This is a genomic window from Abyssisolibacter fermentans, assembly GCF_001559865.1.
Classification (GTDB): Bacteria; Bacillota; Clostridia; order Tissierellales; family MCWD3; genus Abyssisolibacter; species Abyssisolibacter fermentans.
On record NZ_LOHE01000039.1, the window covers coordinates 1 to 57,671 of the forward strand.

Annotated in this window: 62 protein-coding genes and 1 riboswitch (1 of these 63 running past the window's edge); of the genes, 2 read left to right on the forward strand and 60 right to left on the reverse strand. The window is 28.6% G+C overall.

The window, feature by feature from the left end; all coding sequences use genetic code 11:
• Nucleotides 1-152: 152 nt before the first annotated feature.
• Entirely contained in the window at nucleotides 153-1,250 is a 1,098-nt protein-coding gene (locus tag AYC61_RS05750; RefSeq protein WP_066498087.1) for an ABC transporter ATP-binding protein, read from the reverse strand.
• Between the two features lie 362 nt (nucleotides 1,251-1,612).
• A complete protein-coding gene (locus AYC61_RS05755) occupies nucleotides 1,613-2,257 on the reverse strand; it encodes an FMN-dependent NADH-azoreductase (protein WP_066498092.1) in 645 nt (214 codons plus the stop codon).
• A gap of 278 nt (nucleotides 2,258-2,535) precedes the next feature.
• On the opposite strand from AYC61_RS05755, the gene AYC61_RS05760 reads away from it, so the two are divergent.
• On the forward strand, nucleotides 2,536-5,016 hold the full coding sequence (locus AYC61_RS05760) for an endonuclease/exonuclease/phosphatase family protein (protein WP_066498093.1): 2,481 nt from the start codon (nucleotides 2,536-2,538) through the stop codon (nucleotides 5,014-5,016).
• A gap of 48 nt (nucleotides 5,017-5,064) precedes the next feature.
• Here AYC61_RS05760 and AYC61_RS05765 read toward each other — a convergent pair whose 3' ends face one another.
• The 35 genes from AYC61_RS05765 to AYC61_RS05925 all read right to left on the reverse strand — a co-directional run bounded on the left by AYC61_RS05765 (nucleotide 5,065) and on the right by AYC61_RS05925 (nucleotide 37,721).
• Nucleotides 5,065-5,820, reverse strand: a complete 756-nt coding sequence (locus tag AYC61_RS05765) for a CPBP family intramembrane glutamic endopeptidase (RefSeq protein ID WP_066498095.1) — start codon at nucleotides 5,818-5,820, stop codon at nucleotides 5,065-5,067.
• Between the two features lie 12 nt (nucleotides 5,821-5,832).
• Complete coding sequence (locus tag AYC61_RS05770) at nucleotides 5,833-6,471, reverse strand: TetR/AcrR family transcriptional regulator (protein ID WP_066498097.1); 639 nt, start codon at nucleotides 6,469-6,471, stop codon at nucleotides 5,833-5,835.
• A 127-nt stretch (nucleotides 6,472-6,598) separates the two neighbouring features.
• Complete coding sequence (locus AYC61_RS05775) at nucleotides 6,599-7,102, reverse strand: GNAT family N-acetyltransferase (RefSeq protein ID WP_066498099.1); 504 nt, start codon at nucleotides 7,100-7,102, stop codon at nucleotides 6,599-6,601.
• 222 nt (nucleotides 7,103-7,324) lie between these two features.
• A complete protein-coding gene (locus AYC61_RS05780; RefSeq protein ID WP_066498293.1) occupies nucleotides 7,325-8,809 on the reverse strand; it encodes a 4Fe-4S dicluster domain-containing protein in 1,485 nt (494 codons plus the stop codon).
• 377 nt (nucleotides 8,810-9,186) lie between these two features.
• Nucleotides 9,187-9,990 carry a bifunctional hydroxymethylpyrimidine kinase/phosphomethylpyrimidine kinase gene (gene thiD / locus AYC61_RS05785; protein ID WP_066498101.1) on the reverse strand — a complete coding sequence of 268 codons (804 nt, stop codon included), beginning with the start codon at nucleotides 9,988-9,990 and terminating at the stop codon, nucleotides 9,187-9,189.
• A gap of 51 nt (nucleotides 9,991-10,041) precedes the next feature.
• Nucleotides 10,042-10,542, reverse strand: coding sequence for an energy coupling factor transporter S component ThiW (thiW, locus tag AYC61_RS05790; RefSeq protein ID WP_066498107.1), 501 nt, complete (start codon nucleotides 10,540-10,542; stop codon nucleotides 10,042-10,044).
• Between the two features lie 57 nt (nucleotides 10,543-10,599).
• Nucleotides 10,600-10,709, reverse strand: a riboswitch (TPP riboswitch).
• 229 nt (nucleotides 10,710-10,938) lie between these two features.
• Entirely contained in the window at nucleotides 10,939-11,994 is a 1,056-nt protein-coding gene (locus tag AYC61_RS05795; protein ID WP_066498109.1) for an alpha/beta fold hydrolase, read from the reverse strand.
• Between the two features lie 65 nt (nucleotides 11,995-12,059).
• Complete coding sequence (locus tag AYC61_RS05800) at nucleotides 12,060-13,109, reverse strand: hypothetical protein (protein WP_066498110.1); 1,050 nt, start codon at nucleotides 13,107-13,109, stop codon at nucleotides 12,060-12,062.
• Nucleotides 13,110-13,138: 29 nt separating this feature from the next.
• Entirely contained in the window at nucleotides 13,139-13,705 is a 567-nt protein-coding gene (locus AYC61_RS05805; RefSeq protein ID WP_066498112.1) for a GNAT family N-acetyltransferase, read from the reverse strand.
• A 59-nt stretch (nucleotides 13,706-13,764) separates the two neighbouring features.
• Nucleotides 13,765-14,664 (reverse strand): class I SAM-dependent methyltransferase, encoded by a 900-nt coding sequence (locus AYC61_RS05810; RefSeq protein ID WP_066498114.1) that lies wholly within the window; start codon nucleotides 14,662-14,664, stop codon nucleotides 13,765-13,767.
• Between the two features lie 79 nt (nucleotides 14,665-14,743).
• The gene (locus AYC61_RS05815) at nucleotides 14,744-15,538 is read right to left on the reverse strand and encodes a sugar phosphate isomerase/epimerase family protein (protein WP_066498116.1); all 795 of its coding nucleotides are present in this window, start codon (nucleotides 15,536-15,538) and stop codon (nucleotides 14,744-14,746) included.
• Nucleotides 15,539-15,814: 276 nt separating this feature from the next.
• Complete coding sequence (locus AYC61_RS05820; protein ID WP_066498118.1) at nucleotides 15,815-16,675, reverse strand: aminoglycoside phosphotransferase family protein; 861 nt, start codon at nucleotides 16,673-16,675, stop codon at nucleotides 15,815-15,817.
• 111 nt (nucleotides 16,676-16,786) lie between these two features.
• Nucleotides 16,787-17,833, reverse strand: a complete 1,047-nt coding sequence (locus AYC61_RS05825) for a S66 family peptidase (RefSeq protein ID WP_066498120.1) — start codon at nucleotides 17,831-17,833, stop codon at nucleotides 16,787-16,789.
• 280 nt (nucleotides 17,834-18,113) lie between these two features.
• A complete protein-coding gene (locus AYC61_RS05830) occupies nucleotides 18,114-19,076 on the reverse strand; it encodes a phosphotransferase family protein (RefSeq protein WP_066498123.1) in 963 nt (320 codons plus the stop codon).
• A gap of 344 nt (nucleotides 19,077-19,420) precedes the next feature.
• A complete protein-coding gene (locus tag AYC61_RS05835) occupies nucleotides 19,421-20,032 on the reverse strand; it encodes a CPBP family intramembrane glutamic endopeptidase (RefSeq protein ID WP_066498124.1) in 612 nt (203 codons plus the stop codon).
• 232 nt (nucleotides 20,033-20,264) lie between these two features.
• A complete protein-coding gene (locus AYC61_RS05840; RefSeq protein ID WP_066498125.1) occupies nucleotides 20,265-20,711 on the reverse strand; it encodes a GNAT family N-acetyltransferase in 447 nt (148 codons plus the stop codon).
• Nucleotides 20,712-20,822: 111 nt separating this feature from the next.
• Nucleotides 20,823-21,335: an AAA family ATPase gene (locus AYC61_RS05845; protein WP_066498126.1), complete on the reverse strand. Its 513-nt coding sequence runs from the start codon at nucleotides 21,333-21,335 to the stop codon at nucleotides 20,823-20,825.
• Nucleotides 21,336-21,497: 162 nt separating this feature from the next.
• Nucleotides 21,498-22,289 carry a class I SAM-dependent methyltransferase gene (locus AYC61_RS05850; protein ID WP_066498130.1) on the reverse strand — a complete coding sequence of 264 codons (792 nt, stop codon included), beginning with the start codon at nucleotides 22,287-22,289 and terminating at the stop codon, nucleotides 21,498-21,500.
• Between the two features lie 132 nt (nucleotides 22,290-22,421).
• Entirely contained in the window at nucleotides 22,422-23,138 is a 717-nt protein-coding gene (locus AYC61_RS05855) for an ABC transporter permease (RefSeq protein WP_066498131.1), read from the reverse strand.
• A complete protein-coding gene (locus AYC61_RS05860; protein ID WP_066498132.1) occupies nucleotides 23,138-24,004 on the reverse strand; it encodes an ABC transporter ATP-binding protein in 867 nt (288 codons plus the stop codon). Before AYC61_RS05860 ends, AYC61_RS05855 begins: the two co-directional genes overlap by 1 nt.
• A 309-nt stretch (nucleotides 24,005-24,313) precedes the next feature.
• Nucleotides 24,314-25,255 carry an alpha/beta fold hydrolase gene (locus AYC61_RS05865; protein WP_066498134.1) on the reverse strand — a complete coding sequence of 314 codons (942 nt, stop codon included), beginning with the start codon at nucleotides 25,253-25,255 and terminating at the stop codon, nucleotides 24,314-24,316.
• A 256-nt stretch (nucleotides 25,256-25,511) separates the two neighbouring features.
• On the reverse strand, nucleotides 25,512-26,666 hold the full coding sequence (locus tag AYC61_RS05870) for an aldo/keto reductase (protein WP_066498136.1): 1,155 nt from the start codon (nucleotides 26,664-26,666) through the stop codon (nucleotides 25,512-25,514).
• A gap of 419 nt (nucleotides 26,667-27,085) precedes the next feature.
• Nucleotides 27,086-27,712, reverse strand: a complete 627-nt coding sequence (locus tag AYC61_RS05875) for an alpha/beta hydrolase (protein WP_066498138.1) — start codon at nucleotides 27,710-27,712, stop codon at nucleotides 27,086-27,088.
• Between the two features lie 121 nt (nucleotides 27,713-27,833).
• On the reverse strand, nucleotides 27,834-28,304 hold the full coding sequence (locus tag AYC61_RS05880) for a YdeI/OmpD-associated family protein (RefSeq protein ID WP_066498143.1): 471 nt from the start codon (nucleotides 28,302-28,304) through the stop codon (nucleotides 27,834-27,836).
• Nucleotides 28,305-28,612: 308 nt separating this feature from the next.
• The gene (locus tag AYC61_RS05885) at nucleotides 28,613-30,415 is read right to left on the reverse strand and encodes a GNAT family N-acetyltransferase (RefSeq protein WP_066498145.1); all 1,803 of its coding nucleotides are present in this window, start codon (nucleotides 30,413-30,415) and stop codon (nucleotides 28,613-28,615) included.
• Nucleotides 30,416-30,610: 195 nt separating this feature from the next.
• Nucleotides 30,611-31,210, reverse strand: a complete 600-nt coding sequence (locus AYC61_RS05890) for a site-2 protease family protein (protein ID WP_066498148.1) — start codon at nucleotides 31,208-31,210, stop codon at nucleotides 30,611-30,613.
• A 398-nt stretch (nucleotides 31,211-31,608) separates the two neighbouring features.
• On the reverse strand, nucleotides 31,609-32,022 hold the full coding sequence (locus AYC61_RS05895; protein WP_066498150.1) for a VOC family protein: 414 nt from the start codon (nucleotides 32,020-32,022) through the stop codon (nucleotides 31,609-31,611).
• A gap of 200 nt (nucleotides 32,023-32,222) precedes the next feature.
• Nucleotides 32,223-32,840 (reverse strand): NUDIX hydrolase N-terminal domain-containing protein, encoded by a 618-nt coding sequence (locus AYC61_RS05900; RefSeq protein ID WP_066498151.1) that lies wholly within the window; start codon nucleotides 32,838-32,840, stop codon nucleotides 32,223-32,225.
• Between the two features lie 77 nt (nucleotides 32,841-32,917).
• Nucleotides 32,918-34,066 (reverse strand): acyltransferase family protein, encoded by a 1,149-nt coding sequence (locus AYC61_RS05905; RefSeq protein WP_066498153.1) that lies wholly within the window; start codon nucleotides 34,064-34,066, stop codon nucleotides 32,918-32,920.
• A 171-nt stretch (nucleotides 34,067-34,237) separates the two neighbouring features.
• Entirely contained in the window at nucleotides 34,238-34,621 is a 384-nt protein-coding gene (locus AYC61_RS05910; RefSeq protein WP_066498157.1) for a cytidine deaminase family protein, read from the reverse strand.
• Between the two features lie 129 nt (nucleotides 34,622-34,750).
• Complete coding sequence (locus AYC61_RS21095; protein ID WP_156456367.1) at nucleotides 34,751-34,912, reverse strand: hypothetical protein; 162 nt, start codon at nucleotides 34,910-34,912, stop codon at nucleotides 34,751-34,753.
• 82 nt (nucleotides 34,913-34,994) lie between these two features.
• Nucleotides 34,995-35,171: a 5'-methylthioadenosine/S-adenosylhomocysteine nucleosidase family protein gene (locus tag AYC61_RS22185; protein ID WP_338026022.1), complete on the reverse strand. Its 177-nt coding sequence runs from the start codon at nucleotides 35,169-35,171 to the stop codon at nucleotides 34,995-34,997.
• A 53-nt stretch (nucleotides 35,172-35,224) separates the two neighbouring features.
• Nucleotides 35,225-35,680 carry a 5'-methylthioadenosine/S-adenosylhomocysteine nucleosidase gene (mtnN, locus tag AYC61_RS05915; RefSeq protein ID WP_338026023.1) on the reverse strand — a complete coding sequence of 152 codons (456 nt, stop codon included), beginning with the start codon at nucleotides 35,678-35,680 and terminating at the stop codon, nucleotides 35,225-35,227.
• Nucleotides 35,681-35,754: 74 nt separating this feature from the next.
• Complete coding sequence (locus tag AYC61_RS05920; protein ID WP_066498159.1) at nucleotides 35,755-36,918, reverse strand: DUF6557 family protein; 1,164 nt, start codon at nucleotides 36,916-36,918, stop codon at nucleotides 35,755-35,757.
• A gap of 164 nt (nucleotides 36,919-37,082) precedes the next feature.
• Nucleotides 37,083-37,721, reverse strand: a complete 639-nt coding sequence (locus tag AYC61_RS05925; protein ID WP_066498161.1) for a CPBP family intramembrane glutamic endopeptidase — start codon at nucleotides 37,719-37,721, stop codon at nucleotides 37,083-37,085.
• Between the two features lie 441 nt (nucleotides 37,722-38,162).
• Between AYC61_RS05925 and AYC61_RS05930 the strand changes: the two genes are divergently transcribed.
• Complete coding sequence (locus AYC61_RS05930; protein WP_066498163.1) at nucleotides 38,163-40,850, forward strand: IPT/TIG domain-containing protein; 2,688 nt, start codon at nucleotides 38,163-38,165, stop codon at nucleotides 40,848-40,850.
• 224 nt (nucleotides 40,851-41,074) lie between these two features.
• Here AYC61_RS05930 and AYC61_RS05935 read toward each other — a convergent pair whose 3' ends face one another.
• The 23 genes from AYC61_RS05935 to AYC61_RS06045 form a co-directional block, all read right to left on the reverse strand.
• Complete coding sequence (locus tag AYC61_RS05935) at nucleotides 41,075-41,689, reverse strand: class I SAM-dependent methyltransferase (RefSeq protein ID WP_066498164.1); 615 nt, start codon at nucleotides 41,687-41,689, stop codon at nucleotides 41,075-41,077.
• A gap of 110 nt (nucleotides 41,690-41,799) precedes the next feature.
• Entirely contained in the window at nucleotides 41,800-42,576 is a 777-nt protein-coding gene (blaOXA, locus tag AYC61_RS05940; protein ID WP_066498166.1) for a class D beta-lactamase, read from the reverse strand.
• A gap of 60 nt (nucleotides 42,577-42,636) precedes the next feature.
• Nucleotides 42,637-43,185: a GNAT family N-acetyltransferase gene (locus AYC61_RS05945; RefSeq protein WP_066498168.1), complete on the reverse strand. Its 549-nt coding sequence runs from the start codon at nucleotides 43,183-43,185 to the stop codon at nucleotides 42,637-42,639.
• A 98-nt stretch (nucleotides 43,186-43,283) separates the two neighbouring features.
• Nucleotides 43,284-44,123: a methyltransferase family protein gene (locus AYC61_RS05950; protein ID WP_066498170.1), complete on the reverse strand. Its 840-nt coding sequence runs from the start codon at nucleotides 44,121-44,123 to the stop codon at nucleotides 43,284-43,286.
• A 21-nt stretch (nucleotides 44,124-44,144) separates the two neighbouring features.
• A complete protein-coding gene (locus AYC61_RS05955; RefSeq protein ID WP_066498171.1) occupies nucleotides 44,145-44,501 on the reverse strand; it encodes a hypothetical protein in 357 nt (118 codons plus the stop codon).
• 154 nt (nucleotides 44,502-44,655) lie between these two features.
• A complete protein-coding gene (locus AYC61_RS05960; protein ID WP_066498173.1) occupies nucleotides 44,656-45,138 on the reverse strand; it encodes an NUDIX hydrolase in 483 nt (160 codons plus the stop codon).
• Between the two features lie 170 nt (nucleotides 45,139-45,308).
• Nucleotides 45,309-45,695 (reverse strand): PH domain-containing protein, encoded by a 387-nt coding sequence (locus tag AYC61_RS05965; protein ID WP_066498175.1) that lies wholly within the window; start codon nucleotides 45,693-45,695, stop codon nucleotides 45,309-45,311.
• Between the two features lie 310 nt (nucleotides 45,696-46,005).
• Nucleotides 46,006-46,491, reverse strand: coding sequence for a hypothetical protein (locus AYC61_RS05970; protein ID WP_066498176.1), 486 nt, complete (start codon nucleotides 46,489-46,491; stop codon nucleotides 46,006-46,008).
• Nucleotides 46,492-46,587: 96 nt separating this feature from the next.
• Complete coding sequence (locus tag AYC61_RS05975; RefSeq protein ID WP_066498177.1) at nucleotides 46,588-47,085, reverse strand: NUDIX domain-containing protein; 498 nt, start codon at nucleotides 47,083-47,085, stop codon at nucleotides 46,588-46,590.
• A gap of 166 nt (nucleotides 47,086-47,251) precedes the next feature.
• Nucleotides 47,252-48,199 (reverse strand): phosphotransferase, encoded by a 948-nt coding sequence (locus AYC61_RS05980; RefSeq protein WP_162265442.1) that lies wholly within the window; start codon nucleotides 48,197-48,199, stop codon nucleotides 47,252-47,254.
• 74 nt (nucleotides 48,200-48,273) lie between these two features.
• The gene (locus AYC61_RS05985; RefSeq protein WP_066498181.1) at nucleotides 48,274-48,750 is read right to left on the reverse strand and encodes a pyridoxamine 5'-phosphate oxidase family protein; all 477 of its coding nucleotides are present in this window, start codon (nucleotides 48,748-48,750) and stop codon (nucleotides 48,274-48,276) included.
• Nucleotides 48,751-48,825: 75 nt separating this feature from the next.
• Nucleotides 48,826-49,269, reverse strand: coding sequence for a hypothetical protein (locus tag AYC61_RS05990; protein WP_066498182.1), 444 nt, complete (start codon nucleotides 49,267-49,269; stop codon nucleotides 48,826-48,828).
• Between the two features lie 165 nt (nucleotides 49,270-49,434).
• Complete coding sequence (locus tag AYC61_RS05995; protein ID WP_066498183.1) at nucleotides 49,435-49,866, reverse strand: DUF3788 domain-containing protein; 432 nt, start codon at nucleotides 49,864-49,866, stop codon at nucleotides 49,435-49,437.
• A 322-nt stretch (nucleotides 49,867-50,188) separates the two neighbouring features.
• Nucleotides 50,189-50,377, reverse strand: coding sequence for a DUF6199 family natural product biosynthesis protein (locus tag AYC61_RS06000; RefSeq protein ID WP_066498186.1), 189 nt, complete (start codon nucleotides 50,375-50,377; stop codon nucleotides 50,189-50,191).
• Between the two features lie 163 nt (nucleotides 50,378-50,540).
• Nucleotides 50,541-51,134 (reverse strand): DJ-1/PfpI family protein, encoded by a 594-nt coding sequence (locus AYC61_RS06005; protein WP_066498188.1) that lies wholly within the window; start codon nucleotides 51,132-51,134, stop codon nucleotides 50,541-50,543.
• A 252-nt stretch (nucleotides 51,135-51,386) separates the two neighbouring features.
• Entirely contained in the window at nucleotides 51,387-52,436 is a 1,050-nt protein-coding gene (locus AYC61_RS06010) for a nucleoside triphosphate pyrophosphohydrolase family protein (RefSeq protein ID WP_066498191.1), read from the reverse strand.
• 515 nt (nucleotides 52,437-52,951) lie between these two features.
• On the reverse strand, nucleotides 52,952-53,482 hold the full coding sequence (locus tag AYC61_RS06015) for a ribonuclease FAU-1 family protein (RefSeq protein ID WP_066498193.1): 531 nt from the start codon (nucleotides 53,480-53,482) through the stop codon (nucleotides 52,952-52,954).
• 191 nt (nucleotides 53,483-53,673) lie between these two features.
• Nucleotides 53,674-54,105: a GNAT family N-acetyltransferase gene (locus tag AYC61_RS06020; protein ID WP_066498195.1), complete on the reverse strand. Its 432-nt coding sequence runs from the start codon at nucleotides 54,103-54,105 to the stop codon at nucleotides 53,674-53,676.
• Between the two features lie 94 nt (nucleotides 54,106-54,199).
• Nucleotides 54,200-54,613, reverse strand: a complete 414-nt coding sequence (locus AYC61_RS06025; protein WP_156456368.1) for a GNAT family N-acetyltransferase — start codon at nucleotides 54,611-54,613, stop codon at nucleotides 54,200-54,202.
• A 299-nt stretch (nucleotides 54,614-54,912) separates the two neighbouring features.
• Nucleotides 54,913-55,635: a DUF5131 family protein gene (locus tag AYC61_RS06030; protein ID WP_066498199.1), complete on the reverse strand. Its 723-nt coding sequence runs from the start codon at nucleotides 55,633-55,635 to the stop codon at nucleotides 54,913-54,915.
• A gap of 32 nt (nucleotides 55,636-55,667) precedes the next feature.
• Nucleotides 55,668-56,240, reverse strand: coding sequence for a hypothetical protein (locus AYC61_RS06035; protein ID WP_066498201.1), 573 nt, complete (start codon nucleotides 56,238-56,240; stop codon nucleotides 55,668-55,670).
• Between the two features lie 118 nt (nucleotides 56,241-56,358).
• Entirely contained in the window at nucleotides 56,359-56,970 is a 612-nt protein-coding gene (locus AYC61_RS06040) for a class I SAM-dependent methyltransferase (protein WP_162265443.1), read from the reverse strand.
• A gap of 418 nt (nucleotides 56,971-57,388) precedes the next feature.
• Nucleotides 57,389-57,671, reverse strand: the 3' portion of a protein-coding gene (locus AYC61_RS06045) for a polysaccharide biosynthesis/export family protein (RefSeq protein WP_066498205.1). It continues 704 nt past the right edge of the window; only the last 283 of its 987 coding nucleotides appear in the window; the start codon falls outside the window, past its right edge; it ends in the stop codon at nucleotides 57,389-57,391.

The window sequence follows — 57,671 nt, forward strand, 5'->3', positions numbered from 1 at the left end:
ATTCAGAAACTTACAGCATATTATTCAGCATTATATGAATAATCAGGGTATACAATAATTATAAATGAAAAACCAAAAAGAGTAAATTACAAATCCTACATTGTAATTTACTCAATATTCATTTTAACTCAAAATTATATAAATAACCTCAATTAAAAAATAGCTTCTTCTGTTTCTACATCAAACATATGCATTTTATCGTTATCAAAACTAAAATTTATTTTCTTTCCAATTTCAACTTTAACACTTGGATCTACTCTTGCTATAAAATCACTACCATCGAATTCTAAATATAGGTATATTTCAGAACCTAGCATTTCAGTAACTGTAACTACTGCTTCTAATGTATTGCTATCTTTCTTCTCATTTACAAATATTGCTTCAGGTCTTACACCAAGAATTACTTTTTTATTAACATAATTTTTCTCTCTAAGAACCTTAGCCTTTTCATTAGAAATTTCTATTTTACCGTCTTGGAATTCAGAGAACAATTTGTCACTATATTCTTTTATTTCACAATCTACAAAATTCATTTGTGGAGAACCTATAAATGATGCAACGAACTTATTAGCTGGATGATTATATATAGTTTGCGGGTTATCTATCTGTTGAATAAATCCATCCTTCATAACAACAATTCTTGTTCCCATAGTCATAGCTTCAATTTGGTCATGTGTTACATATATAAAAGTAGTTTGTAGTTTTTGATGAAGTTTACTTATTTCCGTTCTCATTTGAACTCTAAGTTTAGCATCCAAATTAGAAAGCGGCTCATCCATCAAGAAAACTTTTGGCTCTCTTACAATAGCACGTCCTAAAGCAACCCTTTGTTTTTGACCCCCTGAAAGTTGCTTCGGTTTTCTATCTAATAAATCCTCTATACCTAATATATTAGCAGCATTATATACTTTGTCTTTAATCTCAACTTTTGTTTTTTTCCTCAATTTTAAACCAAAAGCCATATTTTCGTAAACCGTCATATGAGGATACAAAGCATAGTTTTGAAATACCATAGCAATATCTCTGTTTTTTGGAGATACATCATTTACAAGGTCTTCTCCAATGTATAACTCACCTGCTGAAATCTCTTCAAGTCCTGCAATCATTCTAAGAGTTGTTGATTTTCCGCATCCTGATGGACCAACCAATACAATAAACTCCTTATCAGCTATATCCATGGAAAAATTCTTAACTGCATGAAATCCATTAGGATAAATCTTCTCAATATTCATTAGTTTTAAGCCTGACACTATTCTTCACCCCTTAATTATCAATCTTAACTTAATTATATCTATTAGAAGTGAGAATGTATATTGACATATTTCACAAAATCAGATACTCTTTTTTATACAATATTATAAATATAATACTAACTATCTTGTAATTGTTAATAGGATTTATTTCAAAATATAGATTTTTACATCATAAGATTTTGTTTTCGCAATCATGTTAATAATTATTTCTTTTACATTATATTCTTCATACATTTTTTCTATTTTCTAAATTATGACTGTAACAGTTCGAAACTTCTGAAAATGCATCTTTTATTTTTCGACAAAAAAAGCTAGTTATAAAACTAGCTTTTTTCTGTACAAATACTTCCTTTACTATGTTACTTTAACTTGGCTATTATATCATCCATTTCATTGAATGCTTTTTCTATAGCTTCATTTCTACCAACATCCTGCATATCTACACCTTCTACTAAAATCTTTTCGAATTTATTAATTCCTAAGAATTTAAATATATCGTGCAAATAATTTAAACCATGATTAATTTTACCACCAAATAACTTAGGGTATACTCCTCCTGAAGATCGTATATATACCATATTTCTTTCTTTATCATTTAATAATCCTGTTACTTCTTCATCAGATATTTTTATAACTTTATTATTTAAAACTATACAATCTATGTACCTTTTAAGTCTTGCAGGAAACATAACACTCCACATTGGAGCAGCAATAACGTAAGTATCTGCACTTAAAAATTGATTACACAATTCACTTATTCTCTTAACATCCTTTTTCTCTTCTTCCGTCAATGATTCATAGTCTGGACCTGTAACGAGCTCTGCTCTACTTTTGTAATATTTGTAATTTCCCTCTGGTATGTCTTCATTATAAATATCAAGTTCTATTAATTCATAGTCATTATTTTCTTTTAAAAAACGATTAACAAATTCTCTAGCAACTGTTCTACTTGTAGATAGTTCTTCCGGTTTAGAGTTTGCAGGTATGTATAAAAGTTTTTTCAATATAAAACACCTCCACTTTTATTTATAATGTGAAGAAATGTTGTGTTTTATTCATTTGAAATTTGATACTTTTTAGTTAGTTATAACAAATATTATTGATTACACTCTACCATTTTTTATTGTTACAGATCTAATAATTATATGTAATAACATATTTAATAGTTGTGATAAAACAAACCTTTATTATGACTATTGCATAAATCTCAAGTTAAACTCATAAAATCTAATATCATAAGTATCTTTAAATTTACTAATATAATATAGAAAGGAGAAATACAATGAAATTCTTTAAAAGTATTAAAAAAACTTGTTTTATTCTTAGTTTAATGTTAATATTAAGTTCTTTTACCGGTTGTTTTGGTAATCTTGTTAATTCTGAGGAAGACGATAAGACTTTATTTGTTTCTGAATACCTTGAAGGTACTTATTATAATAAAGCTATCGAGCTTTACAATCCTACAAATCAAACTATAGATTTATCTGAATATGAAATAATCAAATATATTAATACAAATGAAAACAACTCTGTGACTTTAGAGTTAAGGGGACAATTAGATGCTAATGAAACTTTTGTTATTACTAATTATAATGCTGATAACGCTTTAAAGGAAAAAGGAGATATTAATAACAACAACACTGTTACTACTTTTAATGGTGATGATATGCTTGAACTTACTAAAAATGGAGTTGCTATAGATAGAGTCTGGTTTACAAGTAAAATCGATGGAGCTAATATAAAAGCTATTAGGAAATCAACTGTTACTAAAGGTAATACTTCTAAATCAACACCTTCTGATGATGAATGGGTATTTTCTAATGATATCTCTGATTTTTCAACTATTGGTGTATTCTCTGCTAATGAAAATCCACCTATAACAGATGTTCGAATTCATGATATTCAGGGTGCAAGTCATTTTTCTCCTATGAAAAATCAAATGGTAACTGATATTGAGGGTATTGTTACTGCTACTTTGTACAAATATAAAAAGAATTCAAGCGGTGAATATTATAGAGTATTTGATGGTTTTGTTATTCAGGAAAAAGATGAATTTGTTGATGATGACTATAAGACTTCCGAAGCTTTATTGATTTTACCTTTAAAAACTCCAAGTTCAAAATATGAATATGCTAAACCTAGCTTTTTAGACGTTGGTGATCTAGTAAAAGTTTCAGGTGAAGTTATTGAATCCGGCTATCCAGGCGAATTAAAACAAACAGCTATTAAAGTGCAGTACCCTGACAATGATATAACTGAAATTTCATCTAATAACCCTCTTCCTTCACCTGTAATTATAGGAACAGATCAAGGTGAAAGGATGCCTTCTACTTCTGTTGTTTATGACGAAGATGAATCAGTTGCTTTTAATGATGATGCTTTTGACCCTGAAAATGACGCTATGGATTTTTATGAATCACTTGAAAATATGATTATTCAAATCAACAATCCCCATATAGTTGGTGTTAAAGAAAAATATGGTGAGATATATGTTTTAGCTGATAATGGTGAAGTTTCAAGCAATAAGCTTAATTCTTATGGCGGTATTAAAATAACTGAAAATAATAAAAATCCTGAATTATTGATTATAGGTGAAAATGCTTATAATATAACTGAACCTAAAGGTGATAATACAAGTACGGGTTTTATTGATAAAACCTTTATACCTAAGACAGGCGACAAATTTGATGCTCCTATAAAGGCAATTGTAAATTATTCTTTTGGAAATTATAAAATGTACAATATTCACAAGCTTCCGAATTTAATTGACGGTGGTTTGACAAAGCCTGTTACAAGTATAATACCTGATTCTAATAAGTTAACTATAGCTACTTTTAATATAGAAAACTTCCACAAAGGTGTTGGAGTAGAAAAGATAGAAAGAATTGCTAGTGCCATATTATATAATTTAAAGTCACCTGATATTATTGCATTAGTTGAAGTACAAGACAATAATGGTGCTGTTAATGATGGTACTACTGATGCAAGCGAGTCTTATAATGTATTAATTAATAAAATCAAAGAAATATCAGCCAGTGATGGTATACAGATAACTTACGAGTATACTGACATTGCACCTGAAAATAGTAAAGATGGCGGACAGCCAGGAGGCAACATACGTGTGGGTTATCTTTATAAGAATAATAGAGTTACCTTAGTTGGTAATGGTGCAAATAAAGGCTTGTTTAATGATAAGGGTATATATCAAAACGGACATTTAAATAAAAATCCTGTTAGAATAGATCCTCAAAATCCATCATTTGAAAACACCAGAAAATCTCTTGCTGCTGAATTTTATTTTAACGGACATCAAGTAATAGTTATTAACAACCATTTCTCATCCAAAGGCGGAAGCGTTGGTTTATTTACTGTTTACAGTGATGAGGAAAGAAAAATAAAAGACAATACTCCTAAACGTGTTAATCAGGCACAAGTCATTCATGATTTTGCTGAGTCGATTATTTCTTCAAATAGTGAGGCTACCGTAGTAGTTATAGGAGATATGAATGACTATGAATACAGTGATCCTATAAATACTCTTAAAGGAAATAATCTACTATATAACCTATATGATAAACTCCCTGAAAATGAGAGATTTTCATATATTTACACAGGTAATTCACAAGTTCTAGATAACGTACTTATTAACAGCTCTATGGAGAATAATACAGTTATTGATCCTGTTAATATAAACTCTATGCTTGTTGATGAAGCAGGTAGATGCTCAGATCATGATCCTGTTTTGATACAAATTAGTTACTAATATTAAAAAATGGGTTGTCTTTAAGAATAGAGACAACCCTATTTTTTATCATCCAACTTTAACATTTTCCCTATATTTACTTTTAATATATTGATATGTAATAAATATAATTACATTAATAAGCAATACGACTAGATTATTAATCACTTTACCACTCATAGCAAAAACTTCTAGGCATGAGTTAATAAATGAATGGCAGAATATACACATAAATATGCTTTTTGTTCCTGAATAAACCACCGATAATAAAAATGAAAGTCCTAGAGCATTAATAAAGAAACATAATAAATTCATATCACTTGATTGATTAGTTCCTACAATATAAAACAACGGGATATGCCATAATGCCCAAATAATTCCTACATATAGAGTGCTTATAAATGGTGAATACCTTTTTTCCAAACACGGCTGAAGAAAACCTCTCCATCCAATCTCTTCTAATCCTCCACCTATAATCATAATAGGTAAAGTAACAATAGCTACATAAAAAGGTTGTTTTGGTACAATTGTTTGTATTACGCTGTTGATTAATACAACCACAATAATAAACACATACCAGAATATATGATGTTTAGGATTAATTATGTTTTTTAGGAATGCCTTATATCCTTCTTTACTACTACTTCGTTTTTTTAGCCATATTTCACAAATGGCAGGAGCATTACCCCCTAAAACAAAAATTGTCATTAATAATGGTGTTTCAAATTTCATTATCTTAAGTTGAGTCAAGATAACTACTAAACCCCATAATGTCCAAGAAGTCAAAAATGTTAATCCAATAAATTTTCTTATTTCATTTCTCATATTTACCTCCAATTACCATTTATCTTTGCTTATATAATCACTAATAAAGTTAAAAGCACCTGTCTCAACACCAAGCATTGCTTCAATAATTATTTGGAATGCCTTAATCATTTTTTCATACTCTTCATAAGACATATGTATCAATGTATCGGTAAATAATAGAGTACTCAATATTACAGATATTTTAGAGAACTGCTCTGGATACTTACAAATAAATAATCCTTCATTAATTCCCTGCTCTATAATATCTACAAAAAGTGGAGTTATAATCTCTAGCTTTTTTTTCAATAAATGCGTGATTAATGTTGGATTTTCTTTTTCCTCTACAAGTGTTTTTATATCACCCACCATAGGTTGTGACGATGAATCAAACCCTATTATAATTTTTAATTTATCTACTGCTGATAATTTCTCATCATCTATAATCGATTTTACTCTGCTTTTTTCAGATATGAGAAGACTAGTAATAGCACTGTCCAATATTTCTTCTTTTGAAGCAAAATGATGATATAAACCTCCTCTTGAAATATTTATAGCTTTCATGATGTCATTAGTTGTAGTCTTCTCATAGCCTTTAGTTATAAATAGTTTTAGTGCTGTTTCTAAAATCTCTTGTTTTCGAATAGCTACATCTTTTTTATTTCTATTCATAATTTATCATCCTTTCAATAAACAGACCGACTATCTGTTTGTATTGTATTCTATAATTTCTTTTATGTCAAGAATAAAAGTTTATAAAAAAACGACCAATATATTTGATCGTTTTCACTATTATTTATTATAAAACTATTTCAAAATAAGGCTCATTTTGTTTTGTTAACTCGCACCATTGAGTATGTGTATATTTAAATCCTACTTTTTCTAGTACTTTCTTTGAAACTATATGCCTTGGATCAATTGAAGCTGTGATTCTTTTTATTCCTAGTTTAGGTGCATACTCAATACATGCTCTTGCTGCTTCCGTTGCATACCCTTTGCCCCAATACTTCTTAGTATAATGATAAATCAGCTCTCCTTCGGACTCCTGTTTAGTAGGGTTAAAACCACAAGCTCCTATAACCTTACTAGTGTCTTCTTTCAAAACAACTGCATACACCGAAAAACCTTTTTCTTCTTGTATCCTTTGATAAGTTTGTATATACTTTGCTTCATTTTCTCTAGTACCAGCCCCCATACAGTATTTCATTACTTCTTCATTACCCCAAAATTCCATAACATCATCTAAATCATTTGCTTCTAAAAGTCTAAAATATAACCTCTCGCTTTCAAATTTCACTGACATTAATTTACCCCCTAAGATTATTTCTTTGGTATGAATATTATATAAATATTACAAATAATTGTAAACAAAGTTTGTGTTTTATTCCTATGAAATGTTTTCCACAACACTTATATAGGTAAATACAAAATATATTAAGGAAACTTAATCTTTTAAAAGCTGTTATAAACAACAAAGGGACAAAATCAAAATAAATTCTGAATTTGTCCCTTTAAATGGCTGTTTTTACTTTTCTAATTCAATATCTTCAAACACTTTTAACTTCTCATTTAACATTATACTCTGTTTATTTGACGCTTTACTAAACTTAGTTAAACAAGGTTTTGTCTTCTTTGCATCTCTCATAGAAGCCATACCTCCGATACAACCACCTTCACACATCATACCTTCTATAAAATTACCTGGTAGCTTTCCTATCTTAGCTAATGTCATACATTTTCTAATGTTTTGTGCTCCACTAATCTTAATTGGTTTAAATTCGATATTTACTCCTTTTTCGTTTATAACGTTTTGTATAGCTTCTGTTAAACCACCACTTTGTGCAAAATTTCTCCCTAATGATGAAGCATCATCAACTTCTGTTTCTTCACATTTTTCTACATCTATATCATAAGCAGCCATCAAAGCTGTTAACTCTTCAAAGGTTAGTACATAATCTATATCTCTTTGTTTTTGCTCCTTCATTTCATCTTTCTTAGCTGTACATGGTCCAATGAATACTACTACAGCATCTTCATGTTCTTTTTTAATAAGCCTTCCTGCTGCAATCATAGGAGATACTGTACTTGAGATTTTATCGACTTCTGTTGGAAATTTATCTTTTATATATGCTACAAATGCAGGACAACAAGAACTAGTCATATATAAATCTCCCTTTTCCATTCTCTCTATAAGCTCCATTGTTTCATGTATGGTTACTGCATCTGCTCCTAGTGCTGCTTCTATTACATCTTCGAATCCAACTTTTTTTAGTGCTGTTTTAACTTGTCCAATAGTTACATCATTACCATATTGTCCAATAATAGCAGGAGCAATTACTGCATAAACTTTTTTCTTTGCTTTTAATTTATTTACAACTGACACTATATAACTTTTATCTGATATAGCTCCAAATGGACATCCATCCATACAAGCACCGCAGCTAATACATTTATCATTGTTAATTGCTGCTCTTCTATCTTGAGCATCTACCTCTATAGCATCTACAGGACATACTTTTTTACAAGGTCTCATTACTTCTGAAATTGCATTAAATGGGCATACTTCTTTACATCTTCCACATTCTATACATAAATCTTGATTTATATATGCTCGTCCATTTAATCTAGTTATTGCATTTACCGGACATACTTCCATACATTTGTGCTGAATACAACCTCTACATGCTTCTGTTATTGTAAATTTGTTAATAGGACATCTATCACAAGCTGCCTCAATGATATACATGATTTCGCCATCGCAGTCCGGTTTAACAAGACCTTCGGCACTGTCACCATTTGGTATGAATCCTGAAGCTAATTTTGCTCTTTCTTTTAATATAGCTCTTTCATGATAAACACAACATCTGTATAATGGCTTTCTTCCTGGGACTATTTCGTGAGCTAATCTAATAAATTCATCAGTACTTAGTCTATCATCCTTAGCTAAAATAGCAACTTTTTTTAATACTTGAAATTTCAATTTCTCTATCTCTGATTCAAAATTATACATCATACATTACCTCCAATCTTATGCAAAATATTATAACCATGATTATTCCTATAGCTTTTAGGATTATACCACAGAATAACTAAATATTTTAGTTCACTATTATAGCATTAATTTTATTATAAATAGTTTAGTTTTTAACAATTATATTCTATTTAGCTTTTTATTTATAGTAATTAGTTTTGTATACTTTGCAATTTATTTATGCTCTATTATAACAGAAAAACAGAATAAAATCTTCATTTTTATATATTTTATCGTTGATTTTGTTAAAATTATATCATTAATTTTATGCATTAATACCATATATAAGCAATTATGGTATTTTGAATCAGCGAGAAGGAATAATATGTATAATTTAATAAAACACAAGCTAGTATTTACATTTTTGAATTTTTATACAACTCATAAAAATGATGTGTCGGTCCTACTCCTTTGCCTATTGTAAATGAATGTTTTATAGCCATAGTTACATACTCTTTTGATGCCTTAACTGCTTCATATAGCGATTTACCCTTTGCTAAGTTTGCTGCAATTGCTGATGATAATGTACAGCCTGTACCATGTGTATTCGGTGTATTAATAATTTCTTGTTTAAATATATGAAATTCACTTCCATCATAAAGTACATCCCAAGCTTTATCTTCTAAGTGACCTCCCTTTACTAAAACAGCTGATACGCCCATTTTGTTTAAATCTTCACATGCTTTTTTCATTTTATCAATTGTTTTAATGTCATATCCTAATATTTCTTCTACTTCAGGTAAGTTTGGTGTTATCAATGTGGCTAATGGAAAAAGATTGTTAACTAATGTATCTTTTGCATCTTTTGATAATAGATTGTAACCACTTTTTGAAACCATAACAGGATCTAATACTATATGAGGCAATTTATCTTTATATTTGTTAAGTGACTTTGCTATTGTTAATATTGATTCAATTTGAGATACCATGCCTATTTTTACTGCATCTACTTTTATATCATCAAATATTGCTTCTATTTGCCTTGCTATTGTTTCAGGCTCTAAATCCTGAACATAAAGTACTCCTTGAGTATTTTGAGCTGTAACTGCTGTTATTACACTCATTGCGTAAACGCCATTAGCACTAAATGCTTTTATATCCGCTTGAATTCCAGCTCCACCACAGCTATCAGAACCAGCTATTGTTAATGCTTTCTTCATTTTGAGTCCTCCTTTAATCTAGATTATTCTCATAACTTTGATTTTCTATGATTAATCTGGTTTTATAATATTATTATAAACTACTGCTTTTATCATTGGAATACTTAATAATCCTACTGCAATTATTGTACCCGCTAATGAACTTGATAAAAATGGAACTACAAAATAGAATAACGAAAGCTTCTTACCTAAAAATAACATTGCTACTGGATAAGCAATTATACCTCCTAATATTCCTGTACCAAATAATTCGCCGATACCACCTAATAAAATATTTTTCGTTTTTTTGTACAATATTCCTGCTAATAAAGCTCCTATCATGCTTCCTGGAAAAGCTAAAATTGTACCTATGCCCAGCATATTCCTAAGTAATGATATTACAAAAGCTACTAACACTGCATAAAAAGGTCCTAATGTTACTGCTGAGACAATATTAATGAAGTGCTGCATAGGATAAAGTTTTGATACTCCTAAAGGTATGTAGATAATTGTTCCTAAAATAGTACCAATTGCTATAAGTAATGCTCCAAATGTTAATTTTTTTGTATTCATTTTTCTCCTCCTTTATTTTAACAACAAAAAAACAGTCCGTAAGGACTGCTATATACAAAATAAAGCTTATATATTCCCTACGCTGGCATTATCCAGATCAGGTTAATGGGTCAAAGAATATAGTTCTTCCTCTCAGCCAGCACATACCAGCTCCCCTATACTTATTAAATTCTATATCAAGATTAACATACTTTTATATCTTTTTCAACCACATATTTATATTAGGTATACTAAATCACATAAACAAAACCAAAAGTATCACACTCTGTGGTTAATAATCCATTTAGCTATATCTTTGTAAATTACTTTGGCTTTTGCTATATATAACCCTAAACTAATTAATTCCTTTTGTGATAAAAACACAACGAAATCTATCACTTCTTTTTGGCTAATACTCTATTTTGTTTCTTCATATATCTTCATCATAATTCCAGCAAATTTTTCTTCTTCAGCTAAATGTGGTTCATGTGCTGAATTTTCAAACCAGTAAAAATTCTTTTTTGGTGCTTTTATAATATTATAGTATTCTTCAACTAATGCAGATGGCGTGTTATAATCATATCTTCCTGCACAAAAATAAACAGGTACATCAAATTCTTTATACTTTTCTCTGAAATCAGCTTTTTCACGATTAACAAATAATGTTTCTATTGAAAATAGATTTCCTCTAATAAATCTAACGCCATCAAACCATGAATATTCAGGTGAAAGTAATACTCCTTTTATTATTTCATGAACAGTTTTTACTTCTAATTCATATCCACCATATTTTTTTAACCACTCTCGCTGAACAAATGTATCCTTTTTACTATTTTTATATGGCGGTTTACCTATCTCTTTTAATTCTTTTAGAGCTTTTTGATTATTTTCTTTAGTAGCTTTTTCTAATACATAATCATATGATAATTTTTCTCCTTCAATATCATCTACAACTTGCCCTATACCTATATATGCAATAATTTTTTCAGGTGCATTTTGGATTGTTTCTATTCCTAATACTGTACCCCAAGAATGTCCAACTATATAAATTTTCTCTTTGTTAAATCTGTCACATAAATAATCTATTAATTCTATTGTATCTTGTTCTAGTTGTTCTTGATTCATAGAATTCTCATCTATATTTGCCCTATATGATTTTCCCGAACCCCTTTGATCCCAATTAACTACTACAAAATTCTGTTCCAGCTGACTTTGAAATCTTCTGGCATAGCTTATAAATGGGTATCCGGGTCCTCCATGAAGAAATAGAATTATTGGATTATCTTCATTTACTCCCCTCATCATTATACATTGGTCAACACCACCAATTTTGACTTTAGTTAACTCTGCAATACTGTTATTTACTACTTTAAAATTATCATCTCTTATCTTAAATGTAAAAGTAGGAAAAAAAACTAAAATTAAAAATAGTATAACAAAAATTATAATTTTCTTCTTGTGTTTTAATATCATAACATAATTACCTTTCTATTTTCTAACCATAAAAAATAACTTTTAGCTGTACGTGCCTATATTAGTCAATCATCATAAGTATATTTTATTATACCTAAACTTCTAAATGTTAAATCGCATACTCTATTTTTCTTAGTCCACTTTTCTTCTAGCATCAATCCACTATAACTACCCCAAACTGTAAAACGTTTATGTTTTAACTGAGTAATAAATAATCCATCTGTTTTATTAATATAATCAACTAATTCATCAACATAGTCTTTTAAGATATTATTTATACTCAAAACACCTAGCTTCCCAAAGAGTTCAAAGGTTGTAAAAAATTCATACCATTCATTATCAGTAAAATTTTTAAATTTCTTTTTAAAATCAAATTTTAAGATTTTTGCTGGAGCTATTCTCTGACCTTTGTAGTTAATATATATATCTGGAATGGGACTAAAAGCAATTAACTTTTGAATAGCCTTATTAATAATTGCAATATTATTATCTGTCCTCCATGAATAAGTATAAGCTAGTAATCTCAATTGGTATATATCTGGTAATGCTTTGTTTTTGACATAATAATTTATGTTAGATTTAATGTAAAATATATCGTTAATGTCATCTAGGTCTGCAAGTTTTTTCATATTAAAAATTGCTCTATTAATTTCTCTAGTTATAAATTCTTTATTTTCAATACCAAAATATGCAAATAGTAAAGCTCTTTCATAGTCATCACCATATAATCCATACTCTGGAGCATATATATCCCATGATGTCCATGATCTATTAAAGTTATCCCTTAATAATGACTTCAAGCCCTTATTAATGAAATTATCACTAGCATCAAATCCCATTTCTGCTAGCATTCTTAATGCTGTTTCCATAGCTTTAGAACTTGCAATACGCTTATTTTCTGGTAACCATCCGCCATGGAAACTTGTTCCAAAATATCCATCACTATTTTGCCAACTTAATGCGGTTTTAACTTTCTTATCCTTTATAATTTCCTCTTTATACTTTCTTACATTTACTGGTCTATATAGTATATCTCTATTTAATCTTAATAATATTGCACTACACGCATTGTCATTAAGATATTTAATTGAGTTACTATAATTCTTATATAACATAAAACCCCCAATATCCCAGACTTAATAATTTACAATTCGTTCTTTTTATCTATCATATTTAATTCTTTTTTTGTCAAACCAAAATAAATGTTATCGTAGTATTCTCCGTTTGTATATATCATATTTCTAATTCTACCTTCTTCTTTAAAACCAAATTTCTTGTGGAATCTAATAGAATTATTATTAAATGAATATACAAATATCGTAACTTTTTGATATCGTAGCTCTCTAAAATAAAATCTTAACACTATTTTTATTGCATCTAAAGCATAACCTTTTCCCCAGTATTCCTTTTTTAAAGCAATTCCATATGAAAATGTTCCGTTCCGACTATTACATAAGTAAGTATTTATATCTCCAACAGCATTTCCTTTGCTATCTTCAATAATCCATTGATATTCATCATTTTCAGGTGTTCTATTCGCCATTTTTTCAATTCTTTCTTTCATTTTATCTTTAGACATTGGAAAACGAATAATATCACCCATGCGTTGAAGATCTGTATCCAGTTCTTCTTCAACATTAAAATAACCCTCTATGTCGTTAATCTCTATAGGTCTTAGCTTGACTTTTTCTCCTTTCCATATACTTCGCAAACTTATTCCCCCTTTGAAATTTAGCATTACTACTTTTTAATTTCACTTGTTAAATGGTTTTATTTATGTGCAGGTTTGCGTCCCGTTATTATTATCATTGGTGATATTTTGAAATCCCATTTGTATTTACCATTGTCTACCATGCATAATCGATTTTCAAACCTACTATTAACTAAATCTAACAATTCTACCTTTTCATCGTATGCTAACACGTCAGGCTTTATATTGAAACATCTATTTATATATTCTATAATAGAGTATCTTTCTGACTCAATTATCTGCTTCTTTAATTTATTTGAATTACGATAATCATCAACACATGTTACGTATGAAATTACATCTATTTGGATTTCTCTAAACCCGATTTCTTCAAATGTTCTCATAATGTTCTGAGGATTATCAAAATAAAATCCTACATTCATTTCTTCATTGTATTTTTCTGTAATATTATTAATCTTTGTAAGTAAATCAATTTCTCTATGAGACTGGTCATTACTCTTATTTTCCAGCGATAACTCAGGTCTAACATTCATAATTGATACATAGCCGTTAGGTTTACATACTCTAAATTGTTCTTGTAAAAATTCTCGGTTATTTACATGTTCAATTACCGTATGTGAAGTACAAATATCAAAGCTATTATCTGCATATGGTAATGATAAAGCATCACAAATATCATATTTAACATTACTTAAGTTCGTTAATTTAGCTTGCTCTATGCAATAGTTAACAAAGTTCCTATCCATATCTAATCCAGTAATAATTGCATTCTTAAATTTCTTTGAAAGTTTTCTGGTCAATGTACCCGCACCACAGCCAACTTCCAATACATTCATGCCATCATTTAAATGAATACACTCTACAATTTCATTTATGTTTTTACCTGTAAAGCGCAATTCTCTGCTAGAATCTAAGGTTTTAATACTTTGTACTCTTTCAGACCAATTTGTAATTTTCATTATTTTCTCCTTTCATAACAAGCATTATTTAACAACATATAGAAAAACTTTTTCATATAGTTACTCCTCTAAGAATAGCTTAATATTTAAGATATCCTTTCAACTCACTTGCTTTATTATAAGCTGATTGCAAAAAAATTTGTGGTGAATAAATTACTCCTTTTTCAGGAAAAACCTCAAAAGACAAATTTCCTTTGTAATTTATTTCTTTTAATTTCATCATCATATTATTCCAATCTATTTCCCCTTTTTGAGGCAGCCAATGCCTGTCCTCTTGACCATCATTGTCCGATAAATGTATTGCCATTATTCTTTCTCTGTATTTATCTAATAAATATGTAGTGTTTTTGCTGAATAAGTTTGCATGAGATGAATCATAGCATATCCCTAACCAAGGCGAACTAAAATTGTCCAATATTTTTTCCAAAAACTCATCTTGTCTAGTATTTTCTAATGCTATTTTTATTTTGTATTTTTCTGCTTCTAAAAGAATTTTCTCAAAAGAATATAATCCGTAGTCATTAATAATTTTATCATCATAACCTTCTGTAACATGCATAACTATCATAGGAATTTCATGTTTATAACAGTCATGAATCCACCTTAAGCTCATATCAATAATTTTTTCACGATCCATTTCATCACTGCTCCAAAGCAAATTACTGTCTTCATATGGTGCATGTATATTTTCAATATCTATATCCATTTTTTTAACTTTATTAAATTGCTCTAATCCTTCTCCTGAAAATAAATCTGGTTCCCACCATAACATTATAGAATCAAACCCTGTATCCTTTATCATCTTAATACGTTGCGTAAACGGTAAAATATATCCAAACCAATGAAATATGCCTAACTTCATATTTTCATACATTATGTCCTCCTAATTATGTCAAAGCCTTTTTCTGCTTAATAATTACACTAAAAAATATTAATAAGTCATTGTAATGATAATTCTGTTCGCTAACCTATTACAATATTATACACTTATTTTCCATTATAGTAAATAGTTTGTGATTTATGAGCTGATTTGTATATTAATTTCAAATACACTATTGACTTTTCAATTTTACACAGATTGTCCAAACTTAATAATTATTAATAAAGCTATATTGCCCGGGTTATAATTTGTACAGATGTATTATTTAATTTATATATATTGCTTCATACCAGCATCAAATGCTTCTTTGTCACCAACTTCTATTCCAAATAATGCTTCTTGCAATGCAAATGTACTCGCATAAAATCTAGCACGATATAATAATTCTTCTACATTTGGATAAATAGGTTTGAAAGATTTTACAAAATCTTCTCCATATCCAAATGGTCCGATTAATGATGCTATATCAATTGCTGGATCTCCTATTGAAACATCATTAAAATCAATAATGCCGCTTATTGTTTGGCTATTTGAGTCAAATATTATGTTTGAAGGTCCAAAATCTCCATGTATTAAGGTCTTATTAAAATTATAATTTTTTTCAAAAAAATCATTAAAATTTTCACTAATAGAATCTTGAGACTCTTTTTTCATAAATGGAAATAATTTTTTCTTTATCTTTTTAAATAAACTTACCCATTCATTATAACCATCAATAACATCAAGCTCATATTCGCAAATTTTTTCTAATGGTATACTATGTAATTCTTTCAAAAACAACGCTAATTGCTTAGCAATAAAATCTTTTCTTTGAGTATTATAAAAAATGTCTTTTTTAAAAGAAATACCTCTAATCATTTTATATCCACTATATACACAACCAACTTCATATGAATCAAGATTATTATATATTGGATTAGGGATATTCAAAGAAATATAACTCTTTAATATATTTAAAATTCTAACTTCTTTTTTTAACTTTTCTATTCCCTGTGGATATTTTGGAAACTTAAAAATAAAATCATCGTTGATAATAACAACATCATTGTTTTGTCCTTCTTTATTAAAGCAAAATTTATCTATGATTAAATGTGGATTTTCTTCTTTTATAATTTCAATATATTTATTCATTTTACTCCTCCCCAAAAGCAAATGAAAGCAACAATTGCACTACTGCTATTATCCATACTTGTAGTAATCCTGCAATGCTACTTATTCATCAATTACATCTAATTATTTAATTTAAAATTCATCTGATACTCCTGTTTCATTTATTTTAAATTTTTTATTATCACAATCTATTTCTGCCTCTACTCCATAAGGTAATATAAACATTGGTGATGTATGCCCAAAATTCATATTGTACAAAATTGGTAAATCACTTCTTTTAGCTTCATCTCTTATCACTCTCATGTATTGTTCTTTATATTCTTTATAATATTTTTCATCTTGAGGTTTACTTATAATCAACCCCCTTATTTTATTAAAAATACCTAAAGCATTGAATGCTCTAAGACACCCTCTTATATAGTCTGGTGTAGGTTTTTCCTCGCTAGTTTCTAAAAACAAAATTTTATTTTCCCACTCATTTAACTTAGGCCATAACTCTGTTCCTCTCAACCAATCCAGAACTTCTATACAGCCTCCTATCAATTTACCTTTTGTTTTACCTTTTCCTTGCAAGAGCTCATAACCTTTTTCCTCTATATTTAATTTCCTTTTTATTTTGCTATTATCTTTATTGTCCCATTTCAACCTCTCAGAAGTCCAATATTTACTAGATTCTATTTCTCCTATTTTTTCAGCATTAAATAATACTTTTTCTATCCATTTAATTGTATAATCATGCATTTGTACGTTCTCTGCAAATTCTGCAAGAACGCTTGGACCATAGAAACTTGTCAAACCAGCTTTATAACACATCAGATGATTTACAGTCGTATCAGAATATCCCATAAATATTTTGGGATTATTTTTTATAATATCAAAATCTATGTAAGGTAATAATCTTAACGTATCATCTCCACCAATATTAGAAAATATGGCTTTTATTTCTTTGTCTTTAAAAGCATTCATCATATCTTCAGCTCTAGCCTCTGGATGTTTGTCTAAATATTCACTACCTTTCAAGCTATTTGGCATTTCTATAACTTTAAGTCCGAATATTTCTTCTATCCTTCTTTTTCCTATTTCATATCTATACCTAAACTCTTTATCTGCTGCACCTCCCCATGATAAACTCACTGTTGCTACTTTATCCCCTCTTTTTAATTTTGTTGGTTTTATCATAATAAAAAAACCTCCTTATTCTGCTTTTATAAAGTGATTTTTATAACATCCTTTATTACGTTATAAAGTTATACCGCTAATAATTACTTCTTACCAATGCTTCTATGTTCATTATTTTGTATGCTTCTAATACACAAATTATAATTCAACTATACTTAAAATACAAAATATAACCATTGGTAATACTGTATCAGTTCCTAATAAAAAACCTTTTTTACCTGATATACATAAAATAATAAATTATTTTCAAAGCTAGCAACTATCTCAATTATATAATTTGTTAATTTTTAGAACAACATATGTAATTATACTCAACTGTTCTTGCCAATCTCTGCTTCAATCCTTCCGAATTAGGAAACTTTAATAACAACCGCATATCATATTCTATTGAATATAATGATAGTCTAGTATCTAATTGCTTAAATTTAAATACATCAGGACAAAATTTCTTAAACCACTTAATCAAATCTACATAATCCTCATCTTTAACAAATTTTTCATATTTCTCACATGCATAAAGATGAGGATATTCTGATAATCTTTTTATTGTATCAAGTGCATAATCTATTGATAAAACACTTGTCTTTTCAAAATCCAACAATGCAGTTACTTTATTACCTAAAACTAAAACATTATCAAAGTGTAAATCAGTATATGTTAATCCTATTTTCTGTTCATACAATACATTATGATTGACACTAATATACTCATCAATTTTGGATATAAAATTATTGTCTAATAATTTATTTTTCTTTATGCCATTTAGTTTTTCTTTTAATGAACTATATCTTAAATTATGCCAGTCTATATTATCACTCATTTTAAAATGAGTTGAAAATGTTCTGTATTCTAAAGTGTTTATACTATTAATAATATCTGCAAGCTGTCTCACAATATACTTTCTATCTTCTTTGCTAAACAAATGCCACTTTGAGTACAAATTATCTCCGTCAATTTTCTTATAAATCATATAATATCTATCTATTATATTTTTAGATGTATCTGATACTATTATATTTGGTACTGGTATTATATCTTTTAAATAATTATAACAGAAACATTCTCTGTTAAAGTTTTTTTCATTTTGCTCATTTACACAGACCTTTAATATATATTTATTATTTATAACATAAATATCATTCGTAAAACCAATATCAAGGTGTTTAATTTTACTAACAACATCAATATTTTTTTTATTGAATATTTTTGCAATTATATCTTTACTTAAACCCTTATATTCCATAATAAAACTCCTTGTAAAATACATTTGAAATATTATCTAATTACAAAACTAAATAGCTTTTATATAAAATAAAATTCTATTTTAAGAACCTCGAACATTACAGTATTTTCCATGTAATTCTTTTATTCTCTCACTCTTAATGTCTAATCTCCTTAAAAGTTAAATTTACTTTATATATTACCCTGTATGTAGAAACATCTAAATATAATATATTAAAACCTTCTCTATTTAATTCAAATTCAATTTTATCAAATACTATATATATTTCATTATCGACTATAATAAATTCTCATTTTCATAAATCTATATTTTATTAATATTAAATGACAGCTTATAAATAATAGCTAAATAAAGTTAAACATTGCAGCAATAGATGTAATAATATTGCCTAAACCATGTAATAACCAACTTGATACAATAGAACCACCAGACTGTTTTTCATTAATCCATCCACTCAGCCATCCTGACGCACCAGTAAAAGCAATAATAGTTATCGTACCTAATACTCCAGCTATTGAGCAGAAGAATATTCCATGCATCAAACCAAATAATAACCCTTGTATACTATTTCCTACTCTAAATCCAAATTTATTTATAAGTCTTTTAGTTAGAAATCCTCTAAAAAAAATTTCCTCTGATAATCCTGTTTTTATAAAAGAAAATATTAATGCAGGTATAAAAGCAGACATACCTTGTCCTGCATACTGAGAAGTTGCATTTTTAGAAGTATCAATAAATGATGGCATTATTACAAATGCTGCTATTGCCAATAACAGTATCATACCTACACATGACTTTATATATTTTTGTTTATCTTTAATAATAATTTTTCTTAAGCCTAACCAATATAAAAAATTTGAATTTTTTCTACCACTCACTATCCACCAAGTAAATGGTATGCTTGAAAACAAAACGACCTGTATAATAGCACTTATGAGTAATTCAAAAATTTGCATATTACATCCTCCAAGTATTCACAAAAAATATCTTATTGTGTTAAACCAGCAAACTTAACTCTTAAAGCAATTGGATTTTTTAACTTTCAATGTAATTTTCATAATCCTTATTTTCTCTATGCGTTATACAGTCATATGAATTATTCGATTTTACCGTATCATAAATACATGTTATAGGCTGTGCAAACGTCTAATGTATATAAACAAAACAACTACAAAGAAAATAATTTAATTAAAAAAGATATTTTCTCATTTGAATATCATCTACATTTCGTATATATTCCTTAAATCCCGCTTTCTCATAAACTCTTATTGCAGGTTTATTTTGAATATTTACTGCTAATTTGATATATTTTCGTTCATATTTAAATTTCTTTATTCCAAAATTAATTCCTTGTTCAACAAAATTTTTTCCAAGTCCTCTTCCTACTAATTCAGGTTTTAAAGCAAGACCGAGCTCCATAATTTCATCTTTAAAATAATACTCAAACAATCCAACTAATTTATTTTGATTTAATACAGCAAAACCTTCACATCCTCCAGGACCTTTCATTTTACCTGTTTCTTTAAAACTATTAAAATATGGTTCCACATAAATATTTTTCATATAACCGTCGTATTTCCAAGTTTCAATTTGTTTAGCATAATCTAAAGTCATTGGAACAAATTCAAATTCCATATTATTAATTCTCCTTTCCTAAGAAAAAATTTTTTTCAAACATTCGAAAAACTAACAAAAACATATGTAAGTCTAGTATTACGTATAACGTTAGCTAACGTGCAGAAAGCATTAACCTTCATACCTAATAATTTGCTTTATATTATCGACAGAACTAATAATATCCTTGTTACTAATATCCAATTTTATAGTATCCATTTCTTTATATAATTTTAATCTTTCAAGGCTATTATCAATTGAATTTAATCCTCTCTTACCATTTTTAATATCTTTTTTTATTCTATTCTTTAACTCTTCTTCCGAACATATTAATGTAATTTTATATATCTCATATGTTGGTTTATTACTTAACTTCTCTAGTAATTTTTCTATAATCCATTCTTGATGCATTACCCAATTAAAAATAACATATTCAAAACTAGAATTCTTAAGAAAATTATTTAATAAATGTGTTATATTATCCATTACCATTATTTTGTTTTCTTCTGTAACATTAAATGGATTCATCATCCAACACCAATCTCCATCAAGCCATACTGAATTCTCTATACTTTTATATAATTCTCTACATATTGTTGTCTTACCAACTCCCATTGTTCCATTTATTATGATAAGTTTTTTCATATATTTTAATCCTCCTTATAGTTCTCAATATTTAGTAACTCCAGCATGTTAGCTAACTTTTCGTATTTCCGACATGCCTGAACCGAATATCGTCAGAGTTTTTCTTCGTAAGCGGTGCTTGTACCTGATGAAAGGATGTGCTCCATCGTCCCTAGCCACTAACTAACTTTTCTGTGAAATATACAAAATACAATTAAAATACCTTGTAATCTTTCCATCAGCTTTATCAAATATCTTCTTAAGCTTATTATCAAGTTCTAGCTTTAATCCTTCTTCCATTCCAATATAGCCATTACCAGTACTCAGAAAGTTAATAAATTCCTCACAACTCTGTTCTAGTTGCCATGGTAGTTCAATAAACCTTGTATTTTTAAAATAACCACTATTTTCAATCTCGTCTATATCTTCTCTACTTTTTTCTATAAGTTCATCATGCTCAAGCATATATAAAACACTATACTCTTTACATACACGACTTAATTCACTAGAAAGTTCACTTCCATCATTCATGTACTTATTCCAAAATAATGCACAATTACTGTTAGGCTTTAATGCTTTTGCTAGTTTCTCATATCCTACAGGTTTTTGAATCCAATGGAATGCTTGAGCACATATCGCTAAATCAAATTGCTCACTGAACTCATCTACTTCTTCAAATCTACTAATGATGTACTCAACCTGTCCTGTTTCTTTAAATCTTTCTATTCCACGTTGAGCTAAATTCTCACCTTGCTCTATGCATGTTAAATGATAGCCTCTATCTACAAACAGTTCTGTAGCCTTTCCACTTCCCGCACCAACTTCAAGAATCTTTGCATTATCTTTAATACCTGAAATAGTAATAATGTCATTAATTATTTCTTTAGGATAACTTGGACGATATTTATCATATACGAAAGCAGATTTATCAAACTTTCTACTTTCATCAATCATTTTTTCTAATTCCCACATCATATAAAACCTCCCTGAAATTCTATTATTTCATTAACAGATGGGGCATGTACAGATAATTTTAAAGAATATTATCATAGGTACTTTTTCAAACAATATACCATTATAAATTACATATATGCTCATTTTCTTCGATTAATCTATTCCAATCCGAGATAGTCTAAAACAACTTGCACAAATTGCAATGCAAAAAATAATTAATAATGGAATAAACCATGTTACATTAAGTTTATTATATGTCATTATCTTTAATCCCCATGTAGCAGGAAATACTTTCCCAACTGTTTCAAGTCCCCTTGGCAATAAATTGGTTGGAAACATAATCCCCGATAGCATTAATGATGGTAAAAATATTAATTGTGAACACATAGTTAACTTTGATGCGCTTTTAATATACAGTCCTAATACCGTACCAATGGATAAGCATACAATAATAAATACTGCGAGTGCTACAAAGTACAACACAATATTTTCTGGCACTTTGGCACTAAAAGCTATTGGTGCGATTAAATAAATAATTATGCTTGTGATCATTAAATGTATAAAAGCTGAAATAAAGTTGTTTACTGCTGCCATCCATAAGGGAATACCCCCTACTTTATATGCTTTTTTTATATCGCTTGAGTACAATTCCTCTAACGGCGTTGGTGCTCCTATAATAGCCCCCATAGTGATAGCAAAAATAGTCATCGATTGTATTAGGCTATCCTTTGATTCTGGATTGATCGAAGCAAAAATAGTTCCAATAAATCCAAAAAATATCAATGGTACAATGTAATATGTAAGCAATACTCCTTTATTTCTTATATCCAACTTCCACTGAAGTGTTACTCCATATAAAAATGCATTCATTATTTACCCTCCTTTGCAATTTCTATAAAGCGTTGTTCAAGTGTTGCACGTTCTATTTTCACATCAATGACATTGTTGTTTGTTTCTTTAGAAAAACCAAGTAATTCAAGTAAAGCATCATCTATTTTTGTAGTAACAACAACAAGGTAATCTTGGTCCATACCATAGTAGCTACTAAATTTAAAATCATATTTCTCCAAAGGTTTTAATGTTTTTATGTAAATCTTAGTTTCATTTAAGTAGCTATTTGTAGTCAATTCTTTTGCTGTTCCCGTAAAAGCTATCTTTCCATCTTTTAATATTGCAATTCTATCACATAGACTTTCAACCTCTGCCATATCATGACTTGCCATAATTATTGTTTTTCCATCTTCTTTTAGCTTTCTTATTTCTTTATGTAATGAAACTCTACCCTCTACATCAAGTCCTGCTGTTGGTTCATCAAGAAATACAACATTTGGATTACTTATTAAAGCAAGCATTAAATGAAGTCTTCTTTTCTGACCTGTTGACATAGCACTATACTGCATATTTTTTAAATCTATTAATCCAAATCTGTCCAATAACTCAATGTTTTCATTTACTCTATTCCATTTACAAAAAAGTTTAAAAGACTCCAAAACAGTAATACTATTAGGCAATGAAGAAGATTGAAGTTGTACACCAAATGTTCCATTTATTTTTATGTGACCAGAATCGTACTTGCGAATACCCTCGATACATTCAAGCGTAGTTGTTTTTCCTGCACCATTTGCCCCTAATAAAGCAAATATCTCTCCCTCATTAACAGCAAATGAAAGTCTATTAATTACAGTATGATTTCCATAACTTTTTATTAAATTATTAACTTCAATAGCAAAACTCATTTTATCATCTCCTATAATTTCTCATTGCTAAAGTAAATATAAATAATTTTTTCATTATTTACTAATCCATATTTCATAATCATTATAATTATTCATAAGTTAGCAAATAATATAATATGTACAAGTTTCCATTTTTTATATTATATCAAATAATTATTAAAAAAACCATTTTTAAGCATTATTAATGTATTACTTAGATATTGTCGTTGTTATATAAAACTAGCTTTGTACTAAGACATAGAGAAAACACAAATCTCCCTCCATATATAATGTGGAGGGAGATTTGTCTTTTCTATTTCAAATAGGTTTTTAATTTGTTTCTTTTAATATTTCCAAGAGCACATCTTTAAATTTTTCAGGTTCATCACAGATTGGAGCATGAGCTGAATTTTCGAACCATATAAAATCTTTTTTTGGTGCTATCAATTTTTCACAATATTTTTTTACAACTAATGAAGGTGTTTGATAATCATCTCTTCCTGAACAGAAATAAACAGGTACTTTAATTTCTTTTATATGATTAACACTTAATTTAAATAAATCTGACATATGATTGCAAGTAAATTCAACACCTTGTACTATCCTCTGCATTTCTTCATCACTGCAGCTTTCTTCATATAAGTGAGATGTGTTTCTTTCACCAAAACCAAATTGTCTTACCCATTTTAGCTGTACCAAATTATCATCACTATTCTTACGTGGCACATCACCAATCTGTTCTAACTCTTTTATAGCTTCAACATTATTTTGTCTTTTTGCTTCATCTAGTAAAGCTTGGTACGCAACTTTTAAACCTTCTTGTGCATCTACTATTTGACCTGATGCAATATAAGCGTAGAATTTTTCAGGATATCTATGTACAGCATTAATGCCTAATAAAGATCCCCAAGATAATCCTAACAAATAAATTTTTTCCTTATTATATTTACTAATGAGATAATCTACTACTTCTATAGTATCTTCAATAAATTGTTCTTCATTAATTGATTCTTTAGAAATATTATCATGATATGATTTTCCTGCTCCTCTTTGATCCCAATGAGCTACTAAGAAGTTTTCTTCAATATCAGATGGAAAATGAAAAGCAATAGGACTCAAAGGAGCACCAGGACCTCCATGTAAAAAAAGCATTATAGGATTGTCAATCCTTTTTCCTCGTACAAGTACATACTGATCAACACCACCAATATTAACCATTTCTGATTCATTAATACTCGCTGTTTCATTGTGAATTTTGTAATTATTGCTCATGATTTACCCCCTCTAAGTTATCGTAATAATATAATAGTTAACATTAAAATATCTAAGTCTTAGCAAAGTTTATTCTAAGATAAATATATGAAATGCTTTAAAGGCTTTAGAAAAATCAAATGAGATTAAAAATGCATTGAATATTACTACAAGGCATATCTTAAAAACTAGATCTACTTCCTAAAATAGGCATAGTTCTCACCAGAAAAATATTGCAAGGTCACTTAGTATAAGGCAGGACAACATTTTTGATTCTTTATAATCCATTTTCAAAAGCATTGTGTGCTTCTTTTAGAAGTTCTGTTATTGGTAAATGCTGCGGACAGATTTTCTCACATTTTCTACACCCTACACAGCGTGAATAGTCTTTGCCCATCTTTTTCATTCTACTATAAAATTCAATTGCTTCTTGCTTTTTATTAAATAATGCTGCATTATTGTAAAAGTTAAATATTCCTCTAATATATACTCCTTCTGGACATGGCATACAATAATTACACTGGGTACAGTTAACTTTAATATTTTGTTTATATACTTTTTTGACTTTATTTATGGTTTCTAATTCTTTATTCGTTAAAGAACCTGCTAAAGCATTACTAAATGTTGTAATGTTTTCTTCTAATTGATTCATATTACTCATACCGCTCAAAACTGTAGCTACCTCTGGGTGATTACATACCCATCTAAATCCCCATTCAGCCGGACTTCTTTTCACATCAGATTGATTCCATATTTTTTTAACATCCTCAGGTATAATTTTTACTAGACTACCGCCTCTTAGAGGTTCCATAATTACAACTGCAAGACCCTTGTCATATGCATATTTTAATCCCTTTATACCTGCTTGATAATTTTCATCTAAATAATTAAATTGTATATAGCAAAATTCCCAATCGTAAGAATTAATTATTTCTTTAAATAAATGAAATCCATCATGAAAAGAAAAACCTACATGCTTTATTTTTCCAGATTTTTTAGCATTGTCTAGAAAATCAAAGACTTTTAATTTTTCTACCATTTCCCAATTCATGTGGCTAAGCATATGTAACAAGTACATATCTATATATTCAACATCTAATCTTTCAAGTTCTTCATCCAATATTTTATATAAATCATCATGAGTTTTCGCTAACCATATAGGAATCTTAGTTGCTACTTTAACCTTTTCTCTATAACCATCTTTTAGTGCTTTCCCTAATATAATTTCACTTTTCCCTTTGTTATACAAATAAGCAGTATCAAAATAGTTTACTCCATTATCTATTGCATAACGGATCATTCTTATACTTTCTTTTTCATCAATATTAATATTTCTTTCTCCTGATTCCCCATCTAATACAGGTAACCTCATACATCCGAAACCTAATGTTGATACTTCAAAGTCAAGCTTGCCAAATTTTCTATATTGCAATCTCATCCCCCATTTCTATTTTTTGATAAACTTAGTTCCAATAACATAAATTTATCCAATTAGTACATAATAGTGAATAATATGAAACATCCTTCAAGTAGAACTAATTAAACATTTACTTATGTCCCCAAATGGACTTTGACCTAAAGAAATATTCCTTGGTGGTACCTGTCTCCTTTCAAATTTGTGATAATCATATTTTAGTGGAATATACTAGAAAATTCAAGTCTATATTTTTTTCATAATAAATGATATAATATAAGTATAGTAAAATATATTCCTAAAACAACTATAATTCTTTAATCAATGCAGCAACCTCCCAAACGAGTTTAACCAGCAAAGCTTTATCCTTGTCCAAAAGAACGTGAACATTGTGTTTTATGGAATATCTTACGAAAGAGCCAATTACTTTTGTTAACTTATATGATATAGTTATCTACTCTCATAATTACTTCTTTACAAACCTCTAATGTATGTTCTATATTATCTTCAGTTTCTAGAGAATGACTAGCCTCATCTACTATCATTAATTCTATACCTCTATTATTGACTAAAAGATTTCTTTCCTCCTTACTTAAATAATTATCATTAGTTCCAGTTACAACTAGTCCCCCATACTTATTAATGTAGTCTAAAGTTATTCTTGTTGGAGATATAAAAATATGCTTATCGATACTATATTCTTTCGTATCTCTAAATGCACCTGATATTAGACTTCCAAAACATCTGCCAATTAGTATTATTCTTTTATATTTTCTATTATCAAAACATTTATCTATAACTTTGCTTACTTCATTAACTATAAAACTTATATTATCCTCTAATGGTTTATCACAGTTATTTATATTAGTATAAGAAATACATAAAACATCATATCCTTTTATCAAAGATGCTTTCCTTATGTAATGTAAAATTGGTCTGTCGCATAGATTATTACCCCCTGGAAAAATAACTACAAATGTTTCAGTATCCTCTTGATATAGTAGCAAATGCTCAGATTCTTTATTCTCTTCTGTTATTAATTTAATATGTAAGTCTTTAATCATACACTCCACCTCCTACATTTGGAAACTTAATGAATGTGCGTATCATCTGAAATATATTATTATATAATGCAACAACATAGCCACAATCTGAAATTATTAGCTAACTAAATAGTTACTACCTTTATTTCATCTTCTCATTAGTATTTAACATATTAAGGGATTTCTCTAGTCTTTTAGCAATGGTTTCTTGTTTTTTAGCAGATGTAATATACTTAATGAATTTATTTTTTTGGCTGTCCGTAAGGGTATTAAAAAATTCTTGTGCTAAAGGATTAGCTTCCAATCCTTCCTTTAATCTTTTTGGAATTTCTACTAATCTACTTTTGTTATCTTTTGTAATTGTAACTTCAATAGTATCACCTGGTTCTTTACCTATTGCTACTCTTATAGCCTTAGTAATTCCAATTATATGACAGTCCGTACCCATTTTCGCAAGTATCCCTCTATATTTGTAACCATCAAATGTTGCTTCAACTTTAATAATACCACTGTTACCAAAAGCCTCTTTCACATCATAAGGAAACCTAACATATGCACCATTTACTTTATCAGTGCCGATTATTTGTGTTTTAAACTTATAAACTTTATTCATATCTTCACCTCTCTCAGAAATAACTGTCGACTGATGTTTTCGCATTCACGCCGTGTAGTTCATACCAGTAGCCAATTACTTTAGTTTATATTCTGAACTCTTAATATAATCAAAATATTTCTGTATAGCTTTCCCTTAACGGAATTAGAAAATTAGGTGCTTTAGTTACACTAATCCCCAAATAAAAATACTGACCATAGAATAGCTACTATATAACACATATATGCGAGGCAATATTTACAATTGTACTTGTTATAATCTTATTTTACATAATAGTAGAAACTCAGATAAATCCAACATTGAAGAAATTAATTCTCATTTTGTAGAATCCATTCCTTTTTTAATATACTCATTTGTAATTGGTTTTGAAACTTTCCAAACCTCATACTTTCTTCCCTACATATACCCTCCTTCAAAAAACCTACATTGATATAGCACTTAATAGCTTGGCTATTATGCTCTAATACTCTTAACCATATTCTATTAAACCCTAATTCTCCAAAGCCTATATCAAGTATTTTTTTTATTGAATCGTATCCATAACCCTTTCCTCTATACTCTGATTTAATAATAATACTCAATTCTGATCTTCTGTTCTTCCATGAGATATTGAAAAATTCAATTATTCCAATAAACTCTTTATTCTCATTCAATATACTGTAACATATACTACTTTTGCTTTTAAGATAATTTTCATCAGGTAACTCTACAACTCCAAGCATTTCTCTAACATCATTTTCTTTATGTAAATTTCGTATAACAGCTAAATGTTCATTTTCAGCTTGCTTTAACTCTACTCTACACTTTTTTTCTTTATAAATATTATGATTTTTAATAACTACTATTTCAGGTTTCTCATAATTTTTGTTATTAATTATAATTTCGCTTTTTTCCATTGGATGAAACTTTTCAATATACCGCTTCTGAATAGGAATATATTTTTGTTGATATCTTTCTATAACTGTTGATCCCATTAAATATTCATCCCTTAAAGAGGCTCTTTTAATAACTTCATCAAATGGAATATCTAAGTATATTCTCAAATCAAAATATTTATCAATAGGTTGTCTATATAGCAATACTCCTTCGAATAAAATAATTGTATCATGGTTAATTTCATATTTTTTTGTAATATTAAATTCATCAGTTTCTAAATCTAATAAGGTAACCTCTTTATCCAGCAATCCTTTTGCAATGACTGGTTTTAATATCTCAGTTTCTATACGATTAAGATCAAACGCATTATTTATATAGGTAAGAATGGGGTCAAAATCTCTATATCGTATACTAGAAGGATTATGGAAATCATCCATATGAATCGTCTGAACATGACATCCTACTTTATTCAAGTAATTTGATAATTCTTTCGTAAATATTGTCTTTCCAGAAGTATCTACCCCATTTATTCCAACTATAAGTGGCTTGTTTTTCTTTTTAGATTTTACTATTTGTCTAGATACTTGATAATAAACACTATTTATCTTCATAATTATGTTATAAATATTCATTGGTGTATTAGCTACAAAGTCTGCTTGTAAGTATTCGTTACAACCATAGCCATAAGAAACACCAATAGATAGACACCCTGCATCATTAGCTGCTTCAAAATCTGTAGTCCTATCTCCTACAACTATAGCACTGCAACATCTACTTTCATCTAGAATTTGTTTTATCTGCTGTTCTTTTGAAAGACCTTCGACTTCTGATTTAATAATAGAAAATTTATTAGTAAGTCCAAAGTTTTTCAGTATCTTATTTGCATAAATTTCACTACCATTAGTACAAATACAAAGAGTATAACCAGTTTCCTTTAGTTTATTTAGCATTTCAGCAACACCATCATATAGCATACCTGATTCAATAAGTAGTTTTCCCTCTATTGCTCTTACCTCATCTCGTACTAACCCTATTTCATCATCTGTTATTGTATCTCCAAATATAATTCTACATATATCCGTCATAGGTTTTCCAATAAGTTCTATCATCTTATCCCTATCCCATGGTTCTATCCCTCTTGTCATACAAACCTTATTAAGAGCTTCTAAAAATATAGTGTCAGTTTTAAATAAAGTTCCATCTAAATCGAAAATAATGGTTTTATATATGAACATTCTGTTTCCCCCGTTTTTTCTTTTCCTTATATTATAGAAATTTGATGTATTGTAAATCTAATTCGCCTAACGTCTAGTGTTTGCAACGTTCCTGAAATAGACGTTCAAAGCCTCTCTTCGTAGGTGGTGCTCCTTACCCTAGGCACCCTTGTGCTAACATTATTAGACGAAGTAAAAAGAAGCAATATACTACAATTACTTGGTATTAACCTTTTTTGATTTCTTATTTAAAATACTAAAGACTATCCTCAGAACTCCCATCATAAATGCAGTTATAATTGTTATAGCTATTAATCCAGTTTTCCAAATTTCTTCACTACTAATAAGTAAATTTACTATAATATATGTAACTACTAAACCCAAAATAAATATCGGTATTCTATATAATGGTTTGTAATTTTGAACTGAAACTATATCGCTAGCAACATAAATATTATTAATTACCATATAGGTAGCGGCTTCAACAAAGTGAAATAATGTGAATGAATATAAGAAAAAGTAAAATAAAGAATTTGTATTAAATTCAAATAACTTAATTATAATAAACCCAATTGTTCCAAAAACAATATTTACTACAATTCCAGCTATTCCTACAAAGAAATTTTGTCTTAAATTTATTTTTTGTAACTTATCCAAATTCACTGGTTCTGGTGTAGAAAATGCAAAATAAAAAGGAACATTAACTTTGAAAGCATTTTTTTTACATCCATATTTTTTATACATAATTGCATGTCCTACTTCATGTAACCATATAACTGTATATAATGATATATATCCAATAATAACATAACTCATAATCAAATCTCCTCCTATAATTTCGAAGTTTTCCTTAAACATAAACTTGTTTCGACTAATTCTTACATCTTCGAATAATAGTTCGTATATACTTCTAATATTATTGGGATTTACAGACTTTGGTTCGTGAAATTCTACTGTAGTAGAACTCCACCTACTTCATCAATTCATCCAGTGGACATTGTATCTTTCTATGACTATTTTTGAAATGAGTATATATCTTCGTAGTTTTTAGACTTGAATGCCCTAGAGAAAGTAAATGTACTTAGCAAACGACACTATGTATAAAAAAACTTTTATACGATTTGGCATTTTTATTATTATTTCATTTGCATTAACCAAACTTTCAATTTCATAACATATCTTTAAAAACTATGTTAATTCACCAATATAAATAATTAGTTCTTACAATTCTTATTTTTTAAGCTATTATAATATCTTTGTTTATCTGTCCATTGAATCAAATCTATTTCAAACCCATCAGGATCTTTTATATAGAATTGTCTTGAAAATGGTTTTTCTATAATTTCTAGTTCTTTTTTAATATAACCCTTCAGTTTCAAATTTTCAAATAATTCATCTGCATTTTCTACATAATAGCCAATATGTCTAAAGTTCTGTTCTTTTTCCATAGTAAAATCTTCTCTTTCAGAAATAAATAGCTCATGTCCTCTACCTTTTAAAATTGCATACCTTTTCCCATTTGTCTTTATACCTTTATCTATTAACTCATACTCAAGCACATCTCTATAAAAAACTATAAATTTATCAACATTTGAAACATATCTGTTTATGTGGTCAATAAAATACATTTTATCTCTCCTTATTGAAGTAAATTTAATAGCCTTCTATTTAGCAACATATTTGTTTCTTTAACTGTATTTTATTGGCTATTATCAAAATGCCCTATAACGCACTGTTATTTCCGATGTTTCTCACCCTTTAGGAATCCATCCTTTTTCAAGGTTAGCATTGACAGTTTTATCAAGTCTTTATCATAAAAACGGGCAAACTAATCAAATATTGCTTCAAATACATCTTCTTTTCTTGCTTTGAAACACATTTCAATTTGTGATTTGGTGTTTCTGCCAACTGATAATTCTGGTAAATTATTTATATCAAAAAAACTCGACTCAACAGTTTCTATATTTTCCTGATATTTTCCTTCCACATAATCACATTCAACAAAAACTTTATATATAGAGTAGGGATAAATATCATCTATATGTTTATTTCTATCTAATACTGCAATAATTCTTTTAGGTTTTACTTTAGCCCCTGATTCTTCCATTGATTCTTTAATAACATTTTCATATATACTTAAATCTATATCAGCCCAACCTCCAGGTAATGACCATTTGTTGTCTTTCTGCTCCCTAACAAGTAAGATTTTATCTTCTTTGAATATAGCAGCTCTTACATCTACTTTTGGAGTTTGGTAGCCTGTTTCATTAGCAAATAAAGTCCTAATTTTGGAATTGTCTACATTTGTATACTCACTCATAATTTCTATGCTTAATTCTCTTAATTGCTCAAATCTCTCAATATCAAACTTATTATTTGAATATTCTAATCCATTTTGAGCAATTGTCTGCAATTGTTTAGCCCATTTCAACCATTTTTTCTCCATATTTTTTCTCCTTTTTTGAAATAAATAGTTTCCCAAATATTCTAATCACCATCTATTGACATGAGTAAAGTATTTTGTTAGTTGAAGTAGTCGCTTAACCCCTTAGGAATATCTGAGCTTATTCTTCTTACTATAATTTTCATTCTTTTTATTAATTCATAGAATATAGCTATTGTAATATATGATAGCAATACTGTTACCAAATATTTATTATATTCATTAAGACTTGAGCTAACAAAAATGTATGTAAAATAACTTACTGGTAGGAGATGAAATATATAATACGTAAATGATGCTTTACTTAAATACCTTAATACCTTACTTTCCTTATTCAAACACTTCCTTCCAAGCCCTAATAACATTATTATCATGAAACATTCATATACCCCTTTAAGAAAAGCCCATATAACAGTTACTATAATACTATCACCATTATATAGTAGCCAATAACAATAAATCACAAATAATGCTATAAGACATATTAACACTAGAATAGCTGATTTACTTAACATTTTATCAAGCCTATCTTGTATTCTACAATCAGATGCATAAATAAAGCCGAAAATATATACACTTATATACACTATATCATTCGCCCAATCCATTATTAAAATTTGCATACCTGGAAATAAAGGTCTTAACAATATTTCTACAATAATAACCCATATAATTGGTATATATATATTATTTTTTTTACTAACAAAATTCTTTAATTTAATAAATTGAGATTCATCTTTTATCCACTTTGAAAATAATGGATGACATATTAAAGAAAATATTAACAAATACAATATAAACCATAAATGAGCATATCCTAAATAATCCACTATTTTGACAGAAAGAAATTTTGGTATAAACTGAAAATAATTACCTTTAAAACCATAATATAATGCTTTGGAATAAGCTTGTAATGGACACAAAAATATCGTTCCTAAGACTAATGGTACTAAAAGCTTTTTTAATCTATCTTTTATGTATTCTTCTTTCTTTCGATATTTTAATGCATAATATGAACTTATTCCAGCCAAAAAGAATAGTAATGTCATAAAAAAGCTATCTAAGGGCATTGTAACTAAAATATATGGTATAACTCTAAAGTCGGTAATAATTTTCTTAATATAAATATCACCTAATCCTGTATATGTTAATGCAGCATGATATGGTACTAGTGACACTATTACAAACACTCTCAACCAGTCAACATAATATAATCTAGTTTCTTTCATTATATAATACTCCCTTCTATCTGGAAATAAGCTCAAAAATATAATCCACACATTTTGATCCCAAAGGAATACCCTGCTGCTATTAGCTTAGCTAATGTTTTAATTTTACTGGAAGTAGAAATGTGTTAATGGCTAAGTGGTATGCCTCAGCATAATAATAAACATTAAGATTTACTTGTATTCCATATGATATGGTAACAGATCATTTATAGTTACGATTATATCTTTTTTTACCATTACCTCACACTTATAATTATCATCATGAATTTGGCAAACAAATTCTCTACATCTTCCACAAGGTGGAATTATTGTTCCATCTTGATAAACTGCAATCAGTTTTAATATTCTGTTTTCCCCAGCAGTAATCATGGTAGCAATTGCAGAATGTTCTGCACAAAACCCCATAGAACCAGGTGTATCAATACATACACCTGTATAAACTTTTCCACTTTCACTTAGTATTGCTGCTGCAACAGAACCTGCATAAGAATTTCTCGAAAGCTTCTTAGGATTCAATGTTTTTTTTGCAATATAATATAATTCATCAAATGTCATAGTTATCATCCTTTCAAATATATTTATAATATAAACAACAAGTATATACTAAATTAGTTTTATATTATGTATATCATCAATAAATTAAAATCTTTTTCAATTCACATACTCATTTATAACCTTAATATACTAATCAATTAATATATTAAGTTCATCAATAATTTTATTGCACTCTCTTAAATCCTCTTCAGACCTAAATATTATTTCACTATTTTCAAAGTAATATTTTTCAAATCTTAATTCAAGAAATTCTAGTAATTTATCTATTGACTTTAGTAGACTTTTGGTCAATTCTTGGCTTTTTATTATAGCTTGATAAGACTTACTTTTATTATCAAAAAGTTCAGAAATAAAAGTATTAGTAAATTTACTGCTATTTTAGCTGTTTTAAAAATGCTTTTAATATTTTTATTGATTTAATTGAAGCTTCTTTACAATTTTTCTTAAATGCTTCATCTCCACATTCTTCTTCTGTATCAGTTATTGTTCTAATAGCTAAAAATGGTATTTTATTCGCATAACACACATGTGCAACACTAGCAGTTTCCATATCTACACATAAAGGGTTGTATTTTGATATGATTTCTTTACGACCATTTTGAGTTATAAATGCTTCACAGTAACAACTTTTCCAAAGTGAACTGTTTGCTCAAACCTTTCTTGCTTTAAAGCTCTTTTACAATGTTCAATTAATAACTCGTCGCTTTTAAAATAAATGCTTTCCATCCAAGGATGATATTCTGTTAATATACCATCACTAACATCATGATAAGCAATCTTAGTAGCTATCACTGTATCACCTATTTTCAAAGACTTGCCCATACCTCCTGCAACACCAGTGACAATAATATGAGTAACATTAAATCTATCTATTAATATTTGTGCTGCAATTGCTGCATTAACCTTACATACTCCACAATACAAAGCAACAACATTTATATTATTATAAATCCCATTATGAAATTTTAACAAAGCAGTTGATACGATTTTATCATTTGAAATACACTTTACAAAAGGCATGATTTCATTTTCTGTTGGTCCTATTATACCAATTTTCATGTTAAATCCTCCTAATGAATATTTCATTTTTACAATCACTTTCTCAAATAATAAATTTATAAATTTTTTCGCTCTTAATATTTATTGTTAAATATTATAATTTCAAACACAGGTATTATTATCAAAATAAAAGTTGCTATTGCAATTTTCCATTTTTCTATTTGACCATACACTATTTTAGAATCCACTTTCTTATCCCATACATTCTTACCTTCATCTAATAGTTTTATATACGCAATTATTTGAGTAACAACTTGAACAAACCTAACTCCTAAACCTAATCCTACTACCCAAACTAAAGAACTTCTATAAAATGAATCTTTGTAAGATAATAATTTGTCTGTATTCTTTTTTATTTTAATACTAAAAAGCCATTTACCTAATGTTGTTCCTGTTTTTGATATTAATAATGATTCAATAAAAATCCATATGATAGGTGTAAACCCAATAACTCCTCTTATTGAAAATAATTTTCTAGTAACTTCTTTAGGCAATAACGGTATTATCAAAAAAATTATATAACTAAACACTGAATAGTCTATTTCTCTTGCCCAAAATCGCAACCAAGGATGTACTTCTTCGCATTCGCACTTGAAATCTATTATTTGATTGTCTAATATAGCTTCATCTCCTACCTGGTTTATTTCCATATTGTCGAAATTCTTACTTACTTCTTCTTGCGAAAGTCCATGCTTTGTCATACAATATAAACAATGTGCTACATAACTATCTTTTCCTATCATCTTTATTAGACTTTTCTTTACTAAACTAGACATCCAATCTTTCCATTCTAGATAATCTATATCAAAAACTTCTTCATTTTTTATATCTTGTCCAATTACTTGCCATTCTTTTACTAATGGATCAAATATATTATCTGTCTCTTGAACTAAGATAATAATATTATTACAATTTGAAGAATCTATTAATAGTAAATCGTTAAATATATTTTTATAATGACTACTTAATGATTTGTCAATGTTATAAAGTGTTCTAAGTTTTTTAAATACATCTTTAAATTTAACTTGTGAAATTAATTCCTGAAGAGTAATGTATTCAGTATAATCATTATCCAACATACTTTTTTTCGAAACTTGAAAATTATTTATCCCTCTAGAAATTAATTCTTCTTTAGCTGCTTTAATTGCCTCCTCTTTATATTCATCATAATCTATATTAATAATTTCTAATAGTCTTATATTCTCTAAATTACTCATATATTTCTTTAGTGTCTCCATTTTCCCCCATAGCCCTTTCATAAGTTTTACAAACCAACAACCTGTACTATCGATTCTTTAATACTAATATATATAGTTTACGAATAAACAATATAATTTTTATTTCCCCTAATAGAACCTTCCAAAGTAGTAGACTAAGATAATTATTTAGTCAGTTATATTCATTAAACCATTAATAATAGTAATAATCCAACAATATCTGCAAGCAAATGTGCAATCCACGATACCAAAATATTTTTTGACCTCTCATATATTAAACCATAGATAATACTATCAACAATTATTGTGGAAACATCAAATATAACAATACTGATTACCCCGTATTCAACATGTGCAACTCCAAATATAATTGATGTGATTAATATAGCTATTACCGACTTCATATTTTGACTTAATCGTTCCTGTAAGAATGCTCTAAAAATAATTTCTTCAAGTAATGTTGCAAATATTATAAGAATAAACAAGGGTATGATGTTTTCTAAATTAAATAATGGTATTCTACTTTTTACATGTTCAATATACTCTGGTAACAAAGACTTTCCTATATAAACAGCCAAGAATTGAAAAACGATACCAACTAAAATTATTAAATACCAGTTATCTTTCAAATCTTTATATATATTTTTAAATTTAACTCCAGCTTCATTCCATGAACGTTTTTTAAGACGGCGTTCTATAAAAAAATAAATTAAAGGTACATATAATAATAAATCAATAAATATCGAACCTATTATTAATACAATCATTAAAATTGTTATTAATAATTCATTTTTATTACTATTGTTTATTTTTGTATTCTGCATAATATCTCCTTTTTTATCTATTAAATTATAACTCTTACATTCACGAATAGCAGTTCGCGAAATCTTCCTGTAGTAGAACTTGTCTTTACAATTTGTATCTTTCTAAAACTATTTTTGATTAACTTTCGTTATATCTCCGTAGTTTTGGACATGAATACCCTAGAAGTTACTGTGTGTTCTATCAATCTACTATAAGCTAAAACATTAAGACAACCTTCTACAATATTATACTCTTATTTTCCATAACAGTAAACTGTTAACTATGTAAACTTCCTTATTTTCGGGAAAAAGTTGCAGAAAACTTACTGCAACTTTAAAACCCTCTATATGTAATAAAATTTTGTAGAATTGGGAAATTTAAAATTGAGTAGAGCTTGCAAATAAGCATACTTAATTGAAAATAGCAAAATCACATACTTTTAGTACAGGAGGCTGTCTAAATTGAGTAGTAAAATTAATATTTCCCATCTAGTTAGCAACATAAAAGAACATCTCGTAGACCCTGAAAAGTTCCAACAATTTATTGATAACCATGCTATATCTACAACAGAACCAAATATAATTGAATTTCAACCAAGGAAAGGGTATTCAGGAACTACTATGGTAATTGTTGGACATAATTTTTCTGAAAAGCGTACAGAAAACTTTGTTGAAGTCGGTGGAAAACCCGCACATGTAGTTGAGAGTAGTTCAAATCGACTTTTAGTATTGACTGATCCCTTTACTGAAAATGGCTTGGTTAAGGTAACTGTAGGAAATAGTACAGCTGTAGGTCCTGGAAACTTTGAGAAGCTTCCTTGGCCAAAGCCTGGGTCTGAAAAAGATGGACCACCATATTCTTTTTATGGAAGAGAATCAGGTAATGGTATACCTTCAACAGGCAATATTCCTGCAACTGGAACAGTAAAGGTGCTTGTAGTTCCTAGTTATCCTACAGATCTTACTCCAACCAATTTGACTACTGCTAGACAAGACATTGTTGATATTTTTGAAAATGTGACAAATTTCTATGACCAAGTAAGTTACGGTACACTGAATATTGACGTAGATGTAATTGACTTCATTCCACTTTTAAATAATTCAGCTCATTATCATAGAACAAATGGATCGTCAGGATACCCTAATATTGATAATGCTGTTCTTGGACAGCTGATGGCAGAATCTGCTAAGGGCGCTGTAGATGATAATTTAAATATAGACAATTATGATTTAATGGCAGCAATTGTTTATCTGCCAGGTTTAGGAGTTCGGGCTTGGGGAGGATGGAGTCAAAACAATTTCGCTTATGATGACGGTTCAGGAACTAATATTAATATAACTGCAAACCACTCTTTGAATCTTATAGCTGCCCGTCATGATGCTGATTGGGGACGAATAGCTCATGAAATTGGACATAATTTGGTTGAGGGTGGTTTGGTTTTAGGTGAAGATGTATATGCCTCAGATTTAGTAGATCCAACCACAGCAACAGCCACTTCATTTGATATGATGGGAAATCATGACTCACATCCTATGTTTTCTGGTTTTTATATGCATCAGCTGGGTTACTATGATAACAGTAATATATTAGATCTTCAATGGGATCGTAATCCATTTCCTAGACCTGGTGATACTCCTGGCTCAAATGAATATGAACTAGTAGCCCACGGTCTTAGTCAGAATACTGTATCTAACCGTTACCATCTTATTCGTATAAAAATTAGCAACGGGCTATATTATTTTATAGAAGTAAGACAACGCCCAGAAACATCTAGTACAAATACACAAATATTTGATGAAAATATACCTTTGCCACTTGGAACAACTAAAACTGGAGGCATTATAGTTACTAAAGCAATAACTGATGTTGTTAATAACAATCAACAAATGCGAATAATTACTTTGTTACATGATCCAAAGGTTATGCTTAAAAATGATGTTGCTATAGATCCTTTAAGGGGACTTAAAATTACCGTTGTTGAAGATGAAGTTGATACATCCCCTCTTGTTTGTAAAGTAAAGGTAGAATGGGCTCAAGAAATTGCCGATACACCAAATGGTAATTTTGATCTTCGTATCGAGCCTTGGAATGAAAAGTATGAAACAAAAGATATTTGGATAGATAGGATACCTTTTGGAACTTATGATTTTACAGACAATAGCGGTAATCCCACTGGAAATGGAGACGAACCAAGACCACTTGAAATCAACCGTTTTTGGGCACGTGTTCATAACGATGGAAGTATTGATGCCACCAAGGTTTTACTTACGTATTATGCAGTTACTCCCCCAGGAGTAGGCGATAACGGAACATGGACACCTTTAAAGACAGATGAAATAGCTCTTGTACCTAAGAATGATTCTATTGAAAACTATGTTAATTGGGTTCCACGTGTTGGAGAACATACATGTCTAAAGGTTGCTATAGAGCAACAACTTGGAGAAGTTACTGGTGGAAATAATTTTGCACAAGAAAATGTATTCACTTTTCAGCCACCGTCTTCAATTCCTGAACCAGTTTCATTAAAAATGTCTGTTCGTAATCCACTTAAAGAAAAAACTTTAATAAGAATAGGATTACAAGGTGTACCACAGGGATTTCATGTATATTTTCCACATAGATGGATTTGGTTGGAACCTCTTGAAGAAAAAATATTTGAGTTATTAGTCGTTCCAACGACAGATATTCGTGATTTGAAGGTTAAAGAGGCAAATATAAGTGTATTTGGTACTGTAGCACGTTATTATACTAAGAATCTTGATATGACTGGAGTTCCCGGTTCGTGGATGGCTCCTATAGGAGGTATATTAACTAAAGTACTACCAAAGCATAGAAGTAAAATTCACATAGAAGACGATAAGGAACAAACAACACAAAGTATATTAGCAGTTAAAGGTCATGTTACTCCTCATATAGGTGACCAAAAGCTACGTGTTGATTTAACTTTTCCTAATGGAAAAATAGAAGCTATGATAGTAAAAACTAATAATCAAGGAACTTTCCAAGCTGCATTTAAACTTAGAGATAATGTGAAAAAAGATGATGAATCCCCTATACAAAATGATTCTGTGTATGAAATTCAAGCCCATATTTTCAACGCAACTCATCTTGCACCAAATAACTCAAATATAGTAAGGTTCTATAGGTAACTTCTCATCCCATGCTTAAATTTTATTGCGTTGACATATCATAAATCAAGTAATAACCACCGATTCAATATCAGTCGGTGGTTTTTTAGTAGATACAAATCTTCTTGAATTAAATTTGCATCTTTTAACACTTCATGTCGCATGATGAAACAAAATTAATCTTAAATTAGTTTACTTAGAAACTTTTAGGTTCCTTGATTATCATAGTTTCTTTCCTATAGCATCTATATTTTCTCAATAATATAATCAATAAAGCCTAATTTTATCTTCCTATTTTCACTTGCATAACCTTCTCTAACTCTATTTTCTTTATAAATAATTTTAAATCCGTTAAAATACTTTTCAGCTTCATTTTCTTCAAAATAGCTATGAAGTATCTTCTCGCCATGTTCTTCTTGTAGGTATTCTCCATCCCTCACTTTTTCACCCATAGTTGCTCTAAAATCTCTAGTTGAAGCGAAATTAATAAACGCTAGTCCCCCTTTTGGTAACACTCTATATATCTCTTTAATCGATATACCAATCTCTTCTTTGCTCATATGAAATATTGAATTATATGAGTAAATAAAACTTACAGATTCATCTTCAAAAGGTAATGATTTCATATCGCCTTCTATAATCCCCAATTCTAAATTATGCTCCTCTTCAAAAATCTTTGCTCGTTTTATCTGTTCCTTGCTTATATCTATGCCATACGTTTCATAACCATGTTCTGCAAATATTGCTAATGGTGGTAGATTTCCACCTGCTCCACAATCTAATATCTTTTTTTCTAATTTAACATCATTACAATACAATAAAAACGTAAATAATTGATTTTGTCTGAAAACTGGCTTCATAATTATTCTCCTTTCAATATTATATTTCAAAGTAAAACATTAACAATATACTATGCTTTAAAAGATTTAGCTCAGGTGCACTCTTTTAAACTTAGCTAAACTATTATGCCTTATTTTATTATTTTCAATTTCTTCAAAGCACTATACACAATTTCTTTTCTATATTTACTGTAAGACTTATCAATGATATCGAGATTACAAGTAAAAAACCATACATCATCACTTGTCTCAACATAACCTATATACCAACCTATTTGTGGGTTGACTCTTAAAGCCCAACCAGTTTTAGCTCTTAAGATATATTCAGTTGTATCATCCACAATCATTGCTTCTTTTAATATCTTATAATTCCTTTGATCAAAACTATATGTTTCATTATAAATGTTCTTTATGAAATCTATTTGTTCTCTAGCTGATATACGCAAATCTCCTTCAAGCCAGAATGTATCAACCACTTCACCTGTTTTTTCATTTCCATATCCTAGCTTTGCTAAATATTCATTATACTTTTCTAGCCCAACTCTTCTAGCTAATTCTTGGTAAAACCATACACAACTTTCAGGTAAAGCAGTTGCTATGCATTGATCTTTATTCCATTCCTTTAAGCCCTTATCTTGTCCATCCCATTTAATAATATCATATTCATCAGCAACAATATTTTCTTGTAAAGCTATTAGAGTATTTAATACCTTAAATGTTGACGCTGGCAAGAATCGTTGTTCACTTCTCTCTAAATTATATATATATTCCTTACCTGTATTCAATGAAGAAATAATTACTGTTCCATTTATTTTATTCTTCTCAAAATATTCATTCATAAAATCAGTTTTCTGACATGAGCAAATCAAGAGAGTTAATAATATTAAAATGACAAATATTTTTTTCATATTCCCTCCTATTTAAAGCAAAACTAATTCATAAAATATCTAAACACCTGTATCTATAGCTTATTGATAATAATCATCTTCCAAAATTGCATAAAGTAAAGAATCTCTCCACCCACCTTTAAACCGCAAATGTTTCCTCAAATGCCCTTCTTTTTGCATTCCGATTTTCTGTAATATTTTTTTAGAGCCAAGATTACTCGGGTGACAAGTAGCATAAATTCTGTGTAATTTAAATTGATTAAATCCGATATCTAAAACAGTTTTTGCAATATCTGTTCCATACCCTTTTCCCCAATACAGTTTATTGATACAATATCCAATCCAACCTTCCTTATTACCTATATCTGAGATATGCAATCCACAAACTCCTATTAATTTACCATCTTTTTTCTCTAGTACAGCTAGTTCAAAATCTACTCTATCTTTTTGATTTTGATAATCTATACACATTTTCACGAATTCTTGAGTTTGTTTTAATGTATTTGGACCCCATGGTACATATTTTGATACATCTGGGTCAGATGCATATTCGTGAACTTTTTGAATATCTGTTTCTTCTAATTCTCTTAATATAATTTTCTTAGTTTCTATTTTATCAAACCTTCTCATATATTTCCCCTCAATGCAATATTTAAAGCAATTAAAAAATCTTCCCTAAACACAAGTCTGAAAAATGCTATTAATGTGCTTCAGTTCTTTATCGTAATCTACCATATTTTCGGAATTAGTTTAGAATTTACTTTTTGTGAATATTCTTTATACCCTTTCAATTCTTTTTGTAACATCTTATCTTCCATCTGAGTTCTAATAACTACCATAATTGCGACAAAAATACTTGGTATAAATGCATAAATAGATCCAATAATTAATGGTTGAATAAATGATGCAAAAACCATCCCTAAATTGCCAGGGTGTCTGATATATTTATAAGGTCCTTCACTTATTACCATATGATTTCTTTCAGTTTGTACACGAACCGTTCCCTCAAAATGTTTATTTATTACCATAGCCCAAGTACAAATAAATAAAGATATTGTATAAAGTAAAATGCCCAATAATATGTATGCATTTGATAGTTTTGACCATTCGTATCTCACCACATCTAGTCCAGAAATACTAGATATTATAAATATGTGTACAAGAAAGTATATCCCAAGTATTTTTTTATCCCAGCCTTTTGTATTACTGCCTTCTTCTCCTCTTGAATTTAATACTTCAGGGTTATATTTTAATAAAATATAATTATTTATTATTGCACCAGAAATAACTAATATATAATAAATCCATCCTCTTAGTACTGATATACTACCACTGCATAAAAAAAAGATAATTGCTGATATAACATATAAAATAATGTTTTTGAAAATAGCTTTCTTACAATTATTTGATATTTTTTTTGCTTTTATTATAATAATCACCTCAGAAATCAATTTTTTTCTAGCTTCATATAACATTCCTTGTTTACGAAGCAAGCATTCTTCGTAGACAATGCTTTCGATAAAAAAATTATAAGTTGAATATTTAACTATATAATCATAATTCTGCACCAATATGAAAATACTATACTTTTACTCCATATTCCCTAATATGATTAAGAAAATTGTTAGTAATATCATAGTAACATTTAAAACTAGAGCAATCACGGAAAATATCCTTCTCCTATTCTTTTGAATAACTCCATAAATACCTAACCCAGTTCCAAATAAACATAAAAACAATCCTAAAATAACTAAAAACCCTATAACTACTATTGTGCCTGATTCTTCAGGTAATCCACCTATTGTTGTTGCTTCAAGATATCCTCCGATAATTATACATCCCCATATTATTATTCCTGCTATTATTGATATTACAAAAGATGCTATTCCTACCCCTGAATGCTTTGAAAATCTTTTTTCTTTTTTAAGATCCACTTTTAATGTCAATATAATCAACCTCCTTAAACTTATATGATACTAATATAAAAATATACGTGTATCGGTCTGCAAACGTTTTCACATTTACTAATTTAATTAAGTTTATGTGATGGACTATCACATAGTCTTCACCTAGTATTTCTTAACACAAATATAATAAACATTAAACATATCTTTTCATCTTTAATCTAAACTCAGGACGAGTTACATATTCCATATAATTCACACTTCCATTAAAATTCAAATATGCTTGATATCTTTCACGTATAGCTGGTGTTTCAATCATATCAAGTACTTTATCTTTTGATACCCAGCAACTCTCTGATGTTTCTTCTGATGTACACAGTTCTCCACCTATTGGTTTACATACGTAATCCATCATCACTTTTGTAGGAACAACTTTTACCCCATTATAACCTTTATGTTTTCCAGTATTCGAGTATATCCCTATCAAATAGGAAACTTCGACATCAATTCCACTTTCTTCTTTAATCTCTCGAGTCAAAGCATCTATTAAATTTTCACCTTCTTCAACTTGACCCCCTGGAAACACCCATCCACTATTATGAGTTTTAACAAGAAGAATATTTCCATATTCATCTTCTGTAATTCCACCTACAGCTACAATATGTGTTGGCATTATCATTTCTATTCCTCCAATCTTAATTAATCATATTGCATACTTAAGTATGCCTGTTAACGTTTTCTTATTGTTACTTTTCACTCTAACACACAAAGTGTAGTCGCTTGACACATAAGTAATAGTTAATTTACTAAAATAGATTTTATTCTAACTTAACCCCTATTTACTATATGCTATAATACTAAACCCATTTTCCTGTATTCTTCTTCTATTTTGACTAGATGTTCCTTTTGTTTCTTCACCCCTATATTAAATTTATTTACCTTAATTACGACCTTTTGCCCTTCTTTCAAAATAATCTTTATTCTACGACCCATTCCAAATAACCAATTAGAAAACTTAACTGATTGAATACTATCTAACGAGATAAATGAATAATCTACTACTGTATCTATTCCAACAATTTCAAATAAATCAATTTTCTTATCCGAAAAATTGAAAATGTAAAATTTATTGTTAATATCTTGTGTAATTACACCATATAAGTAATATGCAAATTTTTCGTCTTCTGTTCTGATATCTTTAATAATTTTAGATATTGCAATATCATTTAAAGCCATTTTTTTCTCCTTCACTTTTTATTAATCATAATATACTCATAAAACTATGTTACATATATGAATTTTGTTTCACTTAAACTCATAATTAGAATCTCTTTTAATAATTTTAAAATCTAAAGTAAATATATTACTTGTTTTTACATTACATCCTAATAAAATATCACTAATACCATAAGCTAAGCTTTTAATACTTTACTGACTATCAGTAGTTATTTTGCTTAATATATTATTTGTGTGATTTTTTTCTGCAGTAGCATTTCTTTCTTTTTGAAATCAAATTATAGCATAATTCCATTAAAGATTTTTGTATTTACATACTTTCACTTTTGTTATAATAATCTTCTACAAATATACAAACAGCTTCAAAATATAGGTATTTTATTTCATCAAGTTGAATTTCTTCATCCATTTCTTTGAATTCTGAATCATTTACCATCTCATATTCAAATACATTAGGTCTCCAAAACCCTAATCCTAATGTAGGAAAACTATAACTATATCCCATATCTTCATCAATATAAGATCCATATTCAGAAACAAATTTCACCAATAAATTTGCCTCAGTTCTGAATACATCCACTCCATTAAATAAAACAAAATGAGTATCCATAAAACTATTAGGTATTTCTATAAAATTGACTTTATTGTCGTCATAACCTATATGATAGTCACTAACCCATTCACAAGACTCTTGCAGTTTCTTAGGCTTTCCTAATATTTTGTAAACTTCCTCTCTAGTCATTCCTAACTTTATAGGTCCAATTCTTTCTCCTTGTACTATTTCTAATATCTCCATTATTCTGCTCCTTATCTCAATTAATACTGAATTGTATGTAACACATTTAAAAAAGCTCCTTAAAATTGTCTATGTAATATCCCATAATCAAAAGTCCTAATGAATCTCTCTAACATAATTCTCCATAATAATTCTATATTCTTCTGGTCTGTAATCCATATTTCTTATTAACTTAATCATTTCATCTTTTGAAATATATTTGACATTTTCTACTTCAGATTTTTGTAATGTTAAATCGCAAATATCAATATCTTCACATACTGTATAGATGTCAATAAAATGATTATATTTTTCCCAAGTTATCCTTTTTATAAAATTTACATTTTCTATCTTTATCCCTAATTCTTCATGTATTTCTCTAATAATAGCTACTTTACTTGTTTCCCCAGCTATAACATGTCCCATATGTATATCCCATCCACCTGGCAAAAATTCTTTTGTTTTAGACCTTTGTTGAAGTAAAAACTCTCCTTTTGAGTTATGTATATATGCATGTACACCTAAATAATATTGACCATTTGACAGTATTTCACCTTTTGGTGCTATATGACCACTTTTACTTCCATCTTTATTTAATATATCAAAATACTCCATACGCTTTCTCCTCTGTTTATAAATATAGTAAAACACCTTACTCATCTAATAGATTTATATCAATATATATCAGTAGTCATTAAACTTGAATGTCCTGAAATTACTATTAAACTATCTTGCATGACTACGTATTGTTTTATATAAAAATTATTCTCATATTATTTCTTTAAAATCTTTTTCTATTACATATATCTCTCCACTTCATTAACCACTCAAATTGCTCATCCAAAAAAGATTGGCTTAAACTATTTAAGCCTTGACATTCAGTTATTGTGGCAATTAATTCATAATGCCTTACAGCAATAAAATCAAATATAGCTGCTATTTCAATATCGTTTATAGTTCTTTTTTTTGAATATCCTTGATAAAATCTCTCAAACATTTTTTTTGTACTATCATAAGTTGACTCATCAAGTTGATTAAAACCAGTATCATTACTTAAAGTAGCTACATCAATAATAGAATAAGAATATGATACAATATCAAAGTCAAATAGAATATATTTATTTAATTTTGTTTGAAGCATATTACCAGAATGTAAATCACCATGACAAAATCCATTTGGTAATCTCTTTATATTACTCCAGATTTCATTACCATAGCTTTCAAGCTCTTTGATTTTTACCGAACTATAGTGAAGTTTCTGCAAAATTGCGACGTAACGGTCAATATAAAATTCTTTATCTCGTTTAATTAAAGGATTAGGGTATTTTATCATTAGATTATGAAGTTCTCCAATTTGCTGTCCAACATTTGTTATTTCTGTACTGAAATTTGGCTCTATTCCTTCGATATAATCATATAGTATTCCAATACACTGCCCCTCTGGTATATTTAGCTTAATATATAGACTACCAACCTCGGTTGGAATAATAGAAACTACAGGATAGTTATTCTTTTTTAAAAATTGTATAACTTCAATTGATTGTAACGCTTGCTCTGTGTTAAATTGACGATAGATCTTTAGAACATACTTTTTCCTACTATTTTTTGCAAAATAAACACAACCAATCATTTCTCTATGTAGATAAATTTCTTTAAAGTTTAGTTTATAACAATTGTTTAGTATTTTAATTAAGTTATCACAATCATAATATAAATTAAGCTTGTTCAAAGTCATTCTTCCTCCAATAATGAATTAAATAAACTATCATTTCAAACAAATATTTTCTCTTATCTTTTCATTCTTTATTTCTTTTTATTTTTTTTAGCTTTGTATTTACATGTTCTAAATTTACGCTCAATCCAAAATGTTGCTTCATTAGTGCGAAACCTTAATAAAAAGCACTTAGGATCTTCGACACCTTTTTTAAAGAAATTTCTATCGCAATATTTATCAAATTCTCTTTTAATATTCATGTCTTCTACTATTTCAACATTTCCTATAAGTGTAACACTATCGCTTCCAAGATTATAACACACGCTTGCTTTCGTGTTATTTTGAAAATGCGTAGCTTTTCCGTTTATATGCGACCTTTTTGAAGTGAAAAAGTAGATTTCTGAAAAACCATTTGCTTTAATCTTGTTGATTGTACAAATACGAGGATATCCGTTTTCATTTACGGAAGCCAGAGTTACAACATCACATTTTTCTAATAACAGTCTTGCTTTTTCCTCTATTTCTCTAATTCTCTCTTTTTGAATTTCATTAGCTGTGTTCGCCATATCGTTTCTCCTTTCATTTTTTTGATAAAGTAATACCATGTTTATCTATATAGCGATTATTTAAGTTAGTATATACTAATTACCTATTTCATCATGTATCAATTTCTGTAATCTTCCAAAGCTTAATTCTTCTTTACAACCATTCGCTTTTAAAAAACCTTTCGCTAAATCTTCGACGGTCGATTCAAGCAATGTAAAAAATTGATTCATTGCAAATTCTTTTTTTATATCACTCTCGTCTTTTCCAAATACCTGAATTATGAACCCTTCAATCATTTGATCCATTCCCCACAATTTTAAATGTAATAATTCATGAACAACTAACTCTTCAAGATTTGTGGATTTTGGATTATTATTAATTAGCATTACTGCTTTTTTATCATCCATATCAATTTTTATATCTCCTGATTTTCTCCATTCTGTATCAACAATTTTTAGCTTTATATCCCAATCCCTTAATCTTAAAATATCTTGCCATTTATCAATTAATTCCTCTAATTTGCTAACATTTAAACCCATATAATCCCCCTTTGTATTTCCTACATCTCTGAACTGATAAGTAAAAAACAATACCTACTAAATATGCTAAAGTACACAATATTAGGTCATTCCAAACAGCTCCATTATTTGAATTTCAATAGTTTAAAATATGTACTATATTTATTTTTCAACAAAATATTTTCTCTACTTAATAGGCGCTTTCTTTATAGCTAATAGCTTCTTGACATCCTCTAATTCATCGGTATTTTGTACTCTGTAATTTATCCACCCTCCAGCTCCACAAGGATAACGTTTTTCCCAAAGTTCTTTTGTTTTGGGAATAAACTCACTAATCTGTTTATTTAGCTTTGAAAGTTCACCTTTACCAATCTGAATTAAAACTGTGATAGCCCCAGTTTCAAAAAACACATAGCACAAATGCTTACTCTTATGAGAATACTTATTTCCCCATCCATAATTATTACCGAATGGAAATCTCAGCTCAGTTGATAAACTATATGAATCTTTCAAAAACTCTTCAAGTGCTTCAAAAAGTAAAACACTTTCATTTCCTATTGTCTCGTATATTTCTTCCATAGAAGGAATCTTTTCTTTATTTAACATCCTTTCAAACATAACAAATTTCCTCCTTTATTTTTACCTAACATATAATTAACCATTATAAGACAACCTTTTATAATATTATATTCTTAATTACCATAATAGTAAACCTTTAACTATATAACCTTCTTCTGCACAAAAAAAATCACAGTATATTAAATACTGCAAATAATTAAGTAATATCAAATTAATATAAACATTTTTATTTCATTTATTTAATTACATTATACTATTTGTTGTTTTTACTCGTTAACAAGTATATATATATACTTGTTTAAATCAAACCTTCCTCATAATATTTAAACTGTTTCAATTGAGACTACTGCATAGTATAAAGCTAATATAACATAACTACAATACCACAAATAATAACAAAAATTCCGCCAACTCTTGTCATAGCTATATTTATATCACTAGGTTCTGCATCTTTATATTTCCATCTTTCGCCAAACATAGCCATTTGCTCAGGTATTGCTATATTTAAAATACCTATTATAATAATAAAAAGACCTGCTAATACATTCATAAAATATTTACCTCTTTCATTGAATATTTGCCAAATTGAACAACTAGTCTATTAAACTAGGTAACTTTAAGTATGAATTATAAATAATCAGTTTCCATCTTTGACCTTATCTAGAATTACATGTGCCGTTTCATAAAAAACTACCTTGTAATAACAATTTCTCCTAACGCCTCAAATTGACATTATACCAACCTTCATTAAACTCTAAATTTAACATTTTCCCAAACTCAATTCCGAATTCAATGAAACCCATACCGATAGCAGTCAGTATATTTCCATCAATACAATGAGTTTCAATCGTACCATCATTATTCTTCAATTCTGTAATATCCCTCATGTCACGCATCTGTTCCATGGTAAACCCTTCCTCAATTAATTCTTCTTTCATTACACCTGCTATGTATTTTTTGTTCTCAAGCAGTCCTGCTTTCAATAGTAATAAAGGCGAACTTGAAATGCTTGCAATGACCATCTTTGGAGAATTGAACTTCTTAAGAAAATAATGTATTTGATCATCATCAATTATATCCCTAAGATCCATACACCCAGGTATTAGCAAAGAGTCATACTCTTCAATACAAATATCATCTAATGCTTTAGTCCTTTTTACAATCAAACCTTCCTCACTTCTAGCTTCCTCTTTCAAACAGAATACATCATGCTTTCTACCACTTTGATAAAGAATTGATAATGCTACACTAATTTCGAAATTACTGAAGTAATCAAATAACAACACAGCTGTTTTTCTCTCTTTCATATTTGATACCTCCATTTTAATCATCTATGTCATTTAATGACCTAAGCTTCATCTTGTATAAGTTGATTTTTAATATAAAATTAGTACTTTTAAATTATATTTAACTTAAAGCATAGCTATTAAATTTCTTATGAATCACATGTTCTAAAAAAATTAGCCTAATATAGAAGTACATGATAACAAGAAATTCAGCAATTTGATAAATTTAAGGCTTCAATATCAAAAACATAATAGAAACCTTAACGATTATAATTAACTGTACAACGCCTGTACTAGCAGTGTCACTATTGATACTATACCGCTTTCTGCCATGCCTGATAATGATAATGTTTCATACCACTTCTTATGTTTTTCCTCATCTTTTAATTTACTAATAACATCTTTAACAATTTCTTCATTTATCTCTTTTTCATTTATTGTATTTTTCAATTCATGTAGAAAATTCTGAGCTTCTGGCTGACGAAATAGTACTTTTATTTTTTCATCTAATCTAATGTCTAGTTCAGCTACTACCCTATCAAGCTTGTTCATTACATCTATAGGATACATCACATTCAACTCTGATATTTTTTGCTTAGCTTGGCTTATTACACACGAACAAGGTATCCTATTACAATTGGGACACTTTCCAGAGTATTTACTAAATACCTGTTCATCTAGTCTATATTCTGAAAAGCCAGGAATAAAGTTAGCTTTAGCTTTCGCGTTGATTAGGTTAGCTATTCCCATAATCCATGTAAATACATCTGCTAATTCGCTCTCAATTGCACTTGGAAAGAAATATCTTATTCGATATGATTCAGACGTTTCACCTAGTTCCTCAATTAAATGAGCAAAATTGCTTTTTTGATCATAACCATCTGGATTCCTTGGATATATTCGCTCAAACATACTTTGCCATTCATCTAATGTTCTAGGCTTATCACTAATACAATCAGAAAGTTCTTGTAAAGCAGATGAGTTATCTTCAAGATTTTTTCTTTCACCTGTACAAATACATGGTTTCTTTAAACAATAAGGACAACAATTCGGAAACTTTTTCCATAATGCTTTTTCAATATCCAATTTAATATCTACTTTAACAATTAAACTACAAAACCATGAGAATACATCAGGTAAATTCTCAGCTAAACCTTTTTCATACCCTTTATTAATAAATTGACTACATGCTGCAATTGACTCTAATAACCTAGCAAGCACTTGATAAAAATTTCTCTCATTATTTTGAATAGGCTCATAAATCTCTTCAAACATTTTTACATATTGGTTTAAACTTTGTTTTCTTTTGTATACTACTTTCATTATGCCACCCCCTAATTTTATAATAATTTTCATTTTATTGAAAATAATTTTAAACAATAAGCTACCTTTAACATTCACGAACCAAAGTTTGCGAACTTCCTGTAGTAGAACTCCTTATACTCCATCTTTTTATACAATTCACCTTGTATCTTTCAAATTTTTTTACAACATGTATATATCTCCATACAACATATAGTTAGAATATTATAAGACAACCCCCTACATCATTATACTCTTTTTTACCATAACAGTAAACACTTAACTATAAAGCCTCCTTTTTCTGTGCAAAAAAATTGCAGTAAATTAACTACTGCAAATAATAAATCATATATTAATGTAAAGATAACATTAATTGCGTTTTATTTCATCTCTTTAATTACATGTATATATCAGTTTTACTTGTTTAAATACTTATAACACCTGCTTTAAACTTTGTATTACGTCATCTTTGTCTATTTATTAATACTCCTGTGATGTGCGCACAGAAATACAAATTACCTTTATTTAGGTTATCTTTAATGTTCCATACTTATTAAATATTTACGAAAAAAAGAAACTAAAAAGTCTCTATTCGGAATTATCTCCTTCATTATTTTATTACAAGTTTCATAAGCCATTTCATAATCGAAATTTGTTATTATTTTTGCTTCTAGAGCTTCTTTTAACTCATCTTCATCAAGGATAACTACTTTAAAATCTGATGAAACAGCAATATCTAGATATAGGTCATAGAAAAAGGGATTACCCAATTCATCAATTGAATTTTCTTTTGTCATATCGAAATACCATTCAATTATTTCACCTGATCTATTATACACAGCACTAACGCACCACTTTTCATTGTCTGGTAAAAAAACTAAACATTTATAACCATCATCAAATAAACAGTTTTCTGACTGCTCATAATCAACAGTAATCTTTCGCTTTACCTTATCAACTTTAATTAATGAAATATATCCACTAAATATGTCGTCTATATGCTTAAATTGGGATGAATATGAATCTAGCCATTTCCAATTGATCCCGTTTATATATTTTCTTTTCATAATAATTCCTCCCAATCTCGCTAACACCGTTCAATTGACATTCTACAAAACTGTGCTACTATGCACACTTGCTCAAAACTTTATTTAGGTATAGTTATGTGTCCTGTAATTCAGAGACCGATAGACGTCGCGACTATACACCTGATTAAGCCTATAGGCACCCTTTACATAATTTACAAATGTATCTTAAACTAAAACTCCTTATATAAGTATTTTATGTTTGATATAACAGTCCATCCGATCGAGTTCCAAAATTCTTTTGAACCAGGATTATTAACATTAATAAATAAAAATCCTGTAGTAATACCAGCTTTTTTTAATTCTTCTAAAGAACGTTGCTCCATCCTTCTTCCAATACCTTTATTTCTAAATTCACTATAAACTGCTGTATGATAAATAGAACCTCTTCTACCATCATGCCCACACATTAAAGCACCAATTAATTTTCCTTCCTTCGTACATGCTACGGAACTCAATCCAGGATTTCTATTTAGATACTTTATTAGAATTTCTTTAGTATCAAAATTTGTTGAAAAACCTACATTAAAAGATATTCTCCATAATTTAAGAGCTTCATCTAAATCTGACTCTTTCATTGCACGAATTACTGCTTCATCATTCATCTTAATCACCTCATGTTACTTTATTATTCCTATAGCTCTCTCAGATAATTTTTATTTACACGTCATATAAAAATGATTCTTATTTTTTATTTTATTAATCTCTACCACATTGATATTTGTAATTTCTATGTATCATTCCTTGAGATTTTATCATTCCTAATTTCTTATAAAAAGATAGAAGATTTTCATCACAGCATAAATCAACCATATAAAAATCATTTAATTCTTCTAACATTTTTTTAACCAATTCAGAGCCGATACCCTGTCTTTGATATTTAGGTAACACTTCTAAAAGACGAATATAAGCCGATAGAATTCCGTCGCTAACAGCATTTATAAATCCAATAATTTTGTTGCTCTTTTCATCTATAGCAACTAAAGATCTATAGCTTTTTTCTAATATTTCTTTATGTTTTTCTTCACTTGGGGGATTTGGCCAATCTTTAAAAAAACCTGCTCCTAATTCTAAGTGTTTTAATTCGTCAGAATAAGTTTTATATAAAATCAAAATTACCACTCCTTATTTGTAAGTAACTTTCTACATTTTTTTATTAATAAAATTCCATAAAATTGCTATTCCAAGAGCATTAGCCTCTATTATTAAGAGGGTTTTTGAACTTAGGTTCATAAAACCCTCTTAATAATAGAATTCCCCCTACTTCATCATTATTCAAAGAACTTCGTATATTTCTAAGACTATTTTTTATAACATGGTATATATATCTCCGTAATTTTTGGACTTGAATGACTGAGAAGTTGCTGTATATATCTAAGATAAGTCTCTCTAGCAAACGCAGGAACCGTCCCCTATGATTCTGTTCTATAATTAATATTTGCTTTTCTAGCCTGAGAACATAAATATCGTTTCTGAACTTTATATGTAATCCCATCTTTAATGAATATAGAACCAAGCTGCCTGAATTCAAAATTAACATTCTTTTTAATGCACTGTTCTCTTATATCTAGAACCCAATCATAGTATAAAGGTCTAACATCCTTTCCTGATTCTCCACCTACAACCACATAATCAAATGTATTATCCAAATAATCTGATATATCTATTTTTTCAAGCATAGGTTGAATCGTAATTAATTTGTGTTTTATTGGTAATTCTTTTAAAATAGAAATTCTTTCATCTGCTCTAATTTGATTTTCAACAGTTGAACAAACTGTTACATTATCAAAACCATATTCAAAATCATCTGGTAATCCTATCATAAAACGTTCAATTCGCTTTGTTATAAACATGAAATTTAGATCATTACGTATTCTCATCATTTCCCATGCTTCATTTCGCCAGTTATCCGCTTCTTCAATCAAAAAGTCACTATTAAAGCATAAATACACTATTTGTCCACTTTTCATTTTGTAGTTTCCCTTATGATCTTTTTCTATAGGTTTATAAAATTCTCCTGTTTTATATATGATATCGGTATTAATACCTTTTCTTGCATTCGCTCTATGAATATAACAATTCAAACACCCTTCGCTTTTTTTATGACATCCCCTCCATGGGTTCCATACTGTCATAATTCTACCTCCCACTGAATATATAGTTATATTTATATAATCTCATAGATAAAAACACATGGACTCTTACCATCACTATTTAAAATGGATGAGACTACTTCTTTTAACCTTAACTTTAAGCCTAATGCTTTTTGATAATGAAATCTAAAATGACCAGCACAGCATTTACAATAAGATAGTGGCATCAAACTATTAGCTGGTTTAGCACCATTAAAATGCCAACAAGGACAAGTCATATTACTAATATTATAACTTCCTACAGCAACAGTTTCTATATCTCCATTCTTATTTAAGAAAGGTTTACCCATATAATTTACATTCCCTAATAAACTTAACTTCTCTTCTAATGTCTTATTTTTATTTTCCTTTGCAAAAAGCCTTGAATTTTTTAATCTTGCGCCACTTTTACAACAAGCTCTATCATACATAACTTCACTAATAGTATCATAATCTAGCAACTCCTCGCATTTTTGCATAGCAACTGCCATGAAATTAGCTAAATCTTGTTTTGGATTATCCTTATCCCTAGGATAATCAACGTTCATTATTTTTTCAATAATCATTTCATCAATATTCAATTTTCTTAAATGCTTTTCAAATCCCACTTTTCTTTCCCCCAAATCACAATATATTTTAGTTCTATAGTATACACTAGTGCACATTTTTAAATAACTCTTGAATGTTTCCAGAAGCATATTGTGCCATTTGACAACTTAATATTTATTATTTATATGCAATTACACAAAACCCGTTTGAAGTTAGTTGTTTATATGATACGTCTCTAAATCCCAATCTACTTGATAATTTACTTAATTCTTTAGCAGAATATATTTTGTAATCACCGTCATTTGAAAATTTAATAAAAAAGTTCATAATTTGCCTTAACCCGTTTGGTACAGTAAAATCATAAATTAATAATTTGCTATCCTTTTTCATTACTCTTTTCATTTCTTTTAATGCTTGCTCTGCATTTGGAAAATGATGAAATGCTGCACATGATATTATAAAGTCAAACATATTGCAATCATATGGTAAATCCTCAGCATCTCCAATACATAAATTAGCACTATCTCCCAAATTTATTTTAGCTTGTTCAATCATTTTTTCTGAATAATCTATACCATATAATTCAATATTATTAGATTTACTTGTGAAATTTTTGAGTAAATCTCCTATTCCACATCCAACATCTAATAACTTATCGCCCTCATTTGGATCTACATCATTTAATGCAGTATTTTTTAAATGAGCTGTGACTTTATGATCATTTGTACTTAAATATATATCTGCTTTATCATTAAAAGCTTTTCTAGATTTTTCTTTATAATCTCTCATTTTTATCTCCTTTATAAATACACAAACACATAATTTATAGATAATGTCATATGATTCTTGCATTTACGAAGTTTGTTGTAGTAAAATTCCTCCTATTTCATCATTTTATCCACTTCGTATAACTTTCTTTTTAATAAAAATTAGTAAATTAAACTACTTCAAATATTTAAATAATATATTAAAATGGAAATAAACATTAACTGCATTTATATTTCATCTTTCATTACATGTACATATATCAGTTTGGCTCTTTTATATACCTATAGTACATGCTTGTAAACTTTGTTTTACATCTTCTTGTATATTATTAATCCTCGTGTTATAATTGATATTTTTACTTCACTGCTTAGTATTTTTGTTGCTCTGGTATTATGAGTTAACGTAATAAATAATGGACGTAATCATTCTATATAATACATTACTCTTCAACAATCGTGCTAAATGCTTTGTACTGCTTATTCGGATCAATTGGCGGCTCACTAAAAGCAGAATAGAGTATACAGTTTGAAATTCCTTTTCCGAATCCCGGTATGATTTGTTCCATTTGCTTATGTATAAAATCAGCTTCTTTTTCCATTTGATTTTCATTAGGATTGATAATGTCCTGTTTTGTAACATATTTCACTTGATATACATAGCCCTCTTTAACAGGAATTAAATCTATATTATATATCTCAATCTCATAATTGGAAAGCTGTATT

Excerpts from the sequence above, each read along its gene's own strand:
- AYC61_RS05760 (WP_066498093.1), top strand. The coding sequence starts at position 2,536 with ATGAAATTCTTTAAAAGTATTAAAAAAACTTGTTTTATTCTTAGTTTA.
- AYC61_RS05765 (WP_066498095.1), bottom strand. The coding sequence starts at position 5,820 with ATGAGAAATGAAATAAGAAAATTTATTGGATTAACATTTTTGACTTCT.
- AYC61_RS05770 (WP_066498097.1), bottom strand. The coding sequence starts at position 6,471 with ATGAATAGAAATAAAAAAGATGTAGCTATTCGAAAACAAGAGATTTTA.
- AYC61_RS05775 (WP_066498099.1), bottom strand. The coding sequence starts at position 7,102 with ATGTCAGTGAAATTTGAAAGCGAGAGGTTATATTTTAGACTTTTAGAA.
- AYC61_RS05780 (WP_066498293.1), bottom strand. The coding sequence starts at position 8,809 with ATGTATAATTTTGAATCAGAGATAGAGAAATTGAAATTTCAAGTATTA.
- thiD (WP_066498101.1), bottom strand. The coding sequence starts at position 9,990 with ATGAAGAAAGCATTAACAATAGCTGGTTCTGATAGCTGTGGTGGAGCT.
- thiW (WP_066498107.1), bottom strand. The coding sequence starts at position 10,542 with ATGAATACAAAAAAATTAACATTTGGAGCATTACTTATAGCAATTGGT.
- AYC61_RS05795 (WP_066498109.1), bottom strand. The coding sequence starts at position 11,994 with ATGATATTAAAACACAAGAAGAAAATTATAATTTTTGTTATACTATTT.
- AYC61_RS05800 (WP_066498110.1), bottom strand. The coding sequence starts at position 13,109 with ATGTTATATAAGAATTATAGTAACTCAATTAAATATCTTAATGACAAT.
- AYC61_RS05810 (WP_066498114.1), bottom strand. The coding sequence starts at position 14,664 with ATGAAAATTACAAATTGGTCTGAAAGAGTACAAAGTATTAAAACCTTA.
- AYC61_RS05815 (WP_066498116.1), bottom strand. The coding sequence starts at position 15,538 with ATGTATGAAAATATGAAGTTAGGCATATTTCATTGGTTTGGATATATT.
- AYC61_RS05820 (WP_066498118.1), bottom strand. The coding sequence starts at position 16,675 with ATGAATAAATATATTGAAATTATAAAAGAAGAAAATCCACATTTAATC.
- AYC61_RS05825 (WP_066498120.1), bottom strand. The coding sequence starts at position 17,833 with ATGATAAAACCAACAAAATTAAAAAGAGGGGATAAAGTAGCAACAGTG.
- AYC61_RS05830 (WP_066498123.1), bottom strand. The coding sequence starts at position 19,076 with ATGGAATATAAGGGTTTAAGTAAAGATATAATTGCAAAAATATTCAAT.
- AYC61_RS05835 (WP_066498124.1), bottom strand. The coding sequence starts at position 20,032 with ATGCAAATTTTTGAATTACTCATAAGTGCTATTATACAGGTCGTTTTG.
- AYC61_RS05840 (WP_066498125.1), bottom strand. The coding sequence starts at position 20,711 with ATGGAATTTGAATTTGTTCCAATGACTTTAGATTATGCTAAACAAATT.
- AYC61_RS05845 (WP_066498126.1), bottom strand. The coding sequence starts at position 21,335 with ATGAAAAAACTTATCATAATAAATGGAACAATGGGAGTTGGTAAGACA.
- AYC61_RS05850 (WP_066498130.1), bottom strand. The coding sequence starts at position 22,289 with ATGATGTGGGAATTAGAAAAAATGATTGATGAAAGTAGAAAGTTTGAT.
- AYC61_RS05855 (WP_066498131.1), bottom strand. The coding sequence starts at position 23,138 with ATGAATGCATTTTTATATGGAGTAACACTTCAGTGGAAGTTGGATATA.
- AYC61_RS05860 (WP_066498132.1), bottom strand. The coding sequence starts at position 24,004 with ATGAGTTTTGCTATTGAAGTTAATAATTTAATAAAAAGTTATGGAAAT.
- AYC61_RS05865 (WP_066498134.1), bottom strand. The coding sequence starts at position 25,255 with ATGAGCAATAATTACAAAATTCACAATGAAACAGCGAGTATTAATGAA.
- AYC61_RS05875 (WP_066498138.1), bottom strand. The coding sequence starts at position 27,712 with ATGATTAAAGACTTACATATTAAATTAATAACAGAAGAGAATAAAGAA.
- AYC61_RS05880 (WP_066498143.1), bottom strand. The coding sequence starts at position 28,304 with ATGAATAAAGTTTATAAGTTTAAAACACAAATAATCGGCACTGATAAA.
- AYC61_RS05885 (WP_066498145.1), bottom strand. The coding sequence starts at position 30,415 with ATGTTCATATATAAAACCATTATTTTCGATTTAGATGGAACTTTATTT.
- AYC61_RS05890 (WP_066498148.1), bottom strand. The coding sequence starts at position 31,210 with ATGAGTTATGTTATTATTGGATATATATCATTATATACAGTTATATGG.
- AYC61_RS05895 (WP_066498150.1), bottom strand. The coding sequence starts at position 32,022 with ATGTATTTTATTGACCACATAAACAGATATGTTTCAAATGTTGATAAA.
- AYC61_RS05900 (WP_066498151.1), bottom strand. The coding sequence starts at position 32,840 with ATGGAGAAAAAATGGTTGAAATGGGCTAAACAATTGCAGACAATTGCT.
- AYC61_RS05905 (WP_066498153.1), bottom strand. The coding sequence starts at position 34,066 with ATGAAAGAAACTAGATTATATTATGTTGACTGGTTGAGAGTGTTTGTA.
- AYC61_RS05910 (WP_066498157.1), bottom strand. The coding sequence starts at position 34,621 with ATGACATTTGATGAATTATATTATATTGCAAAAAAAACATTGAATCCT.
- AYC61_RS22185 (WP_338026022.1), bottom strand. The coding sequence starts at position 35,171 with ATGGAAACTGCTAGTGTTGCACATGTGTGTTATGCGAATAAAATACCA.
- mtnN (WP_338026023.1), bottom strand. The coding sequence starts at position 35,680 with ATGAAAATTGGTATAATAGGACCAACAGAAAATGAAATCATGCCTTTT.
- AYC61_RS05920 (WP_066498159.1), bottom strand. The coding sequence starts at position 36,918 with ATGGAGACACTAAAGAAATATATGAGTAATTTAGAGAATATAAGACTA.
- AYC61_RS05925 (WP_066498161.1), bottom strand. The coding sequence starts at position 37,721 with ATGCAGAATACAAAAATAAACAATAGTAATAAAAATGAATTATTAATA.
- AYC61_RS05935 (WP_066498164.1), bottom strand. The coding sequence starts at position 41,689 with ATGAAGCCAGTTTTCAGACAAAATCAATTATTTACGTTTTTATTGTAT.
- blaOXA (WP_066498166.1), bottom strand. The coding sequence starts at position 42,576 with ATGAAAAAAATATTTGTCATTTTAATATTATTAACTCTCTTGATTTGC.
- AYC61_RS05945 (WP_066498168.1), bottom strand. The coding sequence starts at position 43,185 with ATGAGAAGGTTTGATAAAATAGAAACTAAGAAAATTATATTAAGAGAA.
- AYC61_RS05960 (WP_066498173.1), bottom strand. The coding sequence starts at position 45,138 with ATGATAATGCCAACACATATTGTAGCTGTAGGTGGAATTACAGAAGAT.
- AYC61_RS05965 (WP_066498175.1), bottom strand. The coding sequence starts at position 45,695 with ATGGCTTTAAATGATATTGCAATATCTAAAATTATTAAAGATATCAGA.
- AYC61_RS05970 (WP_066498176.1), bottom strand. The coding sequence starts at position 46,491 with ATGGAGATATTAGAAATAGTACAAGGAGAAAGAATTGGACCTATAAAG.
- AYC61_RS05975 (WP_066498177.1), bottom strand. The coding sequence starts at position 47,085 with ATGGAGTATTTTGATATATTAAATAAAGATGGAAGTAAAAGTGGTCAT.
- AYC61_RS05985 (WP_066498181.1), bottom strand. The coding sequence starts at position 48,750 with ATGGCGAACACAGCTAATGAAATTCAAAAAGAGAGAATTAGAGAAATA.
- AYC61_RS05990 (WP_066498182.1), bottom strand. The coding sequence starts at position 49,269 with ATGGGTTTAAATGTTAGCAAATTAGAGGAATTAATTGATAAATGGCAA.
- AYC61_RS05995 (WP_066498183.1), bottom strand. The coding sequence starts at position 49,866 with ATGTTTGAAAGGATGTTAAATAAAGAAAAGATTCCTTCTATGGAAGAA.
- AYC61_RS06000 (WP_066498186.1), bottom strand. The coding sequence starts at position 50,377 with ATGAATGTATTAGCAGGTCTTTTTATTATTATAATAGGTATTTTAAAT.
- AYC61_RS06005 (WP_066498188.1), bottom strand. The coding sequence starts at position 51,134 with ATGAAAGAGAGAAAAACAGCTGTGTTGTTATTTGATTACTTCAGTAAT.
- AYC61_RS06010 (WP_066498191.1), bottom strand. The coding sequence starts at position 52,436 with ATGAAAGTAGTATACAAAAGAAAACAAAGTTTAAACCAATATGTAAAA.
- AYC61_RS06015 (WP_066498193.1), bottom strand. The coding sequence starts at position 53,482 with ATGAAAAGAAAATATATAAACGGGATCAATTGGAAATGGCTAGATTCA.
- AYC61_RS06020 (WP_066498195.1), bottom strand. The coding sequence starts at position 54,105 with ATGAATGATGAAGCAGTAATTCGTGCAATGAAAGAGTCAGATTTAGAT.
- AYC61_RS06030 (WP_066498199.1), bottom strand. The coding sequence starts at position 55,635 with ATGACAGTATGGAACCCATGGAGGGGATGTCATAAAAAAAGCGAAGGG.
- AYC61_RS06040 (WP_162265443.1), bottom strand. The coding sequence starts at position 56,970 with ATGAGAGATTATAAAGAAAAATCTAGAAAAGCTTTTAATGATAAAGCA.